This is a genomic window from Companilactobacillus bobalius (assembly GCF_002179915.1).
Taxonomy (GTDB): Bacteria; Bacillota; Bacilli; order Lactobacillales; family Lactobacillaceae; genus Companilactobacillus; species Companilactobacillus bobalius.
This window is the reverse complement of the sequence record NZ_MYFM01000002.1, coordinates 346,029-403,699: the sequence shown is the minus strand read 5'-3', so window position 1 is coordinate 403,699 and position 57,671 is coordinate 346,029. Positions and strand designations below refer to the sequence as shown.

Annotated in this window: 48 protein-coding genes, 1 pseudogene and 1 riboswitch (2 of these 50 cut by a window edge); of the genes and pseudogenes, 9 read left to right on the top strand and 40 right to left on the bottom strand. The window is 35.4% G+C overall.

Annotated features, from left to right (window positions below; all coding sequences use genetic code 11):
* From LKACC16343_RS05045 to LKACC16343_RS04995, 11 genes are all read right to left on the bottom strand, one after another.
* Positions 1 to 228, bottom strand: partial view of an endonuclease MutS2 gene (locus tag LKACC16343_RS05045; RefSeq protein ID WP_056954624.1) — the 5' portion only. The gene continues 2,127 nt to the left of window position 1, outside the view; 228 of the gene's 2,355 nt are visible here — the first part of the coding sequence; it begins with the start codon at positions 226 to 228; its stop codon lies off the left edge, out of view.
* Positions 229 to 281: 53 nt separating this feature from the next.
* Entirely contained in the window at positions 282 to 824 is a 543-nt protein-coding gene (locus LKACC16343_RS05040; protein WP_082604599.1) for a CvpA family protein, read from the bottom strand.
* Positions 825 to 924: 100 nt separating this feature from the next.
* Positions 925 to 1,221, bottom strand: a complete 297-nt coding sequence (locus LKACC16343_RS05035; RefSeq protein ID WP_025084643.1) for a DUF1292 domain-containing protein — start codon at positions 1,219 to 1,221, stop codon at positions 925 to 927.
* 9 nt (positions 1,222 to 1,230) lie between these two features.
* Positions 1,231 to 1,665 carry a Holliday junction resolvase RuvX gene (ruvX, locus tag LKACC16343_RS05030; protein WP_056954622.1) on the bottom strand — a complete coding sequence of 145 codons (435 nt, stop codon included), beginning with the start codon at positions 1,663 to 1,665 and terminating at the stop codon, positions 1,231 to 1,233.
* Entirely contained in the window at positions 1,666 to 1,923 is a 258-nt protein-coding gene (locus tag LKACC16343_RS05025) for an IreB family regulatory phosphoprotein (protein WP_025084641.1), read from the bottom strand.
* Positions 1,924 to 1,985: 62 nt separating this feature from the next.
* Positions 1,986 to 4,622: an alanine--tRNA ligase gene (gene alaS / locus LKACC16343_RS05020; RefSeq protein ID WP_056954620.1), complete on the bottom strand. Its 2,637-nt coding sequence runs from the start codon at positions 4,620 to 4,622 to the stop codon at positions 1,986 to 1,988.
* A gap of 236 nt (positions 4,623 to 4,858) precedes the next feature.
* On the bottom strand, positions 4,859 to 6,205 hold the full coding sequence (locus tag LKACC16343_RS05015) for a DEAD/DEAH box helicase (RefSeq protein WP_056954617.1): 1,347 nt from the start codon (positions 6,203 to 6,205) through the stop codon (positions 4,859 to 4,861).
* On the bottom strand, positions 6,206 to 7,162 hold the full coding sequence (locus tag LKACC16343_RS05010; protein WP_056954615.1) for a DHH family phosphoesterase: 957 nt from the start codon (positions 7,160 to 7,162) through the stop codon (positions 6,206 to 6,208). It lies immediately after the preceding gene.
* The gene (gene dinB, locus LKACC16343_RS05005; RefSeq protein ID WP_056954613.1) at positions 7,155 to 8,288 is read right to left on the bottom strand and encodes a DNA polymerase IV; all 1,134 of its coding nucleotides are present in this window, start codon (positions 8,286 to 8,288) and stop codon (positions 7,155 to 7,157) included. The genes LKACC16343_RS05010 and dinB overlap by 8 nt, the downstream gene beginning before the upstream one ends.
* A 14-nt stretch (positions 8,289 to 8,302) precedes the next feature.
* Complete coding sequence (zwf, locus tag LKACC16343_RS05000; protein WP_056954612.1) at positions 8,303 to 9,745, bottom strand: glucose-6-phosphate dehydrogenase; 1,443 nt, start codon at positions 9,743 to 9,745, stop codon at positions 8,303 to 8,305.
* 238 nt (positions 9,746 to 9,983) lie between these two features.
* On the bottom strand, positions 9,984 to 10,892 hold the full coding sequence (locus LKACC16343_RS04995; protein ID WP_056954610.1) for an SDR family oxidoreductase: 909 nt from the start codon (positions 10,890 to 10,892) through the stop codon (positions 9,984 to 9,986).
* Between the two features lie 141 nt (positions 10,893 to 11,033).
* On the opposite strand from LKACC16343_RS04995, the gene LKACC16343_RS04990 reads away from it, so the two are divergent.
* On the top strand, positions 11,034 to 11,534 hold the full coding sequence (locus LKACC16343_RS04990) for a TetR/AcrR family transcriptional regulator (protein WP_056954608.1): 501 nt from the start codon (positions 11,034 to 11,036) through the stop codon (positions 11,532 to 11,534).
* 57 nt (positions 11,535 to 11,591) lie between these two features.
* Here LKACC16343_RS04990 and yajC read toward each other — a convergent pair whose 3' ends face one another.
* From yajC to LKACC16343_RS04950, 8 genes are all read right to left on the bottom strand, one after another.
* Positions 11,592 to 12,086 (bottom strand): preprotein translocase subunit YajC, encoded by a 495-nt coding sequence (gene yajC / locus LKACC16343_RS04985; RefSeq protein ID WP_056954606.1) that lies wholly within the window; start codon positions 12,084 to 12,086, stop codon positions 11,592 to 11,594.
* 96 nt (positions 12,087 to 12,182) lie between these two features.
* Positions 12,183 to 13,325, bottom strand: coding sequence for a tRNA guanosine(34) transglycosylase Tgt (gene tgt, locus LKACC16343_RS04980; protein WP_054642551.1), 1,143 nt, complete (start codon positions 13,323 to 13,325; stop codon positions 12,183 to 12,185).
* A 9-nt stretch (positions 13,326 to 13,334) separates the two neighbouring features.
* Positions 13,335 to 14,369, bottom strand: a complete 1,035-nt coding sequence (gene queA, locus LKACC16343_RS04975) for a tRNA preQ1(34) S-adenosylmethionine ribosyltransferase-isomerase QueA (RefSeq protein ID WP_025084634.1) — start codon at positions 14,367 to 14,369, stop codon at positions 13,335 to 13,337.
* Positions 14,370 to 14,435: 66 nt separating this feature from the next.
* Positions 14,436 to 15,467 carry a Holliday junction branch migration DNA helicase RuvB gene (gene ruvB / locus LKACC16343_RS04970; RefSeq protein ID WP_087721265.1) on the bottom strand — a complete coding sequence of 344 codons (1,032 nt, stop codon included), beginning with the start codon at positions 15,465 to 15,467 and terminating at the stop codon, positions 14,436 to 14,438.
* Between the two features lie 31 nt (positions 15,468 to 15,498).
* Positions 15,499 to 16,092 (bottom strand): Holliday junction branch migration protein RuvA, encoded by a 594-nt coding sequence (gene ruvA / locus LKACC16343_RS04965; protein WP_054642550.1) that lies wholly within the window; start codon positions 16,090 to 16,092, stop codon positions 15,499 to 15,501.
* A 3-nt stretch (positions 16,093 to 16,095) separates the two neighbouring features.
* Entirely contained in the window at positions 16,096 to 18,060 is a 1,965-nt protein-coding gene (gene mutL, locus LKACC16343_RS04960) for a DNA mismatch repair endonuclease MutL (RefSeq protein WP_056954603.1), read from the bottom strand.
* 15 nt (positions 18,061 to 18,075) lie between these two features.
* Positions 18,076 to 20,733: a DNA mismatch repair protein MutS gene (gene mutS, locus LKACC16343_RS04955; RefSeq protein WP_056954601.1), complete on the bottom strand. Its 2,658-nt coding sequence runs from the start codon at positions 20,731 to 20,733 to the stop codon at positions 18,076 to 18,078.
* A gap of 13 nt (positions 20,734 to 20,746) precedes the next feature.
* The gene (locus tag LKACC16343_RS04950; protein WP_056954599.1) at positions 20,747 to 21,550 is read right to left on the bottom strand and encodes a TIGR00282 family metallophosphoesterase; all 804 of its coding nucleotides are present in this window, start codon (positions 21,548 to 21,550) and stop codon (positions 20,747 to 20,749) included.
* A 399-nt stretch (positions 21,551 to 21,949) separates the two neighbouring features.
* Between LKACC16343_RS04950 and LKACC16343_RS04945 the strand changes: the two are divergent.
* The 3 genes and pseudogenes from LKACC16343_RS04945 to LKACC16343_RS04935 form a co-directional block, all read left to right on the top strand.
* Positions 21,950 to 22,462, top strand: a pseudogene (locus LKACC16343_RS04945) (restriction endonuclease subunit S); the annotation flags it as partial.
* Positions 22,463 to 22,549: 87 nt separating this feature from the next.
* Positions 22,550 to 23,116, top strand: coding sequence for a restriction endonuclease subunit S (locus LKACC16343_RS04940; protein WP_256970554.1), 567 nt, complete (start codon positions 22,550 to 22,552; stop codon positions 23,114 to 23,116).
* A gap of 89 nt (positions 23,117 to 23,205) precedes the next feature.
* The gene (locus tag LKACC16343_RS04935; protein ID WP_056954595.1) at positions 23,206 to 24,135 is read left to right on the top strand and encodes a site-specific integrase; all 930 of its coding nucleotides are present in this window, start codon (positions 23,206 to 23,208) and stop codon (positions 24,133 to 24,135) included.
* Between the two features lie 171 nt (positions 24,136 to 24,306).
* Here LKACC16343_RS04935 and LKACC16343_RS04930 read toward each other — a convergent pair whose 3' ends face one another.
* The 5 genes from LKACC16343_RS04930 to LKACC16343_RS04910 all read right to left on the bottom strand — a co-directional run bounded on the left by LKACC16343_RS04930 (position 24,307) and on the right by LKACC16343_RS04910 (position 32,041).
* Positions 24,307 to 25,491, bottom strand: coding sequence for a restriction endonuclease subunit S (locus tag LKACC16343_RS04930; protein ID WP_056954593.1), 1,185 nt, complete (start codon positions 25,489 to 25,491; stop codon positions 24,307 to 24,309).
* The gene (locus LKACC16343_RS04925; protein ID WP_056954591.1) at positions 25,484 to 27,133 is read right to left on the bottom strand and encodes a type I restriction-modification system subunit M; all 1,650 of its coding nucleotides are present in this window, start codon (positions 27,131 to 27,133) and stop codon (positions 25,484 to 25,486) included. The genes LKACC16343_RS04930 and LKACC16343_RS04925 overlap by 8 nt, the downstream gene beginning before the upstream one ends.
* A gap of 8 nt (positions 27,134 to 27,141) precedes the next feature.
* Positions 27,142 to 30,216, bottom strand: a complete 3,075-nt coding sequence (locus LKACC16343_RS04920) for a type I restriction endonuclease subunit R (RefSeq protein WP_056954691.1) — start codon at positions 30,214 to 30,216, stop codon at positions 27,142 to 27,144.
* Positions 30,217 to 30,460: 244 nt separating this feature from the next.
* The gene (locus LKACC16343_RS04915; RefSeq protein ID WP_056954589.1) at positions 30,461 to 31,156 is read right to left on the bottom strand and encodes a DUF554 domain-containing protein; all 696 of its coding nucleotides are present in this window, start codon (positions 31,154 to 31,156) and stop codon (positions 30,461 to 30,463) included.
* Between the two features lie 69 nt (positions 31,157 to 31,225).
* Complete coding sequence (locus LKACC16343_RS04910) at positions 31,226 to 32,041, bottom strand: MerR family transcriptional regulator (RefSeq protein WP_056954587.1); 816 nt, start codon at positions 32,039 to 32,041, stop codon at positions 31,226 to 31,228.
* A gap of 152 nt (positions 32,042 to 32,193) precedes the next feature.
* Between LKACC16343_RS04910 and LKACC16343_RS04905 the strand changes: the two genes are divergently transcribed.
* A complete protein-coding gene (locus tag LKACC16343_RS04905; RefSeq protein ID WP_056954585.1) occupies positions 32,194 to 34,800 on the top strand; it encodes an isopeptide-forming domain-containing fimbrial protein in 2,607 nt (868 codons plus the stop codon).
* A 257-nt stretch (positions 34,801 to 35,057) separates the two neighbouring features.
* Complete coding sequence (locus LKACC16343_RS04900) at positions 35,058 to 36,188, top strand: GGDEF domain-containing protein (protein WP_056954583.1); 1,131 nt, start codon at positions 35,058 to 35,060, stop codon at positions 36,186 to 36,188.
* A 164-nt stretch (positions 36,189 to 36,352) separates the two neighbouring features.
* Here LKACC16343_RS04900 and LKACC16343_RS04895 read toward each other — a convergent pair whose 3' ends face one another.
* From LKACC16343_RS04895 to groES, 4 genes are all read right to left on the bottom strand, one after another.
* Positions 36,353 to 36,913, bottom strand: coding sequence for a hypothetical protein (locus LKACC16343_RS04895; protein ID WP_056954581.1), 561 nt, complete (start codon positions 36,911 to 36,913; stop codon positions 36,353 to 36,355).
* Positions 36,914 to 37,031: 118 nt separating this feature from the next.
* A complete protein-coding gene (gene ppsA, locus LKACC16343_RS04890) occupies positions 37,032 to 39,428 on the bottom strand; it encodes a phosphoenolpyruvate synthase (protein WP_056954579.1) in 2,397 nt (798 codons plus the stop codon).
* Positions 39,429 to 39,795: 367 nt separating this feature from the next.
* Positions 39,796 to 41,430, bottom strand: coding sequence for a chaperonin GroEL (gene groL / locus LKACC16343_RS04885; RefSeq protein ID WP_056954577.1), 1,635 nt, complete (start codon positions 41,428 to 41,430; stop codon positions 39,796 to 39,798).
* 54 nt (positions 41,431 to 41,484) lie between these two features.
* Positions 41,485 to 41,769, bottom strand: a complete 285-nt coding sequence (groES, locus tag LKACC16343_RS04880) for a co-chaperone GroES (RefSeq protein ID WP_025085097.1) — start codon at positions 41,767 to 41,769, stop codon at positions 41,485 to 41,487.
* 145 nt (positions 41,770 to 41,914) lie between these two features.
* On the opposite strand from groES, the gene LKACC16343_RS04875 reads away from it, so the two are divergent.
* Positions 41,915 to 42,541 carry a CPBP family intramembrane glutamic endopeptidase gene (locus LKACC16343_RS04875; RefSeq protein ID WP_234032621.1) on the top strand — a complete coding sequence of 209 codons (627 nt, stop codon included), beginning with the start codon at positions 41,915 to 41,917 and terminating at the stop codon, positions 42,539 to 42,541.
* A 65-nt stretch (positions 42,542 to 42,606) separates the two neighbouring features.
* On the opposite strand, the gene LKACC16343_RS04870 is transcribed toward LKACC16343_RS04875, so the two are convergent.
* From LKACC16343_RS04870 to LKACC16343_RS04855, 4 genes are all read right to left on the bottom strand, one after another.
* Positions 42,607 to 43,320: an AEC family transporter gene (locus LKACC16343_RS04870; protein WP_056954575.1), complete on the bottom strand. Its 714-nt coding sequence runs from the start codon at positions 43,318 to 43,320 to the stop codon at positions 42,607 to 42,609.
* 177 nt (positions 43,321 to 43,497) lie between these two features.
* Positions 43,498 to 44,778, bottom strand: coding sequence for a cation:dicarboxylate symporter family transporter (locus tag LKACC16343_RS04865; protein ID WP_056954573.1), 1,281 nt, complete (start codon positions 44,776 to 44,778; stop codon positions 43,498 to 43,500).
* A 236-nt stretch (positions 44,779 to 45,014) separates the two neighbouring features.
* Entirely contained in the window at positions 45,015 to 45,983 is a 969-nt protein-coding gene (gene manA, locus LKACC16343_RS04860) for a mannose-6-phosphate isomerase, class I (protein WP_056954571.1), read from the bottom strand.
* 19 nt (positions 45,984 to 46,002) lie between these two features.
* Positions 46,003 to 46,653 carry a redox-sensing transcriptional repressor Rex gene (locus LKACC16343_RS04855; protein WP_056954569.1) on the bottom strand — a complete coding sequence of 217 codons (651 nt, stop codon included), beginning with the start codon at positions 46,651 to 46,653 and terminating at the stop codon, positions 46,003 to 46,005.
* Positions 46,654 to 46,789: 136 nt separating this feature from the next.
* Between LKACC16343_RS04855 and LKACC16343_RS04850 the strand changes: the two genes are divergently transcribed.
* Positions 46,790 to 48,700 carry an ABC-F family ATP-binding cassette domain-containing protein gene (locus LKACC16343_RS04850; protein ID WP_056954568.1) on the top strand — a complete coding sequence of 637 codons (1,911 nt, stop codon included), beginning with the start codon at positions 46,790 to 46,792 and terminating at the stop codon, positions 48,698 to 48,700.
* A gap of 151 nt (positions 48,701 to 48,851) precedes the next feature.
* A complete protein-coding gene (locus tag LKACC16343_RS04845; RefSeq protein WP_056954688.1) occupies positions 48,852 to 49,703 on the top strand; it encodes a DUF368 domain-containing protein in 852 nt (283 codons plus the stop codon).
* Positions 49,704 to 49,755: 52 nt separating this feature from the next.
* Here LKACC16343_RS04845 and LKACC16343_RS04840 read toward each other — a convergent pair whose 3' ends face one another.
* From LKACC16343_RS04840 to rsmI, 8 genes are all read right to left on the bottom strand, one after another.
* Positions 49,756 to 52,200 carry an L-type lectin family protein gene (locus LKACC16343_RS04840; protein ID WP_056954566.1) on the bottom strand — a complete coding sequence of 815 codons (2,445 nt, stop codon included), beginning with the start codon at positions 52,198 to 52,200 and terminating at the stop codon, positions 49,756 to 49,758.
* Between the two features lie 194 nt (positions 52,201 to 52,394).
* Entirely contained in the window at positions 52,395 to 53,087 is a 693-nt protein-coding gene (locus tag LKACC16343_RS04835; protein WP_056954564.1) for a hypothetical protein, read from the bottom strand.
* Between the two features lie 131 nt (positions 53,088 to 53,218).
* The gene (tsaD, locus tag LKACC16343_RS04830) at positions 53,219 to 54,241 is read right to left on the bottom strand and encodes a tRNA (adenosine(37)-N6)-threonylcarbamoyltransferase complex transferase subunit TsaD (protein ID WP_056954562.1); all 1,023 of its coding nucleotides are present in this window, start codon (positions 54,239 to 54,241) and stop codon (positions 53,219 to 53,221) included.
* An 11-nt stretch (positions 54,242 to 54,252) separates the two neighbouring features.
* Positions 54,253 to 54,795, bottom strand: coding sequence for a ribosomal protein S18-alanine N-acetyltransferase (gene rimI, locus LKACC16343_RS04825; RefSeq protein WP_056954560.1), 543 nt, complete (start codon positions 54,793 to 54,795; stop codon positions 54,253 to 54,255).
* Complete coding sequence (gene tsaB, locus LKACC16343_RS04820) at positions 54,770 to 55,495, bottom strand: tRNA (adenosine(37)-N6)-threonylcarbamoyltransferase complex dimerization subunit type 1 TsaB (RefSeq protein ID WP_056954558.1); 726 nt, start codon at positions 55,493 to 55,495, stop codon at positions 54,770 to 54,772. The genes rimI and tsaB overlap by 26 nt, the downstream gene beginning before the upstream one ends.
* A gap of 65 nt (positions 55,496 to 55,560) precedes the next feature.
* Positions 55,561 to 56,085 (bottom strand): folate family ECF transporter S component, encoded by a 525-nt coding sequence (locus LKACC16343_RS04815; protein ID WP_056954556.1) that lies wholly within the window; start codon positions 56,083 to 56,085, stop codon positions 55,561 to 55,563.
* A 52-nt stretch (positions 56,086 to 56,137) separates the two neighbouring features.
* Positions 56,138 to 56,233, bottom strand: a riboswitch (THF riboswitch).
* A gap of 396 nt (positions 56,234 to 56,629) precedes the next feature.
* A complete protein-coding gene (locus LKACC16343_RS04810) occupies positions 56,630 to 57,373 on the bottom strand; it encodes an acyl-[acyl-carrier-protein] thioesterase (protein ID WP_056954554.1) in 744 nt (247 codons plus the stop codon).
* A protein-coding gene (gene rsmI / locus LKACC16343_RS04805) for a 16S rRNA (cytidine(1402)-2'-O)-methyltransferase (RefSeq protein WP_056954552.1) crosses the window boundary here: on the bottom strand, positions 57,373 to 57,671 show its 3' portion. The gene runs 574 nt beyond the window's last position; only the last 299 of its 873 coding nucleotides appear in the window; its start codon lies beyond the right edge, outside the window — the gene reads right to left on this strand; the stop codon is at positions 57,373 to 57,375. The genes LKACC16343_RS04810 and rsmI overlap by 1 nt, the downstream gene beginning before the upstream one ends.

Here is a 57,671-nt window from a genome sequence, read left to right as displayed (position 1 = left end):
GTTGGCTTGATCATGCAGATCAGCCAATTTTCTAACAGGGATTTCCCCCTTAATACGAAGAATGTCAGCACCATCTTTAGTTTGATCGATCAATCTTTGAACAATTGATTCGACTGACATCGGCATTAACTTTTTTAAGAGAGTATTCCCACGCGTTGTGATTAGGTATTTGGCAATTTCAGCTTTGATTTTGTCAAATTCTAATACTTTCAAAGCCTTATTATTCATACTCTTCTCCTGTTATAAAATAAGACTGAAACAAAAGTCTCAGTCTTAAAGTTTTACATAGCTCCTATCCACAGATTACTTAGTGTTGCCGTTAATCCCGGCGTACTTTTAATCATTGTCGAAGCTACAAATGAATGTTGCAAAGCATGTTGAATTCCAGATACTGGAATCATTGCCAAGATTAGTAAGACCATGAAGATCGTTACATATGTGACAACAAAACCAATAATTCCACCACTTAATATATTGACGTCATTATACATTGGAAAATAAGTTAGACGTTTGAAGTAAAGTCCTGCAAAGCGAATAATTACCCAACCAATGAAACAAACAAATATAAAAGCAAAGGCACGGTAAAATGCATCATCTAATTTCATACCAACTTTTGTCGTGAAAAAGGCAAACTCACTGCCCAAACTAGCTGAAGGGTACGGTACGATCATTTCAAATTTAGGACCAAGGGCCTTATATGTCACCCATGCTAAACAAAAGAACAGTCCATATCCAACTGCATAAAATGCCTCCATGGCAAGACCACGGCGAGCACCAATATAAAAACCATAAATCAAAAGTAAAATAAGTAAAAGACTAAGCATTATTTCCCCTTACATCAATCATGCTAAAAAGCGAATTTGTGAATCATATTTTAAGATAAAAACATCAAACGATTGGCTCGCGCCAATCGTTATTTTTATCTTATTCTTCGTCACTTGTGAAGGTATTTAATACCTCTTGAACCATATCCCATTCTTCAGGATCTTCAATCGGATTTAACTCTCCTGCATCCACATCACCATTTTGATCTGGTGTGAAAGAGAAGGCTTGAATCTCAATTTCATCTGAATCTTCTGAAGCCTTAGGGTATAGAAAGACATATGATTTACCATAATCATCTGAATCAAAAGTAAAGAGAATCTTGTAAACTTCTTTATTACCCTGTTCATCACTTAAAATAACTTCATCTAAATCTTTTGGTGGTTGTTTTTCACTCATATTTATCACCTAATTCCGTGTTAGTTTACCTTTGGCATCAAGGTAATTTTGTAAAATCATTTCGGCAGCAATCTTATCAACTACCTTCTTACGTTTTCGACGTGAAACATTTGCTTCATCAATCAGCATTCTTTCAGCTTGCACAGTTGTCAAACGTTCATCAATAAAATCGATTGGTAAATTAAAACGTTCTTCAATCATCTTACCGTATTCACGAGATTTTTCCGCTCTGGGTCCTTCTGTATTATTCATATTCTTAGGCAAACCGAGAACAATCCCCGTAGCTTGCTTTTCTTTGATGATTTCGCCTAAACGATCTAAGCCAAAATCTTCTTTCTTTTCATTCATATGAATAGTTTCCACACCCTGTGCTGTCCAGCCTAATAAATCACTTGCCGAGACACCAACAGTTCTTGCACCAACGTCTAAACCTAATAATCGCATTTACTTACCTTGATTGAGATAACTCTTAACTAATTCTTCAATTATCTCGTCTCTTTCATGTTTCAAAATCAAATTACGGGCATCATTATGTCTTGGAATATATGCTGGATCACCAGAAAGAAGATATCCAACGATTTGATTAATTGGATTATATCCCTTTTCTTCTAGTGATTGATAAACACTTTCAAGTGTCTCTTTGACATCTTTGCCTTTGTTTTCATTAAAGTCAAAACTCATTGTTTTATCAAGTGAACTCATGGCAAACCTCCATATAACAAATATTTAAGTGACTAGAATGCTTAGTTCAATTATAGCCCACTTTAATAAGATTTAATAATATCTTTAGCTAATTGTAACGCATTTGTTAAACCAGCTGGATTTTTACCACCGGCTTGTGCCATATCTGGACGACCACCGCCGCCACCTTGAATCTCCTTAGAGATCTTCTTAATGATATCGCCAGCCTTAACGCCTTTAGCTTGAGAATCTTTATTTACGGCTACAACTAGACTAGCCTTATCGTCACCACTAGCACCTAAAACAAGGATGTCTGACTTTTCATCATTTTTCCATTTATCAGCTAGTTGTCTCAATGTAGCCATATCAGTTGGAATAATGTTAGAAATAACTTTATAACCGTTAATTTCTTCAACACTGTCAAAGACTTCAGCGGACTTTTGACTTGTTAATTGAGTCTTCAAGTTTTGATTGTCACGCTTTAACTCTTTGATTTCATCAACTAATTGACTAGCACGAGCTGGAACATCTTTTAATTGATTTACTTTCATATTCTTAGCTGTTTCTTGCAAAGCTTGCAATTGATCATTTAAGTATTCAAAAGCTTCTTCGCCAGTTACAGCTTCAATTCTTCTTGTACCTGAACCAATAGCTGATTCAGAAGTAATCTTGAAGAGACCTAGTTCTGAAGTATTACGGGCATGTGTACCACCACAGAATTCAGTTGAGTAGTCATCAATTTCAACAACACGCACAGTATCACCGTACTTTTCACTGAATAAAGCAATTGCGCCCTTCTTCTTCTTGGCTTCTTCAATAGGCAATACTTCTGTCTTAACAGGAATAGCTGCCCAGATCTTTTCGTTAACAATTTTTTCAAGTTGACTGATTTGTTCAGCTGTCAAAGCTGAGTTGCTATTGAAGTCAAAACGTAGATAATCAGGTTCAACTAAAGATCCAGCTTGGTGTGTTCTTGCACTAACAACATCACGTAAAGCTTGATCCAACAAATGAGTAGCAGTGTGATTGTGACGAACTTTTTCACGGAAGTCACCATCAATTTCCAATTTGTATTCTGTATCAGCATCAATTTCTGACATTACATTTACTAAATGAATATTTTGTCCATTTGGTGCATGTTGAACGTCAACAACTTCAGCAACTTGGTTACCCTTCAAGTCATAAATATTACCAACATCAGCAACTTGTCCACCCATTTCGGCATAGAAAGGAGTTGTGTCAAAGACCAATTGTGCTTGACCTTCTGTAACATTCTTAACTTCTTTATCATCAACAATAATGTTCTTCAAAGTACTTTGTGTTTCATTGTGATCATAACCAACGAATTCACTAGGTGTCTTGATTTCCATCAAAGTTTCATCTTGCATACCCATAGATTGTAAATTACCACGGGCATCACGGGCACGTTGTTTTTGTTCTTCCATGTTTTGCTTGAAACCATCTTCGTCAACAGTTAGTCCTTCATCACTAGCATATTCACGAGTCAATTCCATAGGAAAACCGTAAGTATCATAAAGTTTGAAAGCAGAAGCACCATCAATAACTGTTTGATTCTTCTTCTTCAAGTCAGCAATTTCACCATTCAATAGAGCTAGACCAGCATCCAAAGTTTCTGAGAAACGTTTCTCTTCTTGTTGGATAGTCTTAGCAATAAAGTCTTGTTGTTGGCTAACTTCTGGATAATAACTTTCCATGATCTTACCAACGATTGGAACCAATCTGTAAAGAAATGGTCCATTAACACCTAACTTCTTACCATTCAAAACAGCACGTCTGATAAGTCTTCTGATAACATAGCCACGACCTTCGTTTGAAGGAAGAGCACCATCACCAACAGCAAATGAAACAGTTCTAGCATGGTCAGCAATGATCTTGAATGAAATATCATCTTCATCATTTACGCCATACTTCTTGCCACTTAATTCACCAACATCTTCGATCAATGGCATGAACAAGTCTGTTTCAAAGTTAGTCTTTGTTCCTTGAATAATAGATACAAGACGTTCTAGTCCCATACCCGTATCAATATTTTTATGTGGTTGTTCTACATATTGACCATTTGGTAAATGATTCAATTCTGAGAAAACAATGTTCCATACTTCTAGGTAACGTTCGTTTTCGCCACCAGGATAGTTCTCAGGGTCATCTTCTGAAAGGTTATTGAACTCTTGACCACGGTCGTAGAAAATCTCTGAGTCAGGACCACAAGGACCTTCACCGATATCCCAGAAGTTATCTTCATTCTTAAGAATATGATCTTGAGCAACTCCTGCTTCAGCCCAAAGTTTTTGTGTTTCAGTATCCTTAGGATAAGTTGTGATATAAAGATTATCTTTATCCATACCGATCCAATCAGGACTTGTTAAAAATTCAAAGGCCCAAGGAATAACTTCTTTCTTGAAGTAATCACCAACTGAAAAGTTACCAAGCATTTCAAAGAAAGTTTGGTGACGAGCTGTACGTCCAACATTTTCAATATCATTAGTTCTGATACATTTTTGAGCATTAGTGATACGAGGATTTTGTGGGACAACAGTTCCATCAAAATACTTTTTCAAAGTAGCAACACCAGAGTTGATCCATAACAATGTTGGATCATCATGTGGAATCAATGATGCACTAGGTTCAATCATGTGACCTTTTGTTTGGAAAAAGTCTAAAAACATCTTTCTTATTTCAGCACTTGATAAGTTTTTCATTTTATCTCCCCAAAAAACGAAAAATCGTTGCAAGTCCAAGGACGCCCATGCGCGGTACCACCTTGTTTGCAACGATTTCGTTAGCCTCTCAATATTTTATATACAATTTAAATTGGCAGCATCTTTACATTGAATACTTAGGCTTTCGCACCAATCGGCCTTCTCTGAAAGTATTTAATACAAGATATATCCAAAGAAAATATTAACCACCAACTGAAAAATTGTCAATATTAAAACTAACTATTATTTTTACGTCTTACGTCTCTTTGCTTACGTCTTTCTTGTCTAATCTCAATTTTACGTTGTTGACGACGTTCATCTGAGATAGCTTGCTTGATCTTTTTCTTGTAACCTGGCTTCTTCTTAGTCTTTTGTTTCTTAACAAAACCGACTAACTTAGTATCAAGTTTTTCTTGAGTTGCTTTACGGCTTTGACGACGATCACGTTCTTTAACATCAACGATTTCGCCATTCTTAATGTCTTTAGGCTCAAATTTGATACCCATGTGCTCAATTTCATCAACTTTGTGATCTTCACCTGGTTCATACAAAGTGATAGCAGTACCAGACATTCCATTACGACCAGTTCTACCAACACGATGAATAAAGAAGTCTAGATCATCAGGAATTTCAGCATTGATAACATGAGATACACCACTAATATCAATACCACGTGCAGCCAAATCAGTAGCTACGACGAATTGATATTCCATGTTTTCAATCTGTTTCATCGTTCGCTTACGTTCTCTAGGTGTTAAACCACCATGAATACGAGCAGTCTTCAAGCCCTTATTACGTAAGTAATGATAAATTTCATCTACAGTCTTCTTAGTATTAGCGAATACCAAGACCATATACGGTTCACCGATTGTCATAAGTCGATAAATGATTTCTTTCTTATCACGACCATGAGTGAACATTAGCCAGTTATCAACGTTCTTAGGAATAATACTACTATTCTTAATTTCAACTCGCTTAGGACCATGCATGTATTTATCCAAGAATGGTTCCAATTTTTGTGGAATTGTAGCTGAGAAGACCATCATTTCACGATCTTCTGGCAATTTATTAGTAATTTGATCAACATCATTTAAGAAGCCCATATCCAAAGTCATATCGGCTTCATCGACAACGTATCTTTGAACGTTATCGACATGTAAATCGTTCTCACGAATTAAATCCCAAAGTCTTCCGGGAGTACCGATAGCAATTTGTGGTTGATGTGCTTCTAGTTTTCTCTTTTGACGATCACGGTCAGCTCCACCAACAAAGATGAAGGCATTATATTCTTCAGGATAATTCTTCAAAATATTTTGTGTATCTTCATAGATTTGATAAGCTAACTCTCTACTTGGAGTAGCAATCAACAATTGAACCTCTTGATCCTTTGTTAAAGCATTCATCGATGGCAACAAGAAAGCATGTGTTTTACCTGAACCTGTTTCAGATTGAACAATAATATCTTTTTTCTTATTGACCAATGAGATTACAGCCTCTTGAACCTTTGTTGGTTCATCGAAATGTATTTCTTTTAATGATTTATTGATAGCATCATTAAAGTTGTATTGTGAAAATTTAGTCATCTATTCACCCTTCTGATTAAAATCAGTCACTATTTTTATTAGTTCCTTAAACATTTGTTTAACTTCATCAAGATCCTTAGCTGTAGCACCACTAGCCAATGGATGTCCACCACCATCATGTCTCTTAGCTAATTTATTGATAACTGGTCCCTGAGAACGCAAATGTACTCTGAAAGTACCATCATCTTTTTGAACAGCTTCCATCCATGAACAAACTTCTTTAAGTCGACCTGGTGTAGAAACTACTGAATTAGCTTCCTCTTGATTAAGATTTAACTTCTTCATTAAATCATCATCAATAATAGCTAGAGCAGCTCCTGAATCATCAATCTGTAAGATATCATAAATGAATCCTTGCAACTTAGCCTGTTTCAAACTAACTTCATTCATCTTGTTGTTAATACCGGCAGTATCAACACCTAGTGCAATAAACTTACCAGCAACTTGCATTGTATGTTCAGTTGTTGATGGATAAAGGAATCTCCCTGTATCGCCAACGATACCAGCGTACAAATAATAAGCGACTTCCTCTGTCAATTGTAGTTCATCACTGCTATCAATCAAATCAGCTATGATTTCTGAACATGAACTAGCATCGGTATTGACGAATAATTGGTCACCATATGGTTCATCGTTGGGATGATGATCGATTTTTACTAAGAATGCTCCATCATTGTAACGTTGATCGTCAATACGAGGTTCGTTAGCAGTATCAACAGCAATTACTAAGGCACCTTGATAATCTTCATCGGATACTTCTTGAGCAGTTGATAACCACTTCAAACCTTCAGTATCATTTCCACCAATTAAAACTTTTTTGTCAGGATAAGCCTGACGAATGGCAGTTGCTAAGCCAGCTTGGGATCCCAATGCATCAGGATCTGGATTTTGATGACGTAGAATGATAATTCTATCATATTTTTTTATTGTTGCAATTATTTCAGCAAAGCTATTCATTATAATTGTCCTCCTTATAAGACAAATTCAAAGAAACTTCTTCATATGACAACGGATCTAAATTAGTGACCGTGATCCCTAATAGTCGAATCTTTTGGTCTGTTACCTTTAATTTATCATAAATATCCTTGGCAACACGATAAATTTCGGCTTTTGTTTGAACATAGTCTTGAAAACTCATCCGTTTAGTAATTGTTTCAAAGTCCGAATTACGTAATTTAAGAACGACAGTCTTACCATGTTGGCGTTGCTTTTTTAAATCCTTACTAACTAAATCAGCCACAAAATCTAATTCCTGAAGTATTTGTTCATCTGTAACTAAATTACGATTATAAGTTCTTTCACGACCAATTGATTTCCGAGTTCGATGTCCATTCACTAATGAGTCATCGATTCCGTGAACTCGTTTATATATGATATAACCCATTTTACCAAAATTCTTCAAGAAGATGTCTTGATCTAACTTTTGCAGATCTCCACCTGTATAAATATCCATCTCGTGCATCTTCTGTTGCATAGCTTTACCAATGCCGTTAAATTTTTCAATTGGAATTGGTCTCAGGAAATCTTGGGCGTATTTGCCAAGAATAATCGTTCTACCAAACGGTTTTCGATAATCTGATGCCATCTTAGCCAAAAACTTATTGTAAGAAATTCCTACTGAACAAGTCAGCCTAGTTTCTTTAACGATTCTTTGCTGAATATAATTAGCAATTTTTATTGTATTCGTCTCATGTAATTTATTATGTGTGACATCAAGATAGGCTTCATCCAAAGCTACTGTCTGATAATTATCAGTTACCTCATGAAAAATATCATGAATCTGATCTGAAACCTGACGATATAATTCAAAATGTGGTGGTGTGATAACTAACTTAGCTCGAGGAATCAAGTCAACTGCCTCTTGAGCCGGCATAGCTGAATGAGCCCCATATTTTCGGGCATTATAGTTTGCCGTAGTTACGACTCCATGATGGTTATGTTTTCGCGGATCTTGAGCCACAATCAGACATTTTTTCTTATATTCGGGATGTTCTCTTTCTTCCACAGAAGCGAAAAAAGCATCCATGTCGACATGGATGACTTTTCGATTTTCTTCAATTTTAATTGGTATTTTTAAAAAGATGGCTTAACACTCCTCTAGTCATCCCAAACCCATGAGTTGCCATTACGTTCCAATAATATTTCAGCTGCATCGGGACCCATTGAACCACTCAAGTAATTTGGAAAATCAGGTGTCTGTTCATCCCAACGATTTCTGATCGTATCAATGTACTTCCAAGTACTTCTCAATTCATCCCAAAGAGTGAAATGAACACGATTACCAGAAAGAATATCAATAATCAAACTCTCATAAGCCTCACGAGCTTTGTCGAATTCAGCTTCTTCTGGGAAGGAAATGAAGTCTTGACCTGACTCTTTATAATTAATTCCATTGATTAAAATACTATTACCATTAACTCTTTCAATCAATAAAGTAATGACAGTATTAGGTTTAATACCCACTTCATCAACTTTATCATTGAAAACAATATCGATTCTTGATGACTTTTCAGGCATACGCTTACCAGAACGAACATAGAATGGCACACCACTCCAACGTTCTGTATCGAATTGGATATTACCGGCAACAAAAGTTTCAATATTAGAATCCTCAGCTACGTTATCCTCTTGACGATAAGCCTTTTCCTCGCCTAATTGATCAGTATCATATTGGCCACGTACAAAGTCATCATCAACTCCTTCTGGAGTCAATTCTTTAAGACTGCTAAAGAGATCAGTCTTATTCTTGTGAATAATTTTAGCATCTGTAGCTTCAGGATCATCACTGGCAATAGCACCAATAATTTGCATAATATGGTTTTGCACCATATCACGTAGTACACCGGCTGTTTCGTAGTAACCACCACGATCTTCAACACCAAGGGATTCAGCAAGCGTGATTTGAATATTTGAAACATACTTATTATTCATTGCTGCTTCAAGCTTAGGGTTGTTAGCACGAATGTGAGGGATATCTTGAATCATTTCCTTACCTAAGTAATGATCGATACGATAAATATCATCTTCTGGAAAGGCTTTAGAAATATTACCATTTAATTCACAGGCAGAATCTAGATCACGACCAAATGGTTTCTCAATTACCAAACGGTTATAACCGTCCTCAGTCTTCAAGCCTTCTGAATTAATGTGTTCAGCAACTGTACCAAAGAATCTAGGAGCAATCGCCATGTAGTAAACACGATTATGACCAGCTTCAAATTGATCATCTAATTTAGCAGCCAAATTCTTCAAAGCAATATAATGCTCTGAATCATTAACATCATGTGATTGATAGAAGAAGTGTTTAGCAAACCCCTTCATGATATCCTCACTATCATCAAAGTAATCTTTCAAAGAGGTGATAACAGTTTCACGGAAATAATCATCACTCCATGGACGACGAGCAGTACCAATGACGGCAAAATGATCTTTTAAAATCCCCGATTTATAAAGACGGAACAAAGATGGATATAGTTTCCGATGTGCTAAATCACCAGAACCCCCAAAAATAATAAAAATTGCTGATTTTTCTGTAACCATTTTTAAACTCCTTTGAATGCATCATGTAGTTATATTTTACAACATGAATTATTAAACATCTTGATTTATGACTTATTATTTTTTAAATAATTTACTAGCTATGCCTTATCTAACAGCATTATTTATTTCACACTTTAAATAATAACCCCTAGAGTGTACTTTAACGCAAGCCATATGCTGTCCTATACGGAAAAATCCATTAATTCAAAATTAGAATTAATGGATTTCAACAATCTAACTATAGATTATGTTTTAAATCATTTAATAAATCAATATGTGTGGGACGCCAATCTAATTCTGATTGCGTCAATGTGCTTGAGGCAGGAATATCTAAACCAAACAAATTATTAACATCAAAGGCCTCTTCATTGGTTAAATTTGAAAAATTCAAAGCTGTCTTCGATTGCAATGGCAAATTCAACTTATCGGCAATTACTTCAGCAATCTTGATTGTTTTTATTTGTCCTTCCGCAACGGCATTGAAAACATGTAATGGATGATCATCTTTCAGCGTATAATCTAAAGCTTTAACAAACAGATTACTGGCATCTTCACGATGAATCGCATTCCAACGATTCTGACCATCACCAAAATAAGTCACTGATTCATTTTTTTGAGATTGCATAATCACTAACGAAATAATTCCATAACCACCATTACCGTGTACCGATGGGGCTAGTCGTACTACATTTGCATTGACACCCTCGTCTACTAATTGTCGTACTAGAAATTCAGAGCGACGAGGCATAACTTTTTCAACACCTTCAAAACCTTTATCATTTTCTGTCAAAATATGGTTAGGATCAAGTCCAGCAGTACCAGCAGTAACAATCAATGGTTTGTCAGTGCCTTTTAATACTTCTCCCATAGCCGTGATTGCTTCGGCGTCTATTCGACTGGCTTCATCAAAATGGGCAAAGTCATTAACGAATCCCAAATGCAAAATTGCATCAACTTTTTTAGCCATTTCTTTAAGAACTGATAAATTCTCCAAGGTACCCATAACTGGTATACCACCCATTTGTTTCAATTTGTCAGCACTACGTTGAGAACGAGTTAATCCCCAAACCTCAATCCCCTTAGTTACTAATTCCTGAATTACTAGTGAACCAATATTACCTGTTGCTCCTGTCATAAATACTTTCATTTATATGCTTCCTTTTAATTGTCTTTATTATTCTTGAGAACATGTTTATAATAACACCGTATAATAAATATATAATGTTCAATATATAGATATAGTCTTTATAATAGACAATGTAGAAAAATTGTCGAAAGGAGCGACATTTTGGCTAGTTTGCAGAATGAACGTACTAAAAAACTAATTTTTATGGGTTTTAAGGAATTGTTGAATAACAAGGCCTTTAGCAAAATTACTATTAATGAAATTGCCGAAGAAGCAATGATCCATCGTTCTACTTTTTATACTCATTTTGATGATAAATATGACTTATTGCGTCAATACTTAATCAGTCAACGAATCGATTCTAATTTTGATAATAATGAATTCTTCCGGCATCCGTTTACTACAATTGCCACCATCAACAAGCAAAATCTCTTACCAATTTTCAAATCTCAAAATAAAGATTCTGAATTTAGAACTGGTTTCTTCCAATTTGTCATGGACACAGTCATGTCAATCAATTCAGACAAAAGTGAACTAGATAAGTTCTTCTTTATCGGTCGAATCAAAGCCATCAATCTTTGGATTGACGAAACTCATCAACCATACAATCCATTTGAGGATTTTGAATACCTCGATAAGATATTCCAAACTGGCAAAGAATAGCAAAAAAAATAATCCACCGTTTAACGGTTTGGATTATTTTTTTAGTTAATTAAAGAATTATTTTGTTTCTTCTTTAGAATCAGCATCAGTATCAGCAGGTTTTGTATCTTCTACCTTTTCTGTTGCTTCTTTTGTTTCTGTTTCGACTGACTTAGTGTCATCTGAAACTTCTGCCTTAGTATCTTCTTTAGCAGCATCGTTCTTGTTTTCATTGTTGTCTTCTGCAGCCTTATCAGCAGCTGGCTTTGTAGCACCAGCAGCGACTGGAGTTGTACGACGAATGAAATTCAAATCAAATGTTAGATAAATTCCATCACAGTCAACAACGACTTCTTTGTTATCACGATCGATTGATGCAACAACACCCTTAATACCACCAAGTGTGACAACCTTGTCACCTTTTGACATTTCTTTAAGCATTTCTTGACGCTTTTGTTGTTGTTTCTTTTGTGGACGAATGGAGATAAAGTACATACCAACAAACATAATAACAACAAAGATCAAAAGACCCATTGAGCCACCAGCACCAGCGCCGGCACCTAACGTAAGCATATTCAAATTTTCCACCTCTTAATAATTTACATACTTATAGGTTACCAAAAATATAACCTTGTTTCCAGACTAGAAGACTTTTCTTATCAAAATCTTCTAAAATTTCTTAGCATCTTTTTTGTTAAAACCATATTCTTCAAAAACATGTTCTCTAAATTCAAGTAAATTATCATCCCTGATAGCTTGACGAACACCCTTCATCAAATTCAACAAGAAGTATAGATTATGGTAACTAGTCAAATGTGTACCGAATAATTCATTGGCATTGATCAAATGACGGATATAAGCACGTGTATAGTTACGACATACGTAACAATCACAGTTATCATCCAATGGTGTAAAGTCATGAGCATACTTAGAATTTTTAACAACTAAACGACCGTGACTAGTCATACATGTACCATTACGAGCAATTCTAGTTGGTAGAACACAGTCAAACATATCAATTCCACGGATAACACCGTCAATCAAGGAATCAGCTGTACCAACTCCCATTAGATATCTAGGTTTATTTTCAGGCAACATTGGTGTTGTAAAATCTAACACTCGATTCATTTCACCTTTTGATTCACCAACGGATAAACCACCAATTGAGTAACCTGGAAAATCCATGCTGACAAGATCACGAGCACTTTGTTTACGAAGATCTTCAAAGCCACCACCTTGAACAATCCCAAATAGAGCTTGCCAATCAGGATTACGGTGAGCTTGTAAACCACGTTCAGCCCAACGACTTGTTCTGGCAACTGACTTCTTAATATAATCGTAGCTTTCAAAGAATGGAGGACATTCATCCAAACTCATCATGATATCAGGACCTAAATAGTTCTCGATCTTGATAGCTTTTTCTGGTGAAAGGAATTCTTGACGTCCATTCAAATGATTTCTAAAGTGAACCCCTGCTTCAGTGATATCACGCATATTAGCTAGTGAGAAAACTTGGAAACCACCTGAATCAGTCAAAATACCCTTGTCCCAATTCATGAATTTGTGTAAGCCGCCAGCTTCTTGAACAATATCTTCTCCAGGACGTAACCATAAGTGATAAGTATTTGCCAAGATAATTGAAGCACCGATTTTTTCCAAATCCTCAGGTGCCATATTTTTAACAGAAGCTTCTGTTCCAACAGGCATAAACATTGGTGTTTCAAATGTTCCATGGGGTGTCTCTAACAATCCCAAACGAGCGCCAGTATGCTTTTCCTTCTTAATTAATGTGTACTTAATAGCCGATTCCATAACTTCCCTCTACTTAATGAACATTGCATCCCCAAAACTAAAGAAGCGATATTTCTCTTCTACAGCGTGTTGGTATGCGTTCAAAATATTTTCTCTTCCGGTAAATGCTGCAACTAACATAACTAAAGTTGATTTTGGCAAATGAAAGTTAGTGATAAATTCGTCAACAACTTTCCATTCGTAACCTGGTTTAATAAAAATATCAGTCCAGCCACTGTCAGCTTTGATTTCACCATTAAACTTAGTTCCAATTGTTTCCAAAGTTCTGATTGAAGTTGTTCCAGTTGCAACAATCTTGCCACCATTCTTCTTCACTTCATTCAATGTCTTAGCTGAATCTTCATCCAAACGATAGAACTCAGAATGCATTACATGCTTACTGATATCTGATTCAGTCACTGGTCTGAAAGTTCCTAAACCAACGTGCAAAGTGATATAAACCAGTTTAACACCTTTATCCTCAACCTTTTTCAACAAATCTTTTGTCCAGTGAAGTCCAGCTGTTGGAGCGGCAGCTGAACCATTTTCTTTGGCATAAACAGTTTGATAACGATCAGGATCGTCTAATTTTTCCTTGATATATGGAGGTAAAGGCATTTCACCTAATTGTTCTAGGATCTCCATAAAGATACCTTGATAGTGGAATTCAATGATCTTGCCACCATGTTCAAGGTCCTCAAGCACTTCTGCCTCAAGTTGTCCGTCACCGAATTCAACTTTTGTTCCTACTTTGGCACGTCGAGCAGGTTTCATTAAGACTTCCCACTTATCGCCTTCAATATTATTTAAAAGCAATACTTCTTCATGTCCATCAGTATCTTCTTTAGTACCATACAAACGTGCTGGTAAAACACGAGAATTGTTCATTACCAAAGCATCGCCAGGATTTAAATAATCAAGAATATCATAAAAATGCTTGTCTTGATATTCTCCCGTTTCATGATCCAAGACTAATAATCTTGACTGATCACGATTTTTAATTGGTGTTTGCGCAATAAGTTCTTCTGGCAAATCATAATCAAAATCTTCTGTTGTTAGTGTCATTGTAAAATCTCCTTTTAATCGTGGAATAATGTTTTTCTTGAGATACACCAAAACGAGTAAATCACTTTACTCGTTTTGTTCGGGATAAGGTAATCCCATGTGTTCATAACCTTTTCTCGTGACAACACGACCTTTAGCTGTACGCTTCAAGAATCCCATTTGCATTAGATATGGTTCATAAACTTCTTCAATTGTTTCTTGTTCTTCACCAATATTAGCGGCGATAACTTTCAAACCGACTGGACCACCATTGTAAAGTTCAATTATCATTGACAAAATTCGACGGTCAAGATGATCAAGTCCGGCATCATCAACTTGTAATTGGTTCAACGCTGATTCAGCCATATCGTAGTCAATCGTATCTTTATTGGCAACTTGAGCAAAATCACGTACTCGCTTCAACAAACGGTTGGCAATTCTAGGTGTCCCTCGAGATCGACGAGCAATTTCATGTGCTCCTTCTTCATCAACGTTAATGTTCAAAACACTAGCTGAACGAAAAACAATCTTGGACAATTCATCTATGGTATAGTACTCCATTCTTTCGACAATTCCAAACCGATCTCGCAAAGGAGCTGAAAGTTTTCCGGCAGCAGTCGTCGCACCAATTAATGTATAAGGAACTAATTGATGGTGTAGTGATCGTGATTCACTACCTTGACCAACGATAATATCAATGTAGAAATCTTCCATGGCCGAATAAAGCACTTCTTCAATAGCACGTGGCATACGATGAATTTCATCAATAAATAAGACATCGCCTGGTTCCAGTTCATCCAAAACAGCCACCAAATCACCAGATTTTTCAATCGAAGGACCTGTAGTTGTATGAATATTGACACCCATTTCATTAGCGATGATCATGGCCAATGTTGTTTTACCTAGCCCAGGAGGACCATATAGCAAAACATGATCTAGTGTCTGTTGACGTTGCTTAGCCGCCTTGATGTAGATATCTAATTCTTTCTTAGCTTTCTCTTGACCTAAGTATTGATCAAAAGTTTGCGGACGGAGTGTTTGTTCAATAACATCTTCATTGTTATCAAGTGAATCCGCATCTGTTAAACGTTCACTCTCATCATTCTCGTTATTTGTGATTTTTAACACTCCCTTCATTTCTAAAATTTATTTATTTGCTTAATAATTTAAGACCAGCACGCAAGTATTCGTCAGCACTCTTCAAGTGTTCTTTTTCAAGCGTTGATTTAACTTTACTAATTTCTTTAGGTGAATAGCCAAGTGATTCTAAAGCTGCCAAACCATCTTCCAATTCTTGGCTCAAACCACTACTGAATTCAACTGGAGCTTCACCAAGTGTCATCTGACCTTCAGCCGTGAATTTACCTGATAGATCCAAAATAATTTGTTGAGCAGTCTTTTTACCAATTTTAGGAAATTTGGTTAAGAATTTAACATCATCATTTTCAATCGCATGAATCAAACCTTGTAAGTCCTGTCCAGCCAAAATAGCTAGAGCACTCTTGGGTCCAATTCCAGAAACACTAATTAAATGTAGAAAAATATTCTTCTCGTTCAAATCATAAAATCCATATAATGACTGTTCATTGTCACGAACAATCTGTTCGACATAAACTCTAGCCTCTTGATTTTCTTCATAACGATAAGGATTTGCCACTTGGACTTTATATCCTACACCCTTAACATCCACAACAATATACGAAGGGGTAATTGCCGTAATTAAACCATTTAAATATTCAAACATAATTTATTCACTCTCTCTAGTATCATGTGGATCTTGAATTCTCTTGAACATTTTTTCCAAATCTTTATTACTGAATTCAACCAAAACTGGACGTCCATGGGGACAGTTATAAGGATTTTCGGCCTTAGTCAAATTGTGGAGCAATTGTACTGCCTCACGATCATCGATATGATGATTAGCTTTAATCGCACGTTTACAACTCATCATGATGGCATTCTTTTCACGGAAACTGGCAACACTGATTTTAGAATCATTTAACACATAGTCAACCATTTCTTTAATAGTTGATTCCTCTTGTCCAGGAACAAACCAGGTGGGATGGGTATTGACGACAAAACTATTTTGTCCAAAATCATCCAAATAAAGACCAATACTTTCCAAAACTGGTTTCTTCTCTCGAATCAAAATACTTTCTGAATTTGGATAATCCAAAACGATTGGAACCAACAATTTCTGTTGATCATTGGAGACTTTCCCAATTTCTTTACGATAGTATTCGTAGTTAACACGTTCTTGCGCCGCATGTTGATCTATCAAGTAAAAGCCATCTTCACTCTCAGCAACCAAATAAGTTCCATGAATTTGACCAATGTAACGTAAATCAGGAAAACCACTTTTTTCTTCCTGATTGATGGGTTCAGAATCTTTTGTATCAGCAGCTTGTGGCTCACTGTTTAAAACTTTTACCTTAGACTCAGTTTCTTTTTGTAAACGTTGATCCCATAACTTCAAATGATCAGGATCTTTAAAAATCGGCATCCCTGTCATTGGTGTTTCAAAGGTTTCACTTGTTTCCATTGGTTGAGGTTGCTCATTTGGCATTGGATTTTCTGGTTCAATAGTCTTCGTGGGTGTACTCAAAGGTTCACTGATCTTAGCGATTGTGGCAATATCACTGAAACTGATCTGTTCCGGCTTATAAGTATCAACCGTTTTAACCGGTTCTTTTCTGCCTAAATTTTTAACCGCATCAGGAATCAAATTCTGATCTGACAAACGTCGTTTAATTCCATCACTGATTAAATCACCAATATGACCTTCATTTGAAAGTCTAACTTCTTGTTTTGTCGGATGAACATTAATATCAACTAAACTTGGATCCATTTTGATATCAATCACCGCGACTGGAAATCTGGCTACCATCAATTTAGATCCATAGCCACGGATCACCGCATTAGTTAATTGGAAATTGCGAATATAACGTCCATTTAAAATTAGTGAAATGTACGAACGGTTAGATCGTGTCGTATCCGGTTTAGAAAAGAAGCCATGTATTTCATAATCTGGATCAGAATTTTCAAACTCCAACATATGACTGGCAATTGTCCGACCATAAATACCGGCTATTGTCTGTTGAAGATTATCATTGCCTGATGTCCAAACTAAATCTTTTCCTTCGTTAATTAATCTAAAGGAAATATCAGGATGTCCCATTGCTAAACGGTCAACAATATCGACAATTTTGTTCAACTCTGTATGCAGCGACTTCACATATTTCAAACGAGCCGGCGTATTGAAGAACATATCTTCAACTGTAATAGTTGTTCCCTTAGAACGGGCAAAAGTTTCCTTCTTAACCAATTCATTACCTGAATATTTAGCCCGAACAGCTGACTTGCCATCCATACTTGTTAAAACTGTTAATTTAGAAATAGAAGCAATACTAGCTAAAGCCTCACCACGAAATCCTAACGTCCTGATATTAAACAAATCACGATCATTAGAAATTTTACTAGTGGTATGAGGTAGAAAAGCTACTTCAACATCATCCGAAGAAATCCCTTTTCCATTGTCATTAACTTCTATTAATTTCAATCCAGCTTGCTGAATCGTAATCAGCACTTGAGTTGCTTGTGCATCGATGGAATTTTCCACCAGCTCTTTCACGACTGATGCGGGGCGTTCAATAACTTCCCCAGCCGCAATCTGGTTACTTAATTCAACTGGTAGTTCATGAATTATACCCACGTTTTCCACCTTCTTTTATTTAAGTTTCTTCTGCCATTTGTAGAGTAAATTGATAGCATCGATTGGTGTGACACTCATTAAATCTTGATTGTTCAGTTCCTTGAGAACTTGATTTTCTTTAGATGAAAACTTCTTAGTTGGTTTAGAAGTTTCTGGGAATAGCGACATTTGTGTGTCTTCTTCCACTTCTGGTTCAGATTTTGGTTCTGGTTTTGTTTCAGGGACAACCTCTGGTTCCGGTTGAACTTTTACAACTGGCTGAACATCTTCGTGAATACTATCGGATGTCGTTGTATGAACTGAAGTTTCTTCCAAACTACTCAAAATCTTATCAGCTCGAACCAATACATCGTCTGGTAATCCGGCTAATTTAGCAACGTGGATACCATATGACTTGTCGGCTGGACCAGGCAATACCTTATGAAGAAAGACTAAATCACCGTTTTCTTCTGAAGCATCAACGTGCACATTCTTTAAACCAGGCAACTGACTTTCTAGTTCAGTCAATTCATGATAGTGAGTTGAGAACAAAGTCATCGCTTTAACATGCTTATCGATGTACTCAATGATTGCTTGAGCTAAAGCCATTCCGTCATAAGTAGCCGTACCACGACCGATTTCATCAAAGATAATCAAACTATTCGGTGTAGCGTTTTTCAAAGCATCGTTAGCTTCACGCATTTCGACCATGAAGGTTGAATCACCAGAAATAAGATCATCGGCAGCACCAATTCTAGTAAAGATATGGTCAAAGATCGGCATCTGGGCAGAATCAGCCGGTACAAAACAGCCAATTTGAGCCATGATAACTGTTAAAGCCATCTGACGCATATAAGTACTTTTACCAGACATGTTAGGACCAGTAATCAAAAGTATATCCGTTTGGTCATCAAAGTTAACATTATTAGGAATGTAGCTATTGTTACTTAAAACTTTTTCCACAACCGGATGACGACCATTAGTAATATTCAATTCATGTTCACTAATAAATTCCGGTGCCACATAATGGTACTCTTCACTGACAACGGCAAAACTTTGCAAAACATCCAAACGTGACAAAATATTAGCTAGTGATTGAATTCGTCTGATCTGATCTTTAATCTTCTTTCTGATTTGATCAAATAAGTGATATTCCAAACTCTTAGATTTCTCTTCGGCTTCAAGAATAAGACTCTCTTTATCCTTTAGTTCAGGCGTAATATATCTTTCAGCGTTAACTAGAGTTTGTTTTCTTTGATAGCGGTCTTCAGGAATTTTGTCGATATTAGCACGACTGACTTCAATGTAATAACCGAAAACCTTGTTATAACCGATTTTTAGATTATTGATACCAGTTAATTCTTGTTCCTTAGCCTTCAAAGTAGCTAACCACTGCTTACCATTTTTCGAGGCATCTAGATACTTATCGAGTTGGTCATTGTAACCTTCTTTAATCAAGCCACCGCCAGTAATGGATATCGGAGCTTCCTCCACAATAGCTTTGTCGATCAGTTCACGAATATCAGCCACTTCATCAATTTTTTCCACATAGGTTGTCAATTCATCATCGCCAATGTCCAAAAGAATCGATTTTATCTCGGGGACTTGTTCAAGCGAAGTTTTCAATTGAATCAAATCACGACCATTAACGGTTCCATAAGCTACTCGACCGGCTAGTCGTTCCAAATCATAAACTTTTGTCAAATAGTCTTGGAAGGATGATCTTTGAAAATAATTATCCATGAAGACTTGAACGAAGTGCTGACGTTCTTTCAACTTCTCAACACTGATCAAAGGACGAGCTAACCATTGTTTTAACAAACGACTACCCATAGCGGTTTTAGTTTCATCCAACAACCATAAAAGTGTTCCGGATTTCTTATTAGTCCGGATATTTTTGAACAACTCTAGGTTACTTTGAGCTGAATGATCCATTAATAAATATGAAGAAGTTTCATATGATTGAGCAGCCTTCAAATGATCCAGTGAACGCATCTGTGTCTTGATCAGATAACTTATCAACAGCTTAACGGTGGATACTTCTAAATCTGAACTGATTTGTGAGAAATCAAAACTGTAATTATCATCCAGTTCATCCAATTTAGAAATCAAAATGCCGTATTTACGTAATTGATCGAGATATTTTTGTGGGAAACTGCCGGAAACAACGGTTTCTTTAGTATCCAAATTTTGCAATTCATTTGTTAAATCTAATTGGCTAGTAACCGATGTAACTTTTACTTCACCGGTGGATAAGTCCGCATAAGCTAAACCAAAAACATCTTTATTAGCTGTAATGGCTGTGATGTAATTGTTCTCTTTCGCTTGGTCTGATTTATCCATGATAGTACCGGGTGTAACTACTCGTGTAACACCACGTTTGACCATCTTACCTTGTGCGTCAGCGGGATTTTCCAGTTGATCACAGACAGCAACTTTGTAACCTTTATCCACAAGTGTATCGATGTAGCCTTCAATTGCATGATGAGGAACTCCACACATTGGGATACCTTCATCAGCTTTTTTATTACGGGATGTCAAAGTTAATTCTAGAATCTGCGAACCTTTAACGGCATCGTCGTAGAACATTTCATAAAAATCACCAACACGATATAACAAAAAAGCATCTGGATATTGTTTCTTATACTCCAGATATTGCTCCATCATTGGTGTTTCTTTAGTTTTTTGAGGCATGAATTCCCCTCCATTAATTCAAGAAAGATTGATTATTTGGTGTAATGACATAGTTCTTGATACTACGTGCATTATTTGTTTGATCATTAATTTCAATAACTGCGAAGCCAATTTGCATGCGACCATCTTCATCGACATCAAATTTGTTAGGTCTTTGCGTTAGGAAACGATTGATGATTGGTTCCTTTTTGTCACCAAGAATACCATCATATGAACCGGTCATCCCGACATCAGTTAAGTAAGCTGTTTGCTTGTTGATAACCTGTGCATCGTTTGTTTGAACGTGAGTGTGTGTACCACAGACAGCTGAGACACGACCAGTCACGTAATTACCAAAGGCAATTTTTTCACTAGTTGTTTCAGCGTGGAAGTCGACAAACTTAACTGCATCTTTATCTAAAGTCTTGAGCAACTTATCAGCTTCAAGGAATGGATTATCGATTGGTTGCATCAAAGCAGTTCCCATCATATTGATAACATAGACCTTTTTAGTATTTACATTAATTTCTAGATAACCACGTCCAGGAACATGATCACCAGGAAAGTTATATGGACGGAGAATATTTTTCTTCGGATCATCGATGAAGTCAAGGATCTCACGCTTATCCCAAGTATGATTTCCCCCCGTTACGACATCAGCACCGGCACGAGTGATTTTTTGATAATCAGGCTCTTTAGTACCCTTGCCACCAGCAGCATTCTCACCATTAACGATTGTTAATTGTGGTTTAACCTTCTTCTTGATCTCAGGTAGATATGTTTCTATAGCTTTAATGCCGACAGAACCTACGACATCGCCAACGAAAAGTATTTTCATTATATTTTTATCCCCAATCTTTACCTATGATATTGTATCAATTTTAGAGGAATTTAAAAAGACCAGACGAACGTCTGGTCGTATATTTTAACACTTAAGAACTTCCTTTTAAATCAAATCGTATTTCCTGCTATATTGTCAGGTTGGACCAGTCCTATTCTATTTTGGAACTCTTCTTTCCCCAATATTCTAAATTATTAAGTAAATCTGATATACACCGCTAAAAAAGATTTAAGATCATTACTATCTTGTCCGATTTACTTCCCAACTACTAATTATTTGAAATAAATTTCATTGTTTTAAATATAATGATCTTCATTATTAGCGGGGGGGTTCTTTCATAAAAAAACAATCAATTTTATAAATTTCTATATTTTTTTATAGGCTGAAACTTGGGAACTTCGTAAGTTGTCGGATCTGGCGAATATGAATGCCAGAATCGGTTGGCAAAATCTTAGAACATCAGAATTTCTCGATAACGGCAACTATATGTTAATAACGGGAACAGACTTTAAAGATGGTGAAATTGACTATTCAAATATTCATTATGTGAAAAAAAATCGCTTTGACCAAGATAAAAAAATTCAGATTTCAAATGGCAGTATTTTGATTACAAAAGATGGGACACTTGGTAAAGTTGCTTACGTTGCAGAGTTACCAATGCCTGCCACGCTAAATGCTGGTGTTTTCAATGTAAGAATTAAAAATGAAAATGAAGTTGATGACAAATATCTTTTTCATTATTTAAAAGCACCTTTCTTATTAAAATTTTCAAGTGGACAATCAACCGGAGGAACAATTAAACATTTAAATCAAAATGTTTTGGTTAAATTTCCAGTACCATTACCCGCTCTAGCGGAACAAAATAAGATTGCAAAGTTTTTGACTAATTTTGATAAGCTCATAACTCTACAACAACGTCAGTTAGACCTATATAAGAAACTCGAGAAGGGATTATTGCAGAAACTATTCCCTAAAGAAGGGGAAAAGGTACCTGAAGTGAGATTTGCTGAATTTCATGACGATTGGGAACGGTATAAGCTGGGAGATTTCGGAAATGTGTCTATGAACAAAAGGATTTTTAAAGATCAAACTTTGGATAAAGGAATTCCCTTTTATAAAATTGGTACTTTTGGTAGTAAACCTGATTCATATATTTCTCCAAAATTATTTGCAGAATATAAAAAAAGATATCCATATCCCCAGAAGGGTGATATTTTGATTTCAGCATCAGGTAGTATTGGAAGAGCCATTGAATATACTGGCAAAGATGAATATTTTCAAGATAGCAATATAGTTTGGTTAAATCATTCCGCAAATTTAGAAAATCTTTTCTTAAAGCAATTCTATAAAATCGTAAATTGGAATGGGGTTGAAGGTAGCACAATAAAGCGATTATATAATAAAACAATATTAAATACAGAGATTATTTTACCGACTACTAAGGAACAACTAAAAGTAGGAAATTTCTTTGATAAATTAGATAAAAATGTTGTCTTACGACAGAATAAAATCAAGAATTTAGAGATATTAAAAAAATATCTACTACAAAAATTATTTATTTAACAAAATTGAATGCTAGAAATTTAAACTTCTGGATAATAAATACTGGTATCTAAATTTTATATCATATAAATTATTCGGAGGTTTTTTCTATGCCCAGAACTAAATCATCACAATTATTTTATAAGTATTATGAAGAATGGATTGAGCTGTACAAAGTTAACGCCATTAGATCAGTAACTTTAGATAAATACTATATGTGTTTAAGGTGGATTACTAAATTGGCTCCAGAATTAAAATTAAGTGATTTGAATCGCCGAACTTATCAGAAATTAATCAATGATTACGCCTTGGAACATGAGAAACAAACAACTCAGGATTTCCACCATCAAGTAAAAAGTGCAATTATAGATGCCTTAGATGAAGGATTGATCAAACAAAATCCTACTCGGAAAATTGTTATTAAGGGTAAAAAGCCAGGTAATAAAAAACCGAAATTTTTAAATCAATATGAGTTACAACAACTAATTAGACAACTTGATTTAGGAACGGAATTGAATTGGGATTGGTATATTTTACTAGTGGCTAAAACTGGATTGAGATTTGCGGAAGCTTTGGCGATTATTCCGAATGATTTTGACTTTACCAAGCAATTATTAAGTGTCAGCAAAACTTGGAATTATCGGGCAACAAAAGGTGGATTTCAACCAACAAAAAATTTTTCATCAATTAGAAAGGTTCAACTTGATTGGCAAATTGCTATGCAATTCTCACAACTGGTGAAAAATTTACCCGAAGATGAACCAATCTTTGTTAAACGCCGTGTTTTTAATTCGACCGTAAACAATCGTCTGGCTGTTCTATGTAAACACGCCCAAGTCCCTGTCATAACTGTTCATGGACTCAGACATACTCACGCTTCAATTCTCTTATTTGCAAGTGTTTCAATTGCTAGTGTTGCGAGAAGACTTGGACACTCTAATATGACCACCACACAGGATACTTATCTTCATATTATTCAGGAATTAGAAACACAAGATGGCGAAAAAATAATGCGGCAAATGACTCAATTAATGCAGTAATGAGATTGAATATCAGAAAGTTTGTATCAATGTCTTTTTATTCTTCTTTTTTGTGGACAAAAATTTATGGGCAAAAAAAGACTTCAGTGAATTTTTTTAAGTCCACATCGAAGCTTTTTTAGTTATTTTAGTTATTAGTTAAAGGGCTGTTGTGTCACAGTCCTTTTTTTGTTAGATAAATATATTTTGTAGAAGATATTTTTTTAAAAGTTTTAGTTCTTCTAATTTATCTTGTTGTAGTGTTATAAAATGATCAAGATTTTGCAATAAAGTACCAATCTCCTTTTGCTCTTCTTTAGCTGGCATCATAATTTTTATTTTCATCATGCTGTCAGCATTAAGTTTTGCACGCCCTCCGCCAACTATAAATGGTTCAATATTTATGCATTTTAATACATTCATTAAAAACTTGTTATCTGATATTTTGCTTTTAGATTGTAAAACATGTACATGATTATTAATCCACGCCTTCCCATTAAGATATTGTATGGGATAATTTTTTAAATCGTTGGCACCATCTTCAGCAACTAAAATAAATTCTCCATCATGTGTATATCCTTTAACGTGGTCCTGAATCCCGTTAGCTCCATAATAAGGAGTATCTCCTCGGATACGATCAGATGCCGTAATAGGTATTCTTAAATTATCATAACGGTTAGATACTTCTTTCAACTTATGCTGTTCCCAATCGTCATGAAATTCAGCAAATCTCACTTCAGGTACCTTTTCCCCTTCTTTAGGGAATAGTTTCTGCAATAATCCCTTCTTGAGTTTCTTATATAGGTCTAACTGCCGTTGTTGTAGAGTAAAAGCAATATCAATTGAATTAAGTATATTTTTTATTAACAACTGTTCATTACTATTCTTAGAATACTTTATACTTATATTTTTAATATCTCCTAAATATATTCCCGGTTGGGCGGATACGACTTGATTTATTTTTAATTTTTTTTGGAAATGTGGTGCCATAATTAAAAATCTTAAAAATTCGGAATCTATATCTTTTGTTCTAAGGTATGCAACACTTCTTTGAAAGGTTATATGTGTATCTCCATTATATATAGCGGTTTGACCAATCGATCCAACAATTGTTAATAGTATATCTCCCTTTTTTAATCTAAATGATTTATGAATGGATTCAAAATCAGAAATCGATATATGCCTCTCATTATTACTAATGTTAATTTTTCCATTTTTTATATTTTTTGCACTTAATAAAAGTGGACCATCTACAAAGTCTTTATGTGTACCATGAGTACCATCCTTTAACAAAATAAGATGGGACCCAATGTTATCCTGTTCCCAATCGTCAGTAAACCCTTTAAATCGAACCTCAGGCACCATTTTCTTATCCATGATTATTCACCTCGTCACTCAACATAGTGATAAAATCATCAAGATCATTCTGAGTCTTTTCATCAGAAGAAGTGAGTTCTTTCATCATTGAAAGCAACTCATTTTTATTTTCCATAATTTTTTTGTTATTTTCTCGAATTTCTTTAGTAACTTCACCCAAGTCAATTTCCGGTTCAGGCTCAAAAGTATCAACATAACGTGGAATGTTTAAATTGAACTCATTTTCTTCAATCTCACTCATTGGAGCAATATGAGCATATTTATCAACATCTTTACGTTCTTTGTATGTGTTAATAATTTTGTTAATATCATCATCACGAAGAATATTTTGATTTTTACCCTTTTCAAAATTATTACTTGCATCAATAAACATTACATCTTTATTAGTCTTATTCTTTTTCAAGACCATCACTAATGTTGGAATCCCAGTTGAATAGAACAATCCGGCTGGCAATCCAATCACAGCATCAATTTGGTTCTTGTTTAGCAATGCCTTACGAATTTTTTCTTCTTTAGCCCCACGGAACAAAACACCATGTGGCAAAACTATTGCCATAGTACCTTCATTACTTAAATGATATAACCCATGAAGCAAGAAGGCATAATCCGCTTTAGTCTTTGGTGCTAAACCGCCATATTCTTTAAAACGTGGATCTTTCATTTTATTATCTTCATTATTCCAATGAGCTGAATATGGAGGATTTGCTACAACCATATCGAAACTACGAGGATGATCAATGCCACTAGAATCAACGCCATCAGGCCAATCGCTCTCCAAAGTATCGGCATTACGTAAATCCATATTCATATATGAAACATCATGCATCATCAAATTCATACGAGCCAGGTTATAGGTAGTTGTATTCAATTCTTGCCCGTAATAGAACAAACTGCGATTTTTAATCTGTTCTTGAACAGTTAGTAGCAACGAACCAGAACCACAAGCAAAATCATAAACACTTGGTTTATCTTCTTTTGGATTTAGGTCGATAGTCACTAACTTAGCTAGAATTTCTGAAACTTGATGAGGTGTGTAGAATTCTCCAGCTTTTTTACCAGAATTACCAGCAAATTGGGCAATTAAATATTCATAAATGTCACCTAGAATATCATGTCCATCATCATCTTTGTATTGGACTTCATCAACCAGATTAACGATTTCAACTAAAGCTTTTGCTCTGGCTGCAGTCGTTTGTCCTAATCGTGAATTACCCAAATTCATATCCGCAAATACGCCATGAAAATCTTGTTTAGCATTTTTATTCAAATCAACATTGTGATTAAAGCTATCCAACATATCTTGAAAATCAGATGGTGCAATTGAATTATCATTTACCTTATCTACAATCGTTTGCCATGTATATTGAGGAGCAATGGCGTAACCTAATGAATCAGCCAGTTCTTCTAGATAGTCATTTAAATCATCACCACTAGCTTGCTCAATATAAGCATCATTAACACTTTGTCCTTCTTCAACATCAATTAAATCATTTTGTACCATTCGTTGTTCTTGATGTTCTGACAAATAACGATAAAACATAAATCCTAAAATATAATTACGATATTCACTGGCATCCATATTACTTCGCAAGCGGTTTGCCATTTCCCAAATTTGACCAGTTATTTCTTGTGCTTTACTCATAATTTCTCCTAATATTTATCAACCATTTGATCTGCAAACTTCTTAAAACTTCTTCTCAAATGAGTACGGTATTTAATTTTTGATAATTTCTTAACTTCTTCAGATTCAGCATCCATTCGATAAACAACACAGGCTTCCTTAACTATTTCGTCTAAAGCTCCATCAATATTTAAATCATCAGCATCTTTTACATGATCTGATACTAACTTATTAATATCTTGAGATGCTTCAATGTCAGTTAATCCCCAATTTTTTTTATAATCGAAAATATCATTCCGCAAACGCATGTCATTATGGCCTGAAACTAAATTTTTAACTTCATTCTGTTTTACAGGGTATGTGTCAGAATACTTAACTTTGCCATTCAAAATATCATCAGTAAATTGATTAATCTGTTCAGCATACTTACGATTATCAACTTTATCGGAAATTGATTTAATTTCTTTAGCTGTTTTATTAGCATTTTCTAAATCATCATCATGATACTGATTCATCAAGTTAGCAATTAACTCCTCCAAGTAATCATAATTTACCCGAATGGCTTTAACATGTTCCATTTGGAGATCAATTTGTGACACATCAACGTGATGAATCCTAGCAACTTCTTTTTTCAGCTTATTGCTTAAAGTTGTCGTTAATACCTCTTCAGTGTCTACATCCATTCCTAATTCATGCAAAAGTGTATCAGGATTTTTGTCATCATATTTATCGTCTTGTTTAGCCATAGCCATCAAATGATTATATTTACGTAGGGCCGAATACATCTCTTCAATATGGTTGTCATCTTGAGGAATTCCTGTAAAACCATCAGAAAAATTATTCAATTGTTTAGTAACTTTTTTTAATTCTGATTTAACTTTTTCATAAGGTTTGGCAATCACACCTATCTCACCTGGAAATTCCAATTGAATATTGGCCGAATCTCGATTTGCATATATTGCTAGAGCTTCTTTCATTAACTTCTCGGTTTGATGTGGCCAACGATAATTAACGATTCGACCAAATGGCTTTGTCTGCATATCATAAACACGATTAGTTCTTGAGTAAGCTTGAATCAATGCAGAACCATGCAAAGTACGGTCAACATACAACGTATTCATTTGTGGAGCATTGAAACCAGTTAGTAATTGATCAACAACGATTACAATATCAAAATACTTACCGTCATCAATTGTTCGATTTAGTCTAGAAACCACTTGAGCGGTGTAATCTTTAACATCTTGATCTCCAAAACTTGTACCGAATTCTTTGTTGTAATCAGTCATTGCCTCTCGCAAATCTTTATTATTATCTAATTGATTGTCACTATTTGATGTAGTTTGGCTGAAAGTAATTCCTACTTTCAAACCAGAATCACGTTTTTTAAATTCGCGATAATACATCATTGCCATAGGTGTTGAAGCCTTACCACCGCCAACATGGGTTGTTAATATAGCATTATACTTACCTTGTCTTGATCGTTTACTCCAATTCTTGATAATGTCATCAACAACTAACTTAATATGTTTAGGATTATTATCATAAACCGATGGCTCAACAGTATCATCCATATCTGCATCAGTCATATTGTCGATACGCATTTCAATATCTTCATCTGAAATTCCCGGATAACGTCCCTTAAAATATTCAGGCAAATACTGGTCACGCAAAACTGAATCCGACAGAGTTGTTTCAAAATCAACTTTAAACCCTAAAACATTTCCATCGGCAATAGCATCCCTAATTGTATAAGCATGAATTAAATCACCAAAAACCTCTTGAGTTGTTGGATGTTCATCAAAAACTGGTGTCCCTGTATAACCAACCCAAGCCGATCTTGGGAATCCATCTTTAATCCGTTTCAGCATATCTCCTGAAGTTGAACGATGAGCCTCATCAACGATGAAAACAATATTTTTATCAATAGGTTTGAAGTTGCTACTTTGAACCATCGAATCCATTTTTTGAGTAGAAGTAACGATGATTCCGTTACCCTTTTTGGATAGTTTCTTAGATAAAATCCAACGATTAGCTGTATCAGTTACAACTCCTCCGTTACTTTCATCAGTATTTTCTGGATCATAAGCTTTATATTCATCAACAGTTTGATTAGTTAAGGCAATCCTATCAACTAAGAAAACGACCTTATCAACATTTGGTAAACGTGAGGCTAACCAAGCAGCTTTGAACGAACTAATTGTTTTACCCGAACCAGTCGTATGCCAAACATAACCTATTCCTTGTTTACCAATACTGAAATCATGTTCACGTATTTTTCTAATAACCCGTTGTGTAGCATAAACTTGATATGGTCTCATGGCCTTAATCATTTGATGTTTTGGTGTTCCATCCAAAATCATATAGTTAGTAGCCATTTGGTGTGCCATTGGAATTGACAACATATAATTGGAAAATTCTTTCCAATCAAAGACCGGCTTATTATCATCAGCTTTTTGCCAGCGAAAAGCAAAATCAGTATTAAATTTGTCTGTAGTAGTATTTGCCATATATCTACTATCATGCGGTGTAATGGCAACCAATATTTGTAAAGTTGAAAAGATATCTGTATATTGACGTTCATCAATATATTGATGCATCTGATTTAAGGCCTCTTTAGCATCGTGTCCATCGGCCTTTTCTTCAATCTGCAAAATTGGCAGCCCATTGATTAACAGAGTTGTATCAAAACGTCGATTTTTTCGACCAGGAATAACTGCTGGTCGTTCAATTTGATTAACTATCTGATAAATCGTATCCCCAGCACCAATATTATCTTGATCAAATATTCTAAGATATACGTGTTTACCATTGTCCAAATCCACTTCAACTTGAGAGATTCCATTCATACCATACAAAAATTGTCCGGCTTGATATGGAGTTTCTAATTGACCAATAATGACTTTTATTTGTTGAAATTCTGACCTAGTCAATGGCGCATCCAAACGATCCTGATTATGTTGTTCAACGATCCTTTTGAAATTAGCCCACAAATCGTCAGTTGTTTTAATATTAGGAAGATAACTCCATTGCTTTGTTCCACCCAAATCAACCAAATGGTTGATTAACTCATCTTCAAAATCTAACTCATTAGTTTTTATCACAATTTGTTTCCCCCTAAACAAATGTAAAGATTTAGTTGCGATTGTAAATTTTTTACATATTTGACTTTATCTTATCAAAAATAAACCCCTAAATTACGAAATAACTAATTAAAATTTAATTCATTTTTGAGATTTTTAAAATAATAGCGTATTCAAAAAAGCCAGACATCTTGCCTGACTTTTTCCATATTGGTTAATATTCAAATAAACATTCGAAAAGAAAAATTTATCATGAGCATTCTTTATTCTAAAACAACTGCATAACAGCTATCACAATAATAGGCACCAACAAAGAAGGTAAAAGATTCAAAACTTTAATCTTCTTAATATTCAACAATCCCAATCCGGAAGCCAAAATCAAAATACCACCCACAATTGTTAATTCCGTAATCATGTTGTTATTGATCGAATTTTGTAACAACATGGCTATCAAATAAATACTTCCTTGCCAACACAGAACGGCCACGGCTGCTAAAGCCATCCCTATTCCAAAGGTTGACGCTAACACAATTGAAGTTATTCCATCTAACATTCCGTTTGTAAACAAGAACGTATAATCCTTATTCAAAGCTGCCTGAATTGGTCCCAAAATTGATAATGATCCAATGCAGTACAACAGGATACCAGTGGCTAATCCTTCGGCCAAATTACTGTCACCATTGGGATTAGGTTTGGAAAATTTATCCACAAGATGATTAAAATGTCCCTCTAAATCTAACCATTCTCCCAATAATCCTCCGACAGCTAAACTAACAATGAACAAAACTGGATAATGGCTTTTGGGCATATGTTGTATCACAGCATTGATACCAACCATCATTGCCACTAATCCTAGTGCTTGCGTAAGGATCTCATTATATTCTGGCTTGATTCCCTTCTTAAAATAACTACCGACAAAACTCCCTATCAAAATCATGCCGACATTAAAAATTGTTCCAATCATAAGATCCCCCCTAGTTAAGATATTAATTTCAAATTATAAACTCTCTAGTCGCTGGAGGGTCAACTCATTTTAAATTTCTTTAACAGGAATTCTAATTTCTGTAACGTACTTAGACAGATCATTAGTTATTCCATAATCAATCAAGGCTGTTTCTACAGCATCCCCTACAATTTTATAACGGTGCTTCTGGCAGTAATCTAGCAACTTTTGATACTGAGCAGCAGACGTTTCGTGCGTACCGTTAAACCTTAAGCGTAAGTACTGCCCTGACATTAATTCACCAGTTGCCGCCTTATCGTCCCCCGGTTCAAGTATCAACAATAAACCACCATAATTTTCAAAACGATTCTGTTCTAATTCTGACTTTGATAACATTAGAGCAATCTTACCTAAGAAGATACTTTTATCAACACCAAATTTTTGTCTCAAAGTAGTGATTGGCAACTCAATATCCTCTTTGGCATGATAATTTTCACTTAAAAAAATGACCGGAATTGATGGTAAATTGACTAGCTCAACCACATTTAAATTACTTTGAATTGCATCATTTACTTGAAGAATTCGATCATCAATTCGCTGTTCTATACTTTGTAAAGCAGTTATTTGTTGATGTACTTGTGACTTTTGTTCTCGTAGCATTTTCTCCAACAATGAGGTATCACGGGCTTCAAAAAAATTTCTAATCGACTCAATCGACAATCCCAACGCACGCAAATAAGTAATCACGTTCAATCTTTCAAACTGTTCTGTCGAGTAATAACGATAATGCGTTTTCCGATTTATCCTGGCTGGCTTCAATAACCCCACTTCATCGTAATACCGAAGTGTGGTTATTTTTATTCTAAATATCTTTGATAATTGCCCAATAGTAAATAAAGGATTCAATTTTATACCCCGTTTAATAATTTGTGAAGTTTAATTCAATCTCGAACAAAATAATAATTAATAATTGAATCAGATTGTTTTTTATTAAATCATATAATGATAATGATAGAAAATACAATCACTTATTATTGTATCTTTAGGGGAGGATATGAATGAGTAAGGAATATAGATATATTCGTAGAATCATAGGCATATTTTTCATTGCCTTATTTTGTTTTATTGCCTTTAATAATAGCACTACTTTAAATGTTAAAGCTTTTTCTGAAAGTGATGTAATTACTAATACCAATAAAATTGATGATGGTATTAGTACGTGGCATCAGATAACAGGAACTAATCCTAGTAACAGCGGCTACGTTGGTTCTATTCAGATTAGTAACGGTGTTTATTTGAAATATACTTTTGGATCGGCTCGTGATAAATATGGTAATGTGACAACCGGCGGTGATAATACTGTAGCCACTGATGTTACCAAACTGAATAGTGGTATTTACGGTGCGGGATATAATTACTATTCTAAAATCAACGTCTTTATTGATAATCATGGTAAATACAATAGTATTGTTCATCAGGGACAGGATTCTTACATCGGCGGTAGCCCTCAGAAAACTTCTGATTCATCGTTCGATTATGCTCTTGTTTCTGGTTCATCAGGTAAATATTATGCTGATCAATCAGTAATGGGAAAAATGAGTCCAAAAGTTTTTATGTATGGTCGCGACAGTAACAATCGTCTAGTCTTAAAAATTGCTGGATATCTAGCCAGTGGACCTGGTGCCCGTGCTTACGCTGAAGTAGTTTTACGTCCCTCATCAACTGGAGCTCCCATTGTTCAACGTGAACTCTACGTCTACACTCCTTCTGGACAAGTACAATTCCAACCATATTTTGGTGAAGATACTGCGATGAATGACGACAGTACTATATATGATGCTACTACTGATACTAGTGTTGATGCCATTGGTGATGATGTTCCACTTTATGCTATCGGTGGCGGTCAAGGTCTTTATATTAATAGTGCTAAGAATACTAGTAACAGTAAATCTAAATTATTTGTCACAAATAATGTCCCCGGTGGATTCAAGAATTACATGGGTATCGCTTTTTCCAGCCAATACTCACAAGATATTAAAGGTAAACCTGTCAGCAGTAATGCTGGTAACGTATTAACACCTAACCTTAAACCTGGTGGCAGTGATCCTGGTGATACCAACAAAGCTGCCGGAGAACCACTTCTATTTGCCAATACACAAAATGGTGGTTTGCAGGCTATTGTTGATGCCAATGGTCGTCAAAATTCGGCATACGTATTGAGATGGGATAGTGTCACATTACCTGCTGGTAGTACAGGTCACTACGCTTCAACAATAGGTGCAACCGTATCCCCTTACGCTGTACCTATCGTAACTAAGACTTATACAAATAGTAATCAGAATTCTGATGGAACAAATAATGTTGGCGATACACTTCATTTCAAATTAAAAGTTGTTAATAACGGTTTGAATTCCCACTGGAATTACAGCAAATTAGTTGATATTTTGCCTAAGGGATTGCAACTAGATCAAGACTCTGTTAAATATACTTCTACCAGATCAGTTTCGTACGGTTCTGGTTCTGATCAATATGATAAAGATGTTGATGATGGAGATGGTAGTGTTCCTGCCTCTTCAACAACAAATAATACAATCAATTTTACGCCCAATAAGATTCTAGAAGATAAGGCTACTTACACTGTTACTTTTGATGCTACAGTTACATTTGCTGCTGGGGAAAGTTCTAGTTTGACTAACTCAGCCTCTTTCTATGGTAATAATCAAAATGCCAGCGGAGTCGCACTCGATTCCACTGCTACTTATAATGACAGCGTAAAAATACCTATAGCAAGTCCTCATCTTGACATCTCATTCGACAAGACATTACGTAATGACACTACTAATTCAACTGGTAGTTTTTCAGATTCAGTTGATGGTAAAAAAGGTGACACTATCGAATATAAAGCTACGATCAAACCTACCGGAACTGATACCGTAAAGAGTGCCATCTTCAACGATAAACTCCCCGCAGGACTAGAATTGAAGTCAGGAAGTGTCACAGTAAATGGTGTTGCCCAAAGTGGTGATATTGATGGTATCAATCTAGACTCCATTGCGAATAACGGTACAGTAACCATTGGCTTTAAAGCTACAGTTACGGCTGTTACTAAACAAACCGCGACTAATATTGCTGTTTTGAACAGTATTAAAACAGCTAATGGTAAAACATATAATAATTTTCAATCTACCAGTGCTGTCCTAAATATTGCTGAAACAGCACCGACAATGAGCTTCGAACAAGTTCCAACTTCTATTGATTTCGGCGTCATCAATAGCTCTGGTTCTGAAAGAATATTACCTAACGTCAAAACTGATGGTCATTTGGTAGTTGATCATACTAGTGATACACCCTTCCAAATCACTGTAGGTTATGATAATAATGGTGATACCCCTATTAAAAATACTAGTGATAATTCAAAATTAATCCAAAATAACGACAATGCTATTTACTTTAACCAAAATAATGATTCTAATAAGGAAAATTGGTTGCCTCTTTCTGCCAGTGGTATTCCCATCAAGGATGAAGGTTTTTCTGGATCACACACAAATTATGATTTAACTAATTACATTGGTTTGAATCAATGGCGTTTACGTGTTCCAGGTACAGCTACATCTGGTCAATATTCAGGTAAAATAACTTGGTCAATGCAAGATACCTTACAATAGAGTCGCAATTATTACATTTACAAAAATATCCAGCAACTTATCAAAAAAAGTTGCTGGATATTTATTTTTCATAAAAGATTACCAGGATACTACGCACTTTTGAGTACTCCGTCTATTATGAGACAAAAATCTTAATTGTTCTATTATAAATTTATTATTACTTATGTATAATATTTATGTATCAAAAATTAAGAAATATATTTCAATTTTATTATGTAAGGTCATCTATGCATATTTCATAAGGGGGTTAATAAAAATTGTTAACAAAGTATGTTTTACAAGAGATGCCTTTACTCACTAGTCTCTTCTTTATCTTTGGCGTTTTTATTATTTACGAAATATTATTTGATGGCGTCAAATCCGTCTTGTCTTTGAAAGAAATCAATATTGAATCAGGTATCCTCAAAGCTCAATTAGGAATCATGTATTTATTCATCCTTCTATTCGGGTTACAAGCTCTTGTTGTCAATCACCAAGCTACTTGGATCTTCATTAATTTTCAAATTGTTGCTTTGATTTTCTGTGCTGTCTTTCTGGATGCACCAGTTAATTATCCTATTTTTATTCCGATTGTCTTAGCATTCATGATCTTCAATTCAGCAATCTTCTATTGGGAGTCATGGTGCTTTGCCTTAACGTTATTCCTTTTTTATTATTCCCTGAAATACATCAAGAAAAAACGAACTAATCCTTTCCCATTCATCTACTATATGCTGGACGGATTGTTCTTCGGTACTATTCTTTGGAGTCTGGCTAGAATCAAATTTTCACTTAACGGCACTACTATTTTTCAACAAGTGTCTTACCTAATCGTTTTTGAAATCTTTGTCTATAGCTATATCGGGTTCTTCATTCGTGATGTTCGTGTTAAACATACACTTTATGAGTTTGCTCACTTAGATGCTCTGACTCACGTAAAAAACTTTGCTGCCTTCGACAACGATATCCATGCCCTCTTCAATCAACATCAGAGTAACGATATTAATGTTGCAATGATTATGTTCGATATTGACCATTTCAAAAGTATCAATGACCACTACGGACATTTAGTTGGTGATAAAGTTTTGCAGCAAGTTGCTGACATCACACAAACAGTTATCAATGCCAACGATGGAAATATCAGATTTTATCGTACTGGTGGTGAGGAATTTAATGTTATCTTACCTAATTATAAATTATCGGAAATAGATTCCATTACTCAAGAAATCTTCACCGCCATCAACAATTCTCAATTCAAATTTAACAACCAAAATGTTGACGTTTCAGTCTCCGTAGGTAGTTCTGAAATAAGGGAAAATGATCTCAACTCAGACGAATTTTATAGCCGAGTCGACGATGCACTTTATCAATCAAAAAGAAACGGGCGCATGCGAATTACCAAGAGTTAAACAATCTATTTTTGTATTATTATCAAGCATAAAAAGAGGTGTTCATATTAACCGATTAATTCTGGTTAATATGAACACCTCTTTTATTTCAAAATTAAACCCCTAGATAGTTAAAACACTATTTAGTCTGGAGTAAGACGGAATTTCAATCACACTTATACTAACTATGATTGCTTAACCATTTCAGCGCCAATGCCAGCTTTATCACAAATAATGGCAATGACATACTCGATTGTTTCTGTATCATCCCAATCGGCTGATAAATCCAAATTAACTTCTCGACCATCTTTTAACTTTATTTCCAAATAATATGGTGTTGGCAAATTAAACATAATCTTCTTAGGTGCATAAAATGATCCACCTAAAATATTGGCAGGTGCATTCATTTCACGACCCACAACTACTCTTAAAGATTTAACATTATCAAATTTAAAACTCATCTTATCTTCACTAAAGGGCATCAATACTGATTGAAATTTAACACCAAAATTTTGATAATCGTAACATCTAATACCATCGTCGGTAACTTCCCAATAGCCATAAAAATCTGATAAAGTTTTGGCAAAAATAAGCGCAGTTATAACAAGAAAAGTTACTCCTAAAATTACCGCCAATAATATTTGATGCGTAAATACTGTTATCACTAAACCAACCAATATACCAACTACCCAACTCACGGTCATTGGCACGTAGTTAATCTTGCGACCAAATTCAATACTATCCATTCTAATTCTCTCTTCTTCTATATACTCTAATAAACAATTCTATACTTTTAACATTCACAAAGACAATAAAAAATAAGACCACACATTATATGCAGTCTTATCAATAAAACTTAATTAACTATTTCCAATCATAGTCTGTTGGATCATTTAGTCCCCTCCCAGTGGCTTTATCCAACATAATTCTTTGTTCAAAGCGGGCTACATTACGTTTCGTTTCTTTAACCATATCTGGGTTAACTGAAACATAATCAATACCGCACTTAATCAAGAAGTTAGTGAAGTCAGGATACTCTGATGGTGCTTGACCACAAATACCAACAGTCTTGCCATCTTTATGTGCTACTTTAATCAAATGGTTGATAGCACGTTTAACAGCTAAATTACGTTCATCGAACAAACTAGCAACTGTATCATTATTACGATCACAGCCAAGAATCAACATTGCCAAATCATTTGATCCAATTGAGTAACCATCAACATACTTGTTAAATTGATCAGCCAAAATAATATTTGTTGGAATTTCAGCCATCATGTATACGTGGAAGTCGACACTACGTACAAGTCCTTCGCCACGCATAATATCAGTAACTTTTTGAGCTTCTTCAACAGTTCTGACAAATGGAATCATAACGTTCAAGTTCTTCAAACCAAATTCATTACGTACTTTCTTAACGGCAGCTAATTCAAGTTTGAAGGCTTCAATATATTTAGGATCGTAGTAACGAGAAGCACCACGCCAACCTAACAAATCAGCTGGTTCATGCGGTTCATACTTGTCGCCACCCTTTAAGTTACGATACTCGCTGGACTTGAAGTCTGAGAAGCGTAATACCATTGGACGAGGAGCCATGGCACGAGCAACTTTGGCAATTCCGTCAGCCAACATATCAACAACTTTTTCTGGATGTCCTTGTTCAATCAAATAGAGTGGATGTTCATGGATAAAGGTTGTCCACAAGAATTCTTCACGCATCAATCCAATTCCGTCAGCTGGTAATGTTGAATATTTATCAGCTAAATCAGGATCACCAAGGTTCATCATTACGCCAGTTGCCGTAGGTGCAAATGTTTCAGCTGCAACTACTTGACCTCCAGCTTGGGCTGGTTCTGGTTTCTTAAGCAAACTTTCAACTTTACCCATGTAAACAATACCGTTTGTGGCATCAACTGTAACAACATCGCCTGTCTTCAAAGCATCAGTTGCGGCAACATTCATGCTCTTAGTACCAACGATACATGGAATTTGCATTTCACGAGAAACGATAGCAGCGTGACAAGTCATCCCACCATTATTAGTTACAATAGCAGCGGCCTTCTTCATAGCAGGAACCCAATCAGGTGATGTCATCAAAGTAACAAGGATTTCGCCCTCTTTGAATTGATCAATATCCTTTGGATCATCAATAACATGTACAACACCACTAGCTAAACCTGGACTGGCTGGTAATCCACGAACTGCAACCTTAGCATCTGCTTCTGCAACCACGTTATCATCTCCACCGTTAGCCTTATTCTTCTTACGTTGTGACCAGACAGTCTCTGGACGAGCTTGAACGATCCACAATCTATTAGTATTGCTATCAAGAGCATATTCCATATCCATATAACAGCCATAGTGACGCTCAATCTCTTTAGCATATCCAGCTAATTCAATAACTTGGCTATCAGTTAATGCTTGTTCATTTCGTAATTCTTCTGGAACTGGTTCTTCCTTAGTTCCTCCGTCAGGAAGTCTAACCAATTGAATTGATTTCTTAATAATATTCTTTTCAACAATCTTCATTGATTGCTTATCTACAACAAAGTGATCAGGCGTTACTTTTCCTAAAACAATATATTCACCTAAACCATAGATAGCATCAATCACAATCTTAGACTCATCACCATTAGCAACGTTAACTGAGAACATGATTCCTGATGCTTTAGAGAAGACCATCATCTGAATAGCAGCTGACAAAGCAACTTTTTCATGTGGAAAATGTTGTTTGTGTCTGTAGTACGTTGCACGATCAGTAAAGAGTGATGAATAACATTGTTGTACACGGTTAACAACATCATCGGCTCCTCTAATGTTTAGATAAGACTCCTGTTGGCCAGCAAATGAAGCATTAGGCAAATCTTCGGCTGTAGCAGACGATCTAATAGCTACGAATGGATCAGTCTGTCCCATCTTCTCAGAAAGATCAGCATATGCCTTCTTAATATCATCAGCCAAATCAATTGGCATCGTTGCTCCAACGATCAAACTCCGAATCTCTTCACATGTCTTATGAAGCTCATCAGAATTCTCGTAGTCACTTATGCTTTCCAACAATGCATTAACCTTATCGTTCAATCCAGTTTGGTGCATGAAGTATTGATATGCGCGTGCGGTCGTTGCAAAACCATATGGTACCGGTACATCCATTGAGGAAGTCATTTCTCCCAAAGAAGAAGACTTTCCACCAACTAAATTAACATCCTTACGATGCAATTCATCAAACCATAAAACATTCGCAGTATCTCGACTACTCATGATAATATTGCCTCCTTATATTTCCGATTTGAATCTATTCTATGCATAATTGAAATTACTTTTTATAAGTAATTTCATTACGACCACATTATAGTTCATTAGCTCACAAATAGTAAACCTGTTTAAACTATTTTTGGCTTAAAATATTAACTTAGTTCTATTGACTTTTTAAGCTTCTAATCGTCATATTCATTGATATATACGGATTGTATAGTAAAATTAGCCAATTTTTATTAATCAAAATAATCATATTTTATATAGCATTCACAAAGTTCAGTATATCACAATATTGCTATTGTGAGCATAAAAAAAGAAGCATATCAATTAAGATATACTTCTTAAATAATCTTCTTTATGAATCAAAAGATTACATCATGCCGCCCATTCCACCGGCTGCAGGATTTGCTGCAGGTGCAACATTGTTATCTTTTGGTTCTGGCTTGTCAGCAACAACAGCTTCTGTTGTTAACAATAGAGATGCAACACTGGCTGCATTTTGTAATGCTGAGCGTGTTACCTTAGTTGGGTCGATGATTCCGGCGTCAACCATGTTTTCCCACTTGTTAGTTGCAGCATTGAAACCAACTTCATTTTCTTGGTTCTTGATGTGTTCAACGATAACTGAACCTTCGAAACCAGCATTTTCAGCGATTTGACGTAGTGGTTCTTCAAGAGCACGTGCAACGATATTAATACCTGTTTGTACGTCTCCTTCTTCTTTAAGAGCAGTAACTTTACCAAGTACATTCATCAAAGCTGTACCACCACCAGCAACGTAGCCTTCTTCAACAGCGGCACGTGTGGCATTTAGAGCATCTTCAATTCTGTACTTACGTTCTTTCAATTCTGTTTCAGTAGCAGCACCAACTTTAACAACAGCAACACCACCAGCTAATTTAGCTAGACGTTCTTGTAGTTTTTCCTTGTCAAAGTCAGATGTTGATTCATTGATTTGTTTCTTGATTGTTTCAACACGTTCGTTGATAGCATCCTTGTTGCCAGCACCTTCAACAATTGTTGTGTTGTCCTTTGTAATAGTAACTTTACCAGCTTGACCTAATTGATCCATAGTTGTGTCTTTTAGTTCAAGACCAAGGTCAGAAGTAATAACTGTACCACCAGTTAATGTAGCAATATCTTCTAGTTGTGCCTTACGACGGTCACCAAAGCCAGGAGCCTTAACAGCAACAACGTTGAATGTACCACGAATCTTGTTCAATACAAGTGTTGGTAGAGCTTCACCATCAATATCATCAGCGATGATCAATAATGCCTTACCTTGTTGAACAATCTTTTGTAGTAATGGCAAGATATCTTGGATGTTTGAAATCTTCTTGTCAGTGATCAAGATATATGGATTGTCGAGGTCAGCTTCCATCTTGTCGTTATCTGTAACCATGTATTGTGAAATGTATCCACGATCAAATTGCATACCCTCAACAACATCAAGTGTTGTATCAATACCCTTTGATTCTTCAATTGTGATAACACCATCGTTACCAACTTTTTCCATGGCATCAGCAATTAATTTACCAGTTTCTTCACTAGCTGATGAAACTGAAGCTACTTGAGCAATATCATTCTTGCCTGAAACCTTATGTGAAATCTTGTGAAGTTCATCAACGGCAGCGTTTGTAGCCTTTTCGATACCAGTTCTGATACCAACAGGGTTAGCACCGGCTGTAACGTTCTTCATACCTTCTTTAACAATTGCTTGTGTCAAAACAGTAGCTGTAGTAGTACCATCACCAGCAATGTCATTTGTCTTTGAAGCAACTTCGGAAACAAGCTTTGCACCCATGTTTTCAAAGTGGTCTTCTAATTCAATACTCTTAGCAATAGTAACACCATCATTTGTAATCTCAGGTGAACCATAACTCTTTTCAAGAACAACGTTTCTACCCTTAGGTCCGATAGTTGTCTTAACTGTATCAGCAAGTTTATTAACACCGTCCATCATCTTTGAACGTGCATCTTCTGAAAATTTAATTTCTTTTGCCATTAATTTTCACACTCCATAATTAAATTCTTTTAGTTAAATTTTTTAAGTTTAAAATTAATCAATAACTGCCATGATATCTTTTTCATGAAGGATTAAATATTCATTGTCTTCATACTTAACTGTTGAGCCTGAGTATTTATCAAAAAGAACTTTATCACCTTTTTTAACGTTCATAGGTAATTTCTTTCCATCTTCAGTAACTAAGCCTTCACCAACGGCAACGACATCGGCTGTTTGTGGCTTCTCCTTAGCGTTGTTTGCTAAAACAATGCCACCAACTGTCTTTTCTTCTTCTTTATCGACTGTTACAATGACTCTATCTCCAAGTGGTTTTAACAATTTAAATCCCTCCGATTATTATTTTTCTTAATGTTTGTTTTTATATCTTTAGCACTCGAACATCTCTTGTGCTAATCACAAGTTTTATATTAACATTTTATTGAAAACATGCAAGTATTTACCTTTAAAAATGTAAGGAGTAATCATGAATTTTCCCAAAAATCAATTCTTCACCCTATTAACATATATCCTTTTGTTATTACTGGGTAGCGTTCTAAATATGTTGTCGGTCACCGGCTCAATCTATTTCATCATTCTCACTTTAGGAGCCCTAGTTGCTACCGGTCTTATGATGTATTTAGTAAAACTAAATGGCCCAAATGATTTCGAAGAGAAAACCGATTTAAATCATAATTTACAATGGATCATTTTAGGAACTATCGGTGCAATTGCTCTTCAATATGGAGTTGGCTTCATCGATCAACTAATTTTCCATACTAGTACTCATTCAGAAAACACCATGCAGCTACTATTGATGGTCAAACCTTATCCATACTATTTCTTATACGTATTGATCTGCGCACCTATCATGGAAGAAATCGTCTTTAGACGTATCTTTTTTGCCAATATGATCAAACCGACTAACATCTACATTGCTGCTATCATTTCAGCATTACTATTTGCCTTCATGCATCAAGATACCAGATTCATCGTTTATGTAGCAATGGGTCTTTGGTTCTCATTTATTTACTACAAATCAAAAAATATCTATGCCAGTGCTGGCAGTCACATTCTGATGAATGCAATTGTTTTAATTTTAGGAACAATATAAAAAGAAGCCAAGTCTTTTAGGATTTGGCTTCTTTTTGCTTCAATTTTTATAATGTATAAAATCTTCTAATGATCAGGTACCTTTAATGGAATCTTTTCGCCTTTGAAAATCTTCTTAGCAGTTATATCTTGTTCAGCTTCCATATCAATATACCTATTATATCTGGCCAAAATAGCATTTATAGATGCTATTGAAAGCTTTTTATAATATTCATAATCATCAACATATCCTGAATCATTATTTTCCATATTCCTTATTAACACCCTATGGGAATCCGATGCCTCTTTTAATTCTTTAGAACTTTTTCCATACTTTTGAACAGTTTCATATAATGCATCACAACTTTTTATACCCTTATCCCTTACTTCACGATCATCCATAGAATCTAAACCGATGGCTAGATTATCCCTATCTTTCTCATTTTGCTTAAGTTGCCGCTGCTGTATCAAATTAATTGCAAACTGCTCGTATTCATAACTTGGCGATTTTGGTCCAACAGTTGCCTCAAAAAGAACAGCTATAGCAAAGCCTATTATTACTGAAGTAAAAACTCTTAGTGGTCGTTTCAATTTCTTAAAGAATAAAGATATGAACAACCATACTAGAAGAATCATTGCTAAAAGTATATATATAAGAAATACTGCCAGAAAAAGCATATACATCATATGATTTGTTTGAAACGGCATTATTATGAATAACAAGCATGGAATTATAACTATGAGTGTACTCATCCAATTCTTGATCATCCACTTACCTAATGTAGTTATTTTTGATTTCATATAGATCCCCCAAATAATTCATATTTTTTGAGTATATTACAGCTTTTCAGTTGGAACAAATACATTAATATCACAAAGAAAATACACTAATATAATAAAAGACATATTAAAAACAGCTCACCGAATAATCGATGAGCTGTTTCTTTGTGTTTAAATCGTTTTTTACTACGCGGATTATTATTCCCCACGCTTGTAGGATGCAACGTACTTTTCCCGTTTATCCTCATCAAATTCCTTTTCACTCTTAGCGATAATAATTGTTGCTAGAGAGTTACCGACGACGTTAACGGCGGTACGTCCCATATCTACGAGACGGTCGATACCGGCAATGAAGGTCAAACCTTGCATTGGCACACCGATAGTTGATACCGTGGCTAAGAGTACGACAAACGATGCTCCAGGTACTCCGGCCATCCCCTTAGATGTTAACATCAATACGACCACAAGGGTAATTTGTTGTCCTAGACTTAAATGAATATTATAAGCCTGAGCCAAAAATAGTGCGGCCAATGATTGATAGATAGCTGATCCATCCAGATTAAAAGTATATCCAGTTGGAATAACGAAACTGACGATACCTTTTGAGGCACCATATTTTTGCATCTTTTCCATCATTTTAGGAAGAGCTGCTTCTGAACTAGCAGTTGTAAAAGCTAAAGTTACTTCGTTTTCAATAATTCTAAACAATTCATAGAAACGAACATGAAACATATGTCCAACCCCAGCCATAATGACAAAGACGAAAAACGCCATTGTTGCATAAGCAATCAGAATGAACAATGCCAATGGTTTCAAAGAGTTAAAGCCCATTTCACCAACGGTAACACCAATCAAGGCACAGACACCAATAGGTGCTAAGCGCATAACCCAATTAGTAACTTTGAACATAACATTGGCTACAGCATTTAAAGTATCAGTGATAATCTGACCTTGTTTGCCAATAGAAGCTGTTCCTAAACCAAATAGAACTGAGAAGAAGATAATTGGTAACATATCACCCTTACCCAAGGATTCGAAAATGTTAGTTGGGATAATACTCATCAAGATTGACCAAATACCCGAATGTTTGGCGGTTTTGGCGGTAGCCGTATATTGACTAATATCCGAACCTTTTAGACTATGTACATCAATAAAGGTACCAGGATGTGTAACATTAGCGACAATAATACCAACAATGATCGCTAATGTTGTCATTATTTCAAAATAAATTAAAGTCTTTAATCCTATTCGACCTAACTTTTTAATATCACCCATATTGGCGATACCAACTGTTAAACAAGAGATAACGATTGGTAACACGATCATCTGAATCATTGAGATAAACATTGTACCAATGTTCTGCATTACCTGAATGGCAGCCTTATTTTGATAAAAGACTTGACCAAGGATAATACCTAAAATCAAACCAATAATAATTTGCCAGCCTAAACTGACTCGAAAAAATCGTCGTTTTTGCACTTTTAAGTCCCCTTTGAAATCAACATAGTCTTAATTATAGAAGACTTTTTGTAAAAAATGAAATTGATAACGGTTTCAAATTAAAATATTTTTCATTCAGTTCATTTTTACGAACATTATTTAGCCCCACGCATAAAATGGTTCTACTTTTGCTTGATTTAGCCAATAAAAAAAACAGAACATCCGGTTTTTTCAAATCGACATTCTGCACTTTTTTACATTATTTTAATATTTATCTAATCTTCGCCTGATTCTGAAGCAATAATATCCAAATCACCAGAAAGCGTCCATGAAGCAACAGTTGCTGGAACGATTAAATGAATACCCTTGCTCAAATCATAGTCTTTTCCATCAACGGTAATCTTACCTTGACCATTAATTATAGAAATCAAAGTATACTTACCAATTTGGTGATGTAATTCGACTGGTTCCTTAATTTCCCAGTGATAAACTGAGAAGAATGGTGATACGGGTGGTTGAACGAATGTTGTAAACTTGTTCTTGCCCTCTTCTTTTGATTCAATATTTAATTGTGGATCTTTATGAGGAACTGTAATTGTATCCTCTGATTGTTTGATGTGAAGGTCACGTTTCTTACCAGTAGACTTTTCAACACGGTCATAGTCATACAAACGATATGTTGTATCACTGCTTTGTTGTGTCTCTAGAGCCATAATACCCTTGTTCAAAGCGTGAACAGTCCCACTTGGTACATAATAGAAGTCACCAGTCTTAACTGGAACTTTTCTTAGTAGATGATCCCAGTCACCTGACTCAATCATCTTATCAAGTTCTGCTTTGTTCTTAGCATTGTGACCATAAATCAAGTATGAACCTGGTTCAGCATCAATGATGTACCAGCATTCTGTCTTACCTAATTCATGTTCATGTTCTGCTGCATATTCATTGTCAGGATGAACTTGAACAGATAGACTTGCTTCAGCATCCAAAATCTTTGTTAGAAGTGGGAATACTTTTCCCTTAGGATTGCCGAATAACTCACCATGATTTTTCCAAAGATCATCGACATATTGACCAGCAAATTCACCATTTTCAACTTGTGATCTACCATGTGGATGACCTGAAATAGCCCAGCATTCACCAATAGCGCCATCTGGAATATTGTAACCAAACTTAGTTTCTAGCTTTCTTCCACCCCAAATTTTTTCGTGGAATACAGGCTTTAAGAACAATGGTTCACTCATAATACTTTCCCCCAAAAAATTATTCTTGCTCTTCTTTCATTGACTTATCACGATCTAAGAAGAAAATCAGAGTCTGCAATTCATTAGCCAAATCAACATAATGAACACGGATACTGCTTGGAACATTGATAATTACTGGTGTAAAGTTCAGGATACCTCTAACTCCAGCATCAGCCAATAAGTCAGCAGTTGTTTGAGCTGCATTCGAAGAAACAGTCAAGATACAGACATCGATTTGTTGCAAATGAAGTTGTTCCTTTAGTTCAGATATATCATAAACGGGAACACCACTCTTAACTGTGCCAACAATTTCCTTATTAATATCAAAAGCTGCTGCAATTCGAACATTATTAGTCCGAGAAAAGTTATAATTTAGTAAGGCGTTACCTAAATTACCTACACCAACTAGGGCTACGTTAGTACGCTTATCTTGATTCAAGAGCTTTTTAAAGAAAGCCACTAAATCGTTTACATCGTAGCCATAACCACGTTTTCCAAGTGCTCCTAGATATGAGAAGTCACGTCTTATTGTAGCACTATCTATCTTGACCCCTTCTGATAATTCTCCAGAAGAGATCTTTTTTGTACCTTCATCTTTTAAAAATTGAAAATACCGATAATAAATTGGTAAACGCTTTATTGTTGCGTTTGGAACAGTTGTTTTTGTCATAATTTACCACCATATGTGTGTCATTTCACTAACATTTATAGTAAATAAAAATCGACAAAAACGCAATACGTTAAACCTATAAAGACATAATTTATTGAATAATGATAAAATTGTGAATATATAAAGGAGTTTGAAATTGATTTTATTACAAGCACAGAACATTACAAAGAATTTTGGTACTAAAAGGCTATTCTCTAACGTTAGCTTTGAAGTACAGGATAATAGTAGAATTGGTCTAGTCGGCCGAAACGGTGTCGGCAAATCAACTATGCTCAAAATTATTTCTGATCAAGAAAGTTATAATAGTGGAAATATTGCTCTGAAAAAGGATACAAATATCGGTTACCTTGCTCAGGACTCCGGTTTGAATAGTGAAAATAAAATTTTTGACGAGATGGAACACGTTTTTGATTATCTAAAGGAACAAGAAAAAAAGATGCACACTTTAGAAGAAAAAATTGCTGACCCCAATGTTCAAGATTACGACAACATTTTGAAGCAATATGATCAATTGCAAAATACCTTCCGTCAAGAAAATGGTTACGGCTATCAATCAGAGATTCGCAGTGTCCTCAAGGGATTCGGATTCGATGAGGATGTTTGGCAAGCACAAATATCAACCCTTTCTGGTGGTGAACGTTCACGCTTGGCTATGGCTAAAATGCTCTTGGAACATCACGATATTTTACTTTTGGATGAGCCCACAAATCATTTGGACATCAATACAGTTGAATGGCTTGAAGGTTATCTCAAAAATTACCGTGGCGCACTAGTCATCATTTCCCATGACCAATACTTTTTGGACAAAGTCGTTACTGAAATTGTTGAGATCAATCATCACTCATCAACTCATTATTCTGGTAATTACTCTTTCTATTTACAAGAAAAGAAAAAAAATCAAGAAGTAGCCTGGAAACATTATGAAGAGCAACAGGCTGAAATTAAGAAGACTGAAGAGTATATCCAAAAGAATATTGTCCGTGCTTCCACTACCAAGATGGCTCAAAGTCGTCGTAAGAAGTTGGAACATATGGATGTCTTGGATCGTCCTGACAGTGATCAAGGCTCAGTTCATTTTAAATTTCAAATTGATAAGGAAAGTGGCAATGACGTATTACTCGTCAAAGATGCCGCTATCGGTTATGAAGACCAAATTATGTCCGAACCTATCAATTTAGATGTCAAAAAGGGTGAACGTGTTGGTATTATCGGACCAAACGGTATCGGTAAATCAACTTTTCTTAAATCTATCTTGGGACAAATCCCAATGATCAAGGGAACATCTCAGTTTGGTGCCAATGTTCAAGTTGGTTACTACGATCAGAATTTGAAAAATCTTGATCCAAAAAAAGATGTTCTTCATGAAATTTGGGATATCTATCCTCGTTTAGATGAACAAGTAATTCGTAATATGTTGGGAGCTTTCCTTTTCAGTGGTGACGACGTACTCAAACCTGTTGCTGGATTATCTGGTGGTGAAAAGGCTCGTTTAACTTTGACAAAATTAGCTATGGAACACGATAACTTCTTAATCATGGATGAACCTACTAACCACTTGGATATTGACAGTAAGGAAGTTCTTGAAGATGCCTTGAAGAATTTCGAAGGAACTGTCCTCTTCGTTTCCCATGACCGTTACCTATTGAATACTCTAGCTGATCGTATCGTTGACATTGGCGAACATGGTAGCAAGATCTATCTTGGTGATTACGATTATTACTTGGAGAAAACGACTGATCATTCAACTGAAGAAGCACAAACAACTTCTAATGTCAGCGAAAAGAAAGTTCAGTATCAACAATCTAAGGAACAACAAAAACAAGAACGTAAATTACGTCGTCAAGTTGAAGACTTAGAGAAACAAATTGCTGAACTAGAAGACAAAAATACTGCTATTCAAAAAGAAATGACTAAAGATGAGAATCTAACTTCTTATAGCAAGTTGGCCGATCTTCAAAAAGAACTTGATGAAAACAAACAGCAACAAGATAAAGTTGAAGAAGAATGGACCGAAAAATCTATTGAACTAGAAGATTTTTCTGATTAGAAAATAATTTGATTTAGTAAAGAAAAACGGCCTCTATTAAGAAATTCAAGTAAGGAAAGATATATCTTGAATACTTAATAAGACTGTTTTTTTGTTGCTCAGCTTCTCCAAATTTGATAACTTAATTTATAAAGAATATTTCCAAGGGAGCATAACCATAAAACAAGAAAATTTCTTAATCAGATTCTTTAAGGGAGTCATCATCGCTTTAGGTTTCATCTTACCAGGAGTTTCCGGTGGTGTTTTAGCCGCCATCATGGGTATCTATGAACGAATGTTAAGTTTTATGGCCCACGTACGTCAAAACTTCAAACGTGACTTTCTCTATTTCTTACCTATCGGAATTGGTGGCATTGTTGGAATAGGCATTTTATCCAAACCTCTTGACTATCTTTTGCAAAACTATCAAGTAATCGTCCTCTGGGGTTTTGCTGGAACAATCATTGGAACTTTACCAACCCTATTCAAGGAATCGACATCCCAAATACCACGAAATAAATATGACATTACTTGGTTCTTAGCCAGCTTTGTCGGCGGAGGAATTTTTCTCTTCTTCATGAGTGAAATTTTCGGCACCATCCCAGCTAACTTCTTTGGATTCGTTATTGCGGGTATCCTAATTGCTTTGGGTGTCTTAGTACCTGGATTAAGCCCTTCAAATCTACTGATAATTTTGGGACTATATACACCAATGTTAAAAGGTTTTAAAACCTTTGACCCCTTAGTCTTCATCCCTATTGCAATTGGTGGTGTGATTTCATTATTGACCTTCTCCAAAGCTATGGAAAAATTAATTCAACAGCATCATTCAAAGGTTTATCATTTCATCTTAGGCATCGTCTTGGCTAGTACTGTTTTAATCCTGATTCCTAATCCATATACAAATGACGGAATTTCTTACGTTGGAACAACTGGCCTTGATATTGCTCTAAGTCTAGTTTTCTTCATTATTGGTTGCTTATTAGCACTCTGGATGAGTAATTTAGAAGATCGTTACAAGTAAAATTACAAAAAAATACTGCCAATAGATTTTTAAATCTATCGACAGTATTTTTTTATAGTGTTTCACTCAACGTCCATTTAATTTCGCCTGTATAATCGCCTGCAAGGTTAGGAAAGCCATTCTTCAGTAGAATACCGTCATCCTCACTCCAAGTGTCTGTAACGTCCGTATTTTGGATTTCACCGCTATTAATAGTATCTTGTTGAGCAATTAATGTATTATCACTCAAAGGTTGGGCATTTGAATTTTTATCGATAAAGTATAGTGGTTCAAAATAACTATTATCCTTTTCACTAAACAAACCAGTTGACTGGGCCGACAATTTCCATTTATATCCGGTACTGTTAACATTGATATCCCAATTACCGGAACGTTTGACATACTCACCGATTTTAGAACCAGCATTGATTGTTTGGAAACGATAATTGTTGACCGCTAACTGTAAATTCTTTTCTGATTTGATTTTAACCTGATATTCCAAAGTATTGGAAATACGATCTTTGGAGTCTGATAGTTTCAACTTGAATGTATAAGTCTTACCAGCTTCCAGACCGTTCAAGGTATAAGGAACGTCATATGTTCCCGTTTTTGCACCTTTATCAACCTCAATATCACCTTTTTGTACCCCAGGGAGTTTATTACCATCTTGATCGTAAACTTCCAAATTGCTCAATAATTCCTCACCATCAAAGGTTGAACCCTTCAGATAAGAAATATTACCTTGAAAATGAGCTTCATCGCCTAACTCTAATTCTTGTGACAGGGAATTAGTATTTTCAATATGTAAAATTTCATTATCGACAACGAAGTCAGGACTCATCGTATCACCTGTATAACTATCAGCTTGATAACTAGTGTTAATTCCTGACACGTTTGTTGTTATTGGAGTAGAACTTTCCGGACCTTTAACGATTCCATAAACCTCAATATTAGAATTATCTCCAATCGCATTCATCGATGGAATCTTTACGTCAAAACCTTTTACAGTTTTATAACTTGGTGGATCACTCTCATACTTGCCTGGGATTGTTATTGTGACATCTTTTAAATCGGATTTATTGATTTCTTGTGTTTTAGTAGTTCCATCTTCATCTTGATAAGTCATCTTACCAATGACACCATTCTCGTCACCATTGTACTCAACATACTCTGGTAATCCAACTGTAGCTGTAATTTCACCAGAATCGGAAATACCACCACTGTAAGACAATTTTTGTTCCAATTTAATTTCATCACCATCACTAGTATGCAATTCTTTAGTACTACCTAAAGTCTTACTACTATTCTTTGTAATATCAGTAATCTGTGAAGTCCCCTTCATATCAACAATTGAAGGCATTTTTTCAATAACCATATCTAAGTCAGCAATCGATGACTTTGGAGAACCTGTTGAGGCAGTGAATCCCCAGCGAACCTTCTTGTCGTCATTAGTTCCTACCAGCTTAGAAATATCGATACTAAAAGTTTTACTATCCTGTGAAGTCTGCATCTTATCCGTACCATCAGGGAACTTATCATTAATTAAATACGATAGTCGAGCTGTAGTCCCTGTTGTTGGTGGTGTATAAGTGATTTTAAGATGACGCCAACCATTACGTGGATCTTGCGTTTCTGAGTTAGCAACCTCAAGACCATCGTAACCAGTGAAGTAAGAGTTATTTTGAACTGGACCACGATGCGTCAAATTGTAAAAGTAATTATTTGTAAAAATACCATAGCTATTTTCCATATAAGTAGCGGTATCCCCCGGATAATTCCAAGCAATATGTTTTTCTCTCAATTGGTTCATAACAATATTACCGGCATTGGACATTGAAAAACCATCAAAATCCAAGTAATCATTGACTGAATTAAAAGTGGATCCAGCAGTATTATTTAAATAACGGTCAAATTCAATAGCTACACTCTTTTGAATGCCATCGGAAGCACCAGAAAGTTTTGTTGTGGTAGTTTTGTTGTCTGGAGTTCCACCACCCCAAACCCCCAAAGTCTCACCAGCAGTGGGGGCACCATTGCTACGAGAAATAGCTTGATCACCTAAATCATCATTTTGAAGTACAAAAGCAAATCCATCATAACCATCAATTTTACTTCCTCCATAAAACCAAACTGAAATTTCTTGTGACTTACTCAAATCAAAATAATTATAAGTTTTATTACCGTTACTATCTTTGACGGTTCCCCAAAAAGAACCAATCTGTTGCTTCTGCGTACTTGATCCATCCAACAATTGAATGATATCAGTCGAATCATTATTAGAATCACCCGCACGAATTATCTTATTAGAACTTTTAAAAGCTGTAGTATTGTTTGTTTTCGTATTCGTATAGTATTCTGGAGCCGTAATAAAATCATTCAGCTTCATACCTTTAGGCGCATGCTCATATACACTAGTCCTATCTGGAACTGAATAAGCCTGAACCGTAGTAGTTTTAAGCAATTGAATGAACGGCAAAAGAAATATAATCAAATAAAGAAATCTTATACGTTTCTTCATAAGACCAACCTCCTTGTCAAACATTAATATTTTATCTATGTAAAAATATTATATAATATAGCATTATTTTATATATATCATTTTCAACTAATTTTATTATCAAATATTAATTTTTATCAATAAATATAGCATTCTTGATTAGGGCAAAAAAAATAAGTTATCAATTTAATTAACTTTGAATTGATAACTTATTTTTATCTTTGTAAATATTTATTTTTTATCTTATAAGAGGTTTCGTCGATGGCTTTAATCGCATCTGAATATTTACTCTCAAATGCCAAAGTTGTTTTAAGACTACTGTTTTTGAAGCCCAATAATTTTTGATAATGTAATACTTCTTTTTGAGTAAACTCAGTTCCCGACATCAATCCCAAGATAGGAAATTCCTGTGTCTCTTGAGCTACAAAGTGCATGATATTGCAAAAATCAATTTCATCATTCATCGAACTATTTACGGCATATTGATTCAAAGATCTGTCTTTAATTTGAAAATCATTGACATGTTCCATGCCGCTTTGCCAAGCCAGATTCCAAATTTTATTTTTAAGATCATATTTAACTTGATACCAAGATTCATCTTCCATTGTGGCAAACACATCATGATCTGATTCAAAGACTAATACCAAGTAGTTGTAAATCTTGAAATCTGAAGAAACAGATAAGTTGGTGAATGGAATAAATAAATGGTCGATGTCGATTCCTGCATCAAGCATCTTCAATCTCTCAATAATATGCATTTTTAAATCAGTTGAAGTTTCATTTTCAGCCGGATCAAATTCAAAACTAGGAATTTCAAAAGTGCCATTGTTAGTGGCTTTCGTATAAATCCCATCAGTACTCTTATCATACTTTAGCAGCACATATGAAATAACCGTTCTATTTTCCATCAATTACACCTCTCATCTTTTTTACCACAATTTTCTAGATTTATTAATCCCTTTTTACAAATAATTAGTATTATTTGCAATTTGTATATAAAAATACCTCTATAGTCAATGTTCAACTTAGAGGTATCCATTTATTCCATATCAAAATCTAAGCTAGGATCAGCATTCAAATCTAATTCAGCAAAATCACCTTTATCATATTGAATCTGAGCCATTGCACCGATCATAGCGGCATTGTCACCACAAAGTCTTAATGGTGGGAAAACTAATTCCATATCCATATGACGTTTTTCGATTTCTTCAGCCAAACGTTTACGTAAGCCTTGATTAGCGGAGACACCTCCACCGACAATCAATTGCTTAACTGGATGTTGTTTCAAAGCTCTAAATATCTTATTGCTCAAAATATCCAGGACGGCACCTTGGAAGCTGGCAGCCAAATCATCTTTATTCAACTGTTCATGAACTTGATCAGCGTGATGAACACGATTGATGAAGGCACTCTTCAATCCACTGAAACTGAAGTCCAAGTTATCTTCTTGTACCATTGCTCTTGGAAAATTGAAAGTATCCTTACCTTTAGCAGCCATCTGATCAACTTTTTTACCAGCTGGATAATTAATTCCTAAGATACGGCCGATTTTATCATAAGCTTCACCAACAGCATCATCCCTAGTATCACCAAGGGTGTGGAAAACTCCAGGAGCTGTGACTAAAACAATCTCCGTATGTCCACCAGAAACTAACAAGGACATGAATGGATATTGTAGGTCAGTCACGAAATTAGCTGAATAAATGTGTCCAGCTAAATGGTTAACTTTGATCAAAGGTAGATTGTGTGCAAATGCTACTGTTTTAGCAGCCATGATTCCAATCAACAATGAACCGACTAAGCCAGGACCATAAGTTACGGCTACAGCATCGAGATCACTATAACCAACTTTTGCCTCGTCCAAAGCCATATTGATACAACGAGTTACTTCTTCAACGTGATGACGGCTAGCAACTTCTGGTACTACTCCACCAAAACGTTGATGACTCTTTATTTGTGTTGCAATAATATTTGATAAGATTTCTTTACCATTTTTAATAATAGCGACTGAAGTTTCATCACAACTACTTTCAAATGACATTATTAACGTATCTTTTTCCACAATGTTCTCCCCTACAAATCAACCATCATTTCTAAAGCATCGTGATGATTTCTAAAATAATACTTTTTGTGCACCGTTTTTACCTTAAAGCCAAAAGCTTCATATAAGGCAATTGCAGCATCATTAGTTACATCAACCTCTAATGACATTTTTTCGAATTCACGTTTGCGACAATATGCAAAAGCCTGATTCAATAATAAATGTCCAATACCTAAATTCTGATAATCACTGTTAACCGCCAAATTAGTGATATGTGATTCTGTCCTATCACTCAGTGAAATACCGATAAAAGCTACGACACCAGTCTCATTAACCAATGACAAATAGAGCGCATTCTTATTACCAATTTCCATTTCAACGATATCAATTGGCCATGGTACCGGAATTGGATAAATTGTTTCTTGAATTCGCATATATTCAATCGAATCATCTGGAATAGCCTTTCTTAAGGTAAATTCCTGTCCATCGATCGTAACTAATTGTTTTTCAAAATCAAATTTTTCCTTCTTATTATTAGATAAGATATTTTTAAACTTCTTCAACATAGGAAACATTTTTGTCTTCCTTATTACCTTTAGCGTACCAATCATGTTCCGCCTGAGTTAAACGCAAGTATGTCGGGATAAAATTATCAATATCCTTAACAGCTCTAGTTGTCTCTGCAATTTTAGCCAACTTGCCAGCATCTGGCAATGAATCTTCACTCATAACTATTGTTGCTTCAGGAAATTGTTTTTGAATTAATTCTTGTAATCTAGGCGTAGCGTTAATGAACTCCAATTCATTAGGCTCATATTGTTTTAATGTTTCAAATAGATTGGCCATTGAAGTGTGATGATCCGCAACAACAGTTAATAATCTGCCATCACGATTTGTTACATAAACACCAGCAAAAGCATTATCATTTCTGGCATCCATTAAAGGAACCAAGAGATGTTTTTTGTCACCATTTGCAGCTAAGAGTTTCAAACTAGAAACTCCTACTAATTTTTTATTTAAAGTATCAGCTAAAGTTTTAGCTACTGTCACAGCAATTCTTACACCTGTGTAGGAACCTGGACCTTTGGCAACAGCAATCAAGTCGATATCAGCCATTGTAAGCCCTGCTTCTTGCAACCCATTTTGAATATCAGGTAGTAAGGAAACACTGTGCGTTTTCTTCTCAGTTGACTCTATGTGTGCTAAAACTTTGCCATCCACAACTACTGCAACGGATAACGGTTTATTTGATGTATCAAATGCTAATATTTTCATTACGTTTATCCCTCATTCTTAATAGAATTATTTTAACACATAATTTTAAACAAAAAAAAATCGACCTATCGGTCGATTCTATTAAATTTCGAATTATCTATCCATCTCAATACGATGAAAAGAAGACCAGTTTGATAAACCAAACTAAATGCCTCTTTCGCAATCCTTGGTACTAACAACGTCAGATAAGGTACATTGGTCATCATGTGAATCCACAAAGTATTAAGTCCAGTATTAACAATTACCGTAATCAATAAGACCGTGATAAATGTTCTTAAAACTGTAACCTTGTGATTGTGTAACATGTAACCATAAATCACTCCAGATACTAAAGCAGTTAAAGTGAAACCTAAGAAGAAACTGCCTCCCGTTGCCATAATCGTATGACTGATAATATCTGCTAAAACATTAGCAATTCCAGCCTTTACGGGACCAAAGTAATATCCCAACAATCCAACAGCAATGAAGCTAAACCCTACCTGCATCATGTTGCTACCAATCGACAACTTTGACAATACCATTTGCAATGCTATTAACAAAGCCATCCACGTAATTCCTTGAACACTAACGACTTTCGTTCTACTGTTCATAATCGACATCTCCCAACGGAGCTGCCACAGAATATAAAAGAGACATATATAAAGTGGCGAATGCGGAAACAAGATCGCGAGAAAATCTCTTCGTCCGATGTTCACATTCCGTTCCATCGGCACTTAACGCCTTGAATCCTACCCCAAATATTTTTGAATACTTAAATATGGTAGCACAATAAAATAACTATACAAGTAATTGGTTTTTGGATAAGGTTTTGCTAAGGATGTCGCCCTCCGCAACAAGCACTATTGCTCTGGAACACGGAACTATATAATAAAAATCATTTTCTCGTCAATATTAAAATCCGCAAAATAAAAAATCAGAACACTATCTAATCCGGAGCAAGAATTGGGAATGCGTTCAGCTATGAAATTATTGTTATCGGCTTTGCCGATTACAATAAGGCCGACTTCGGAGATCCATTATTTTGCACGAAGTGTAAAATGATTAGCTCCGAATCGCGCCCATAGCGTTCCAATGCATTCCCAATCCTTGTGGAGGATGGCATCAAATGCTAACTAAACTAAAGAACCACTATCCCTATTTATCTTCCCATCCTAATTGAGCAATAACATTCAAAGTATCACCATTCTTTATCCAATGAGTTGATGTGTGGTTTTCTGAATCTACTTTAGCGAATGACAATGGTTCGCTTTCCAAATTAAGTTCTTTTTCATACTTAATGTCCATACTCTTCAAATGATGACTGGCAATATAATCTGTATCTAATGTATCTACCATCCAATCAAAATAGTAAGAGTTATTAACATGTTTATTAACATCGATATTATAGTAACCAATATGTTGTGGTTGTTTGAAATCATAATCTTCTGGCACACGTAAACGAGCAAATCTCTGAATTCGATTAACTTCTTCAGCACCAAATTTATTTTCCAAACGATCTGCAGCACTAACAATCTTACGCTCTTTAATGTCGATCAAAACAAAAGCACTTTGGGCTTTAACCATGACATTGCCGTCCATATCTTCAATCCAGAAATCACGATAGAAAAAGTACTTATTGTAGCTTGTTGCTTGTGTAGTAACTTTTAATTTCTGGCCTAAACGTGGCATCTGATTGATATCCATATGATATTGAACAACTACCCATCCTAAGCCATTGTTCATAACCATCTCTGTACTATCAGCATCAGCTTGGTGTAATTGTTTTTCGGAAGTTAGTAACATAATGTCGATCAAAGCTGATAAACGAATATCACCTGTAAAATTGGCAAAATAATATGGTACTTCTACTTCCATTGAATATGTTTCTCTATCTGTCACTATTCTTCTTCTCCAATTCCATGATAAAGGTTATACACAGTTTGTTTCTTCAAACCGTTGTCGGCGGCTACTTCTTTGATAGCCTTATTAGGTTTCTTACCATGGTCAATCAAGTTATCCACCGCTGCTACTAAGTCAGCATCTGAACTAACTTCTGTCTGATCAGCTGGTTTTCCTGCAATTATTAAGACATACTCACCTTTAGGATCGTTTTCTTCATAATATTGAGCCACATCTTGTAAACTACCACGCAAAAAAGCTTCATGTATTTTAGTTAATTCACGGGCCAAAGTTATCC

Excerpts from the sequence above, each read along its gene's own strand:
- manA (WP_056954571.1), bottom strand. The coding sequence starts at position 45,983 with ATGAGTGAACCATTGTTCTTAAAGCCTGTATTCCACGAAAAAATTTGG.
- LKACC16343_RS04835 (WP_056954564.1), bottom strand. The coding sequence starts at position 53,087 with ATGGAAAATAGAACGGTTATTTCATATGTGCTGCTAAAGTATGATAAG.
- alaS (WP_056954620.1), bottom strand. The coding sequence starts at position 4,622 with ATGAAAAACTTATCAAGTGCTGAAATAAGAAAGATGTTTTTAGACTTT.
- LKACC16343_RS04930 (WP_056954593.1), bottom strand. The coding sequence starts at position 25,491 with ATGGATAAGAAAATGGTGCCTGAGGTTCGATTTAAAGGGTTTACTGAC.
- LKACC16343_RS05015 (WP_056954617.1), bottom strand. The coding sequence starts at position 6,205 with ATGACTAAATTTTCACAATACAACTTTAATGATGCTATCAATAAATCA.
- LKACC16343_RS04855 (WP_056954569.1), bottom strand. The coding sequence starts at position 46,653 with ATGACAAAAACAACTGTTCCAAACGCAACAATAAAGCGTTTACCAATT.
- LKACC16343_RS04840 (WP_056954566.1), bottom strand. The coding sequence starts at position 52,200 with ATGAAGAAACGTATAAGATTTCTTTATTTGATTATATTTCTTTTGCCG.
- yajC (WP_056954606.1), bottom strand. The coding sequence starts at position 12,086 with ATGCTTACGTTAGGTGCCGGCGCTGGTGCTGGTGGCTCAATGGGTCTT.
- ruvX (WP_056954622.1), bottom strand. The coding sequence starts at position 1,665 with ATGCGATTATTAGGTTTAGACGTTGGTGCAAGAACTGTTGGTGTCTCG.
- LKACC16343_RS04905 (WP_056954585.1), top strand. The coding sequence starts at position 32,194 with ATGAGTAAGGAATATAGATATATTCGTAGAATCATAGGCATATTTTTC.
- ppsA (WP_056954579.1), bottom strand. The coding sequence starts at position 39,428 with ATGAGTAGTCGAGATACTGCGAATGTTTTATGGTTTGATGAATTGCAT.
- LKACC16343_RS04995 (WP_056954610.1), bottom strand. The coding sequence starts at position 10,892 with ATGAAAGTATTTATGACAGGAGCAACAGGTAATATTGGTTCACTAGTA.
- LKACC16343_RS05010 (WP_056954615.1), bottom strand. The coding sequence starts at position 7,162 with ATGAATAGCTTTGCTGAAATAATTGCAACAATAAAAAAATATGATAGA.
- LKACC16343_RS05035 (WP_025084643.1), bottom strand. The coding sequence starts at position 1,221 with ATGAGTGAAAAACAACCACCAAAAGATTTAGATGAAGTTATTTTAAGT.
- mutS (WP_056954601.1), bottom strand. The coding sequence starts at position 20,733 with ATGCCTCAAAAAACTAAAGAAACACCAATGATGGAGCAATATCTGGAG.
- LKACC16343_RS04870 (WP_056954575.1), bottom strand. The coding sequence starts at position 43,320 with ATGAAATCAAAAATAACTACATTAGGTAAGTGGATGATCAAGAATTGG.
- groL (WP_056954577.1), bottom strand. The coding sequence starts at position 41,430 with ATGGCAAAAGAAATTAAATTTTCAGAAGATGCACGTTCAAAGATGATG.
- LKACC16343_RS04925 (WP_056954591.1), bottom strand. The coding sequence starts at position 27,133 with ATGAGTAAAGCACAAGAAATAACTGGTCAAATTTGGGAAATGGCAAAC.
- tsaB (WP_056954558.1), bottom strand. The coding sequence starts at position 55,495 with ATGAAAATATTAGCATTTGATACATCAAATAAACCGTTATCCGTTGCA.
- LKACC16343_RS04815 (WP_056954556.1), bottom strand. The coding sequence starts at position 56,085 with ATGAACAGTAGAACGAAAGTCGTTAGTGTTCAAGGAATTACGTGGATG.
- ruvA (WP_054642550.1), bottom strand. The coding sequence starts at position 16,092 with ATGTTTGAATATTTAAATGGTTTAATTACGGCAATTACCCCTTCGTAT.
- LKACC16343_RS04950 (WP_056954599.1), bottom strand. The coding sequence starts at position 21,550 with ATGAAAATACTTTTCGTTGGCGATGTCGTAGGTTCTGTCGGCATTAAA.
- LKACC16343_RS05025 (WP_025084641.1), bottom strand. The coding sequence starts at position 1,923 with ATGAGTTCACTTGATAAAACAATGAGTTTTGACTTTAATGAAAACAAA.
- queA (WP_025084634.1), bottom strand. The coding sequence starts at position 14,369 with ATGACACTAACAACAGAAGATTTTGATTATGATTTGCCAGAAGAACTT.
- LKACC16343_RS05040 (WP_082604599.1), bottom strand. The coding sequence starts at position 824 with ATGCTTAGTCTTTTACTTATTTTACTTTTGATTTATGGTTTTTATATT.
- LKACC16343_RS04875 (WP_234032621.1), top strand. The coding sequence starts at position 41,915 with ATGAATTTTCCCAAAAATCAATTCTTCACCCTATTAACATATATCCTT.
- LKACC16343_RS04935 (WP_056954595.1), top strand. The coding sequence starts at position 23,206 with ATGCCCAGAACTAAATCATCACAATTATTTTATAAGTATTATGAAGAA.
- rimI (WP_056954560.1), bottom strand. The coding sequence starts at position 54,795 with ATGTTTCCTATGTTGAAGAAGTTTAAAAATATCTTATCTAATAATAAG.
- zwf (WP_056954612.1), bottom strand. The coding sequence starts at position 9,745 with ATGGTTACAGAAAAATCAGCAATTTTTATTATTTTTGGGGGTTCTGGT.
- tgt (WP_054642551.1), bottom strand. The coding sequence starts at position 13,325 with ATGGAATCGGCTATTAAGTACACATTAATTAAGAAGGAAAAGCATACT.
- LKACC16343_RS04895 (WP_056954581.1), bottom strand. The coding sequence starts at position 36,913 with ATGGATAGTATTGAATTTGGTCGCAAGATTAACTACGTGCCAATGACC.
- LKACC16343_RS04915 (WP_056954589.1), bottom strand. The coding sequence starts at position 31,156 with ATGATTGGAACAATTTTTAATGTCGGCATGATTTTGATAGGGAGTTTT.